The organism is uncultured Ruminobacter sp., assembly GCA_902764345.1.
Lineage (GTDB): Bacteria > Pseudomonadota > Gammaproteobacteria > Enterobacterales > Succinivibrionaceae > Ruminobacter.
In genome coordinates, this window is the sequence record CACWVT010000007.1 from 1 (window position 1) to 51,455 (window position 51,455).

Below are 51,455 nucleotides of genomic sequence, written 5' to 3' on the forward strand. Positions count from 1 at the left end.
ACCCAATCGCTATGGAACAGGGTTTACGCTTCGCTATTCGTGAAGGTGGCCGTACCGTAGGTGCTGGTGTTGTTGCTAAGGTTATCGAATAATCTGAACGTTAAGTAAACGTGTAGGCAATTAGGGTTATTAATTTTCCAAAAACAACACTTTAAGATGTCTCAGTATTTTACGGAGATAATCTTATGACTAAAACACATCCAAGGCATCAGCAGTGGCTGAATCAGTATTATGAACAGCAGAGCCGCGGTCTAAGCACCATGCAGTGGACTTCAGAACAGGGAATATCGTATAAGACTTATTTGAAAAGAATCAGCAAATTGAGAGAACTCGGTCTTATCAGCGGTGGTTCCGGTAAATGTAAAGAGTCGTCTGCTGACGATAACACTGAAGACAGAAATATGGATGAGTGAAAATTTTTCTGTAAATAGAAAAACATCCTGGGAATTTATGGGAGTGACATAAAATTCGGGAGAGACATAAAATTCGTGTATTCCTGTTAAGTCTGTTAATATGCTTTGGCGGAGTGACAAAAGCTCCCCCTGGGAACTGACTTTCGGCAGTTCCGGCATCTGTGTTATTCATGATTTTTTTTCCTGAAATACTCCGGTGCGTCAGATGTCGCACCGGAATTTAGACTTAACGCGGACCGTAATTAACGTCCGCGGTTTTTAAGATGCGCCTGATTAGCGCTTGGTGGCAGCCTTCATTTCTGAAACGAACTGCTTCAGAGCCTCGTACATGGCGTCAGTATCATCAAGGTGCTGAGCCAGAATTTTTACCAGGGCACTGCCGCTGATGGCACCGTCGGCACCGTCTGCGATAGCCTGCTTAACGTGTTCAGGCTTGCTGATGCCGAAGCCGAGAAGTGCAGGAGGAGCACCGTTTTCCTTAAGGAACTTCACGATGTGGGAAATAGGCTTGCCTGCTTCCTTTTCAACACCGGTAACGCCGGCTCTGCTTAAGAGATAGATGTAACCGTGACAGTTTTTGGCAATCTTTGACAGGGTTTCATCATCTGCATTAGGCGGAGCGAGCATAACGAGGTCAACACCGTTCTTCTTTGCTTCTTCCTGCCATACAGGTTCCATTTCAATCATCTGGAGCGGAACGTCAGGAATGAGTACTGAGTCAACGCCGCTGTCGGCGCAGAGTTTGAAGAAGGTATCGATTCCCGGTGCAAAAACCAGATTTACGTACATTAAAAGACCGATAGGGGTATCAGGGTACTTCTGTCTGATCTTCTTGATTACTTCAAAGCAGTTAACGGTATTGGCACCGCTGTTAAGAGCCCTGCGGTCGGATTCCTGAATGGTAGGACCGTCGGCACCCGGATCAGAGAATGGAATACCTAATTCAAGGGCATCGGCACCGCCGTCGATTAAAGCACTGAGTACCTTGAATGAATCTTCAACGGTAGGATCGCCAATGGTCATAAAAGGAACGAAAGCACCTTCGTTCTTAGCCTTTAAATCGGCAAATAATTTTTCATAACGACTCATTAAAATTCTCCACGTTCCTTAAGAATGTTAGCTACTGTAAAGATATCCTTGTCACCTCTGCCTGACAGGTTAACGAGAATGGTCTGTTCCTTGTCAGGATTTGCCCTGGCTTCCTTAAGTGCCCATGCCACGGCATGAGAGGATTCAAGTGCAGGAATGATACCTTCGTGAAGTGACAGTTCCTTGAATGCGTTAAGGGCTTCTTCATCGGTCACGGAGTTGTATTCGGCACGGCCGCTGTCCTTGAGGTACGCGTGTTCAGGGCCTACTGAAGGGAAGTCGAGACCTGCTGAAATGGAGTGTGATTCGTGAATCTGACCGTATTTGTCCTGCATGTTGTATGAACGGGCACCGAAGAATATACCCTTGTCACCGTGTCCTAAAGGAGCACCGTGCTTGCCGGTTTCAATACCGTAGCCCGCAGGTTCAACGCCCACGAGACGCACGCTTTCTTCCTTTACGAAGTCGGTGAACATACCGATGGCGTTTGAACCGCCGCCAACGGCAGCCACAACAATGTCAGGAAGCTTATCGTTTTCAAAACCCTTGAACTGCTGCTTGGCTTCTTCACCGATAATCTTCTGGAAGTATTTAACGATGGTAGGGAATGGATGAGGACCTGCTGCAGTACCTAACATGTAGTGGGTGGTTTCGAAAGAACCTGACCAGTCGCGCAGTGCTTCGGTGCAGGCTTCCTTCAGGGTGGCGATACCGGTGGTAACCGGTACGACTTCGGCGCCCATGAGTCTCATTCTGAATACGTTAGGTTCCTGACGCTTAACGTCCACGGCCCCCATGTAGATGCGGCACTGTAATCCGAAGAGCGCACATACGATGGAGGTGGCAACACCGTGCTGACCTGCACCGGTTTCAGCAATGATGCGGGTTTTACCCATTCTCTTTGCAAGGAGTGCCTGACCCAGAACCTGATTGGTCTTGTGGGCACCGCCGTGCATGAGGTCTTCACGCTTCAGATAGATTTTGGTTTTTGTTCCCTTGGTGATGTTGCGGCAGAGAGTCAGCGGAGTAGGACGGCCTGCATAGTTGTAGAGGAGGTCGTTCAGTTCAGCCTTGAACACCGGGTCATCCTTGTACTGCACAAAAGCTTTTTCCAGCTGCAGAAGAGCAGGAACCAGTATTTGTGGTACATACATACCGCCGTATTCCCCGAAAAACGGATTTAAAAGAGTTTCTGTTGACATTTCTTTTTAATTTCCTTTCTGTAAACAATATTTTTATGGCTCACGCAGCATATCAGGCGTACCTGAGCCGTTATTATCAATCATAATCAGGCCTGATGGGATAAGCCGTTAACCGTCAGTATGCGGTTACGGCCTCCATGGCTTTTAGAATCTTTTCAGGATTCTTGATTCCCGGAGCATCCTCAAGCCCGCTGTTGAGATCCAGACCTACGGTTTCACTGAGATCCCTTGCCTTTGCGGCATTGTCCGGATTAAGTCCTCCGGCAACTATGATTCTGTTTCTGTGGCCGGTAATCCGGCTCCAGTCAAAGGTCTGTCCGGTACCGCCGAATCCTGAAGCGTTTCCGGTGTCGAGAACAATTCGTGAAACGGCACTGTTCTCAAGATAGTCCGTGACTGCTTCTTCCGGATATACGTTGTTTTTTACCGGCAGAGCCTTCCAGATCCGCACGCTGAGACTGTGCTGTTTCAGCAGTGCTTCAAGTCCGTTTACGTATTCCTTATCCTCACTGCCGTGAAGCTGAATAACGCTTATGCCGGTTTCTTCGGCGATTTGTACGATTTCCTCTGCGGGACTGTCTACGAACACGCCGACAAATTCCTGACCGCATCCCGCTTCACGAGATGCAATTATAAGACTTTTGGCCGCTTCAGGCTTTATATATCTCGGTGATTTTTCCGCAAAAATCAGACCGTTGTAGTAAATGCCGGCCTCATTGGAGGCTACCGCATCCTCAACTCTGGTAATGCCGCAGATTTTGTTTTCACCGTAGATGAGTCTTCTGCAGGCTCTGTCAATGTCAGGTTCAGAGGTAAGACTGCTGCCTACGAGGAAACCGTCCGCATAATGTCTTAAATTAAGCACCTCGTCATGGGTGTAGATGCCGGACTCACTGATGATAACCCTGTCATCCGGAACCAGTGCGGACAGGGTTCTGACCTGATTAAGATCCACGGTAAGGGTTCTCAGATTGCGGTTGTTGATACCGACAATTCTGGCGTTGAGTTTTACCGCTCTTGCGATTTCGTCCTCATGGGATGCTTCGGTAAGAACTCCCATCCCCAGACTGTGGGCAAGGTCCCTAAGCTCAGTGTAGGCTTCATCGGTAAGCACGGAAAGCATCAGCAGTATTGCGTCGGCTTTGTTGTGTCTTGCCAGATATACCTGGTACGGATCGAAGATGAAGTCCTTGCAGAGTACCGGAACATCCACCGTTGCGCTTACCTCGGCAATGTATTCGTATCTGCCCTGGAAGAACGGTTCATCGGCCAGTACGGAAATGGCGCTGGCGTAGTTGCGGTAAACCGAAGCTATTTCAACGGGATCAAATACAGGTCTGATGAGCCCCTTTGACGGAGAGGCTTTTTTGCATTCCAGAATGAATACGGTCCTGTCTGAGGTAAGGGCATCGTAGAAGCTTCTTTCCGACTTTTTAAGGTTTTCCTTAAAGGAGTCCAGAGGAAGCTCCTGCTGTTTACGGCTGAGCCAGTCAACCTTCGCATTGAGAATGGTTGACAGAACGTTGCCGTCAATGGATGCCGCATTGATGCGTGGATTGCTTCTGAGAGCCTCGCACAGCGGCTGTCCTTTTGTTCTTGGTTCTGACATCGTTATTCTTCCCTGGTTGAGGCGATTACTTCGTTCAGGGTCTTAACGGCCTGACCGCTCTTAAGGGCTTCAAGAGCCATGGCAACGCCTTCCTTAAGTGAAGAAGCCTTCTTCCCGATATAGAGAAGAGCCGCAGTATTGATTGCCACGGCGGCATTCTGTGCAGGAGTACCGTTACCGCTCAGAATACTCAGGGTTATTTCCTTGTTTTCTTCAGGCTCACCACCGCGGATTTCGGTTATGGAGTAGGTTTCGAGACCCAGAGCCGCAGGAGTTACGGTTGCGTATTCAATGGAGCCGTTTTCCTTTAATTCCGCATAGTAGGTTTCGTCATGAACAGCAAATTCGTCAAGACCTGAACCGTAGGCGACGAGTGCTCTCTTTACGCCGTTCATCTTGAGTACGTTGACCATTACCTCAACCAGATCCCTGCAGTATACGCCGATTACCTGATACTCGGCATGTGCCGGATTGGTTAAAGGTCCGAGAATGTTGAAGACGGTACGGGTGGCCAGTGTTTTACGGATAGGTGCGGCGTATTTCATGCCGGTATGGTATACAGGAGCAAAACAGAATGTGAAGTTGTGATCCCTCAGGGTTCTGAATGCCGTGGCCGGAGACATGGTAATGTTTATGCCAAGGGCATTAAGCAGATCGGATGCACCGGTTTTTGAGGATACGCCCCTGTTACCGTGCTTGGCAATGTGCAGCCCCATGGAGGCGGCCAGAATGGCACTCATGGTGGAGATGTTGATGGTGTGCTGACCGTCACCGCCGGTGCCCACGATTTCACCGACCTCAAAGTCTCTGTTGAGCTCAAACGGGGTGGCTGCGCTGATCATGGCGGAAGCTGCACCGGCGATTTCGCTGATGGTTTCTCCCTTTAACTTCATGGCAGTGAGGATTGAGCCGACCATTACCGGATCAAGTTTGCCGGCAAACAGGTCTGAGAACAGTGAGAAGGCTTCTTCCTTGGTAAGATCCTTGCCGTTATAGAGCTTTTCAATAGGATTCTTTTCGCATACGTTCCTGTTCACTTCCATGTATTCGAGACTCTGAATGAGAAGGTTGGCACCGTTGGCGGTCATGACTGATTCAGGGTGGAACTGGAAGCCGAGAACGTTGTTCTTGCGGTCAAACACTGACATGATCATGCCGTTGTATTCAGCTATGACTTCAAGTGACTTAGGTACTGAAGTGGCCACGAGTGAATGGTAACGGGCAACAGGCATAGGGTTCGGGAGATTCTTGAACATGTCGGTGCCGCAGTGTCTGATATGGGAGGTTTTTCCGTGGACGATTTCTCCTGCAGGTCCAACGGTACCGCCGTAATACTGACAGATGGCCTGATGACCGAGACAGATGCCGATGATCGGGAATCTGCCCTTGGCCTTGCCGATGAGTTCAAGCATGCAGCCGGCTTCGGACGGATTGCCCGGTCCCGGAGAAAGCACAAGGATTGGATTCTCTTCGCAGGCAGCCATTTTTTCAATAATGGTATCGGCACTGATTGAGTTACGGTAGATGCTTACGGCATAGCCGAGACTGCGGAACTGATCAACAAGGTTGTAGGTGAAAGAGTCAAAGTTGTCCAGTAAAAAAATCTGTTTCATTTATCAGAGCTCCTGTAAGTTGGTGCCGTGTGAAAGGGCAATTGCGTTGAGAACGGCTGCTGCCTTCTTTCTTGTTTCGTCTGCTTCAGCCATAGGCTGTGAGTCGTATACGACGCCGCAGCCGGCCTGAACGAATGCCTTTCCGTCCTTAACAAAGGCTGAACGGATAACGATGCATGTATCCATGCTGCCGTTACCGCTTAAGAAGCCGATGGCGCCGCCATAGCTTCCGCGTCTGCATTTTTCGGTGAGACGGATGAGCTCTGATGCTTTAATCTTAGGTGCTCCGGTCAGGGTTCCCATGTTCATGCAGGCCTGATATGCGTGCAGAGCGTCGAGATCCTTTCTGAGAGTGCCTATTACTCTTGATACGAGGTGCATTACGTGACTGTAACGGTCAACGTTAAGCAGGTCCTTTACGTATCTGCTGCCCGGTTCGCTGATTCTTGCAAGATCGTTTCTTGCCAGGTCAACGAGCATAAGGTGTTCTGCATTTTCCTTTTTGTCTTGACGGAGTTCAAGTTCAAGACGGCTGTCCATGTCCAGATCGATGGTTCCGTCCTTTCTGCGTGCACGGCCTCTGGTACCGGCGATAGGGTACATTTCAACCTGACGGTTGGAGCTGCTGTATTTAACTGAGCTTTCAGGGGAGGCGCCGAAGATTATGAAATCCTCATCCTGCATGTAGAACATGTAAGGAGACGGATTGGTGTGCTTAAGCTTATGGTAGGCATTGATTGGAGAAGGGCATGGAAGCATGAAGCTTCTTGACGGAACAACCTGGAAAATATCGCCCCTGAAAATATTCTTTTTGAGTTTTTCAACAATGTGACAGAAATCCTCATCACTGATGTCGGTTTCAACCTTTGAACCTTTGATGGAGATTTCGACAGGGCGTTCTGGTTCCTGATATGCGTCCAGTTTCTTTTTAATGGAGTAGACTCTTTCTTTTATGTTTTCAGCTTCGTTCTGACTGAAGATGACGCCGTGAATAACGGAATTCTGGCTGATGTGGTTTATTGAAACAACGGTGTCGAGGAGGTAGAAGCAGTAGTCAGGGCAGCTGTTTACGCCTTCCTGAACTTCCGGAAGTTCTTCAACCGAAGCAATGAGATCGTAACCGAAAATGCCTGCGAGGAGGTAGTCGTTAGGATCGCTGATTTCAGGAGAAAGTCTGAGAATCTGTCTCAGTGTGTCGATTACGGTGAGTGAACGCAGACGTGAATCCTCGTCAAGATTGGTATCAACCTTTGGATAGGTGAACACCAGACTGTCGGCTGATTCCCTTACGGTAACTTCCTTAGGAGCGGCGTTCTTCAGCATGGCTGCTGCAGCACGGCCGTTTTCGTTCAGAATCTTTACGGTTACTTCAAGTCCTCTGCAGCTGATTCTCAGTGCGGAACTGACTCCGAGAAGTGACTGTGTTCCTGCCTTTGTATGAATTTCCATTGATTCGAGAAGAATGCTGTTCTTGGATCCAGATGTTAATTCATAGAAGAGGGCGAGCGGATCCTGAATGTGTCCGCTTTCCGCTTTTATTAAGCTTATGGTCATAATAAAACTTCCTTTGTTCCAGATAAATCCTGTATAAAGAAAGGCCCGCATTATGCGGGCCTTTCAATGAATCTTGCTGTTATTTAAGCATGTCTAATTCCACCCGCGTTTTTATCGAGTGTGCCACCAAGAGAATGCGTTAAATAACTTTGAAAATACCATTTTTACCTAATTCCTAGTAAGGTTTAATTTACTGTGCTAATTCTACTTTCTTTAAACGTTGTTATCAAGAAAATTTTAAATTAATTTGATGAAGATCATTGTGTTGCGGGGGTTTTTGGACTTCATTGGATAAAAATCTAAAATTCCGCCCGAAACAGGCTGTTTTGTGAGCATTTTTTATGCTTTCTGAAAGCGTAAAACAGGCAGGTTTGTTTAATCGTTTAACTTCAGGTTCACTGTTATCTTTAATATGGATATAATTCAGTCATACGGTTAAAAAAACAGATTTCAGTTCAGAAAAGGTCCAGCAGGCTATGGCTAGAACAGACATGAACATGCTTAGCGGTTCATTATGGGACAAGATATTCATTTTTGCGATTCCCCTGGCGTTTACCGGGGTGATTCAGCAGATTTTCAATGCGACGGACGTAGCCATTATCGGCAGATATGTCGGTAAGGAAGCCATGGCTGCCGTGGGCTGCAATACACCGGTAATAGCCCTGATGGTCAATCTTTTCACGGGAATAGCTCTCGGCATCAACGTCACCGTTGCCGGTTTCATCGGCATGAATGACCGGGAAAGAATCAGCCGTACCATACATACGGGGTATACCGTTGTTTTGGTCCTCAGTATCCTCATTTCTGTCGTGTCCGTTTTTTGCTCCTCCTATGTCATGGAGCTTTTATCCGTGCCTCCGGAGGTTACGGATCAGGCCTCTCTGTATTTTAAGATTATCATGGCTGGTTTACCCCTTACCGCTCTTTATAACTGCGGTGCGGCGATATTCTCAAGTCACGGCGATACCAGAACTCCGCTTCTCTGTCTTACCGTGGCAGGGATTCTTAACGTGATTCTAAACCTGTTTTTCGTGACCTGTCTCGACATGAAGGTGGAGGGCGTGGCCATTGCCACGGTCACCGCATCCGCCATAAGCGCAGTGATGCTGCTTTTCTTTCTGAGAAGGGATGATTCCTTCAGATTCTCCGTAAGAGAGCTGAAGCCGGACAGAGCCATAATGAACAGGATTCTCAGGATTGGACTTCCTGCCTCTCTTCAGGGTATGGTTTTTTCGCTGTCCAATACCTGTATCCAGTCGGCCATAAACAGTCTGGGTGCAGACGTGATGGCGGCTTCCGCCGCAGCCTTCAACATTGAGATTCTGGTATATTTTCTGCTGAATTCGTTCGGACAGGCGGCAACCACGTTCATCGGTCAGAACTACGGCCGCGGCAACATAAGACGCTGCTTTGAGATTACCAGAATATGTCTGTGGCAGAACATGATTCTTACACTGATTCTGTCGGCGTTCCTGCTGTATTTTGCCGGAACGTTCCTCGGACTGTTTACCGATGATGCGGAGGTAATTGAGTATGGCAGACTGCGCCTTATGTTTATTCTGCTTCCGGAGGGGGTAAACGTTGTTCTGGAGGTCATATCCGGTGCCATGAGAGGGTACGGAAGGTCTCTTACGCCGGCCATGATGGCGCTTGTCGGCATATGCGGTATCCGTATAGTCTGGGTTTATGCGGTATTTGCCGCCAATCCGGGGTTTGACGTGCTGATGACGTGTTATCCGGTAAGCTGGGTCTTTACGACGGGTGCACTGATTGTTTCATACGTACGGTTCAGAAACAGGCATCTGATAAATCTTAAAAACCGGAGGAAGGCAGCAAGGATGCAGACGGTTTCTTCCGCAAAGTGAGAGAAACACAAGTCAGCATGGCATGAATTCGTAACAGAGGATGAGTGATTGGAAAATTATGAAATTCATAACAAGATATATGTCGGTAATTGTGGTTCTGGTAACCGTATTTGCCTATTTTGTCGATAACAGTTTTACTTCATGGGTAGGTAACGCGGGGTTTCTGCACGGGCAGATCAATGTAACCAATCTTCTGATTGTGGTGATGTGCGGAATGGGCATGACCATGAAATTCAGTGATTTCAGGATTTTGGTTCTGCATCCGCGCAATGTTGTTCTGGGTGAAATGGCCCAGTTCGTCATCATGCCTCTTGCGGGATTTCTGCTCAGTCTGGCATTTGCCCTGCCTCCGGAGCTTGCCGTCGGCGTTATTCTTGTCGGCTGCTGTCCCGGCGGCACGGCCTCCAACGTCATTACGTACATGGCTAGGGGAAACGTGGCGTTTTCAGTCGGAATGACTTCCGTGTCAACACTGCTGGCTCCTGTTTTAACTCCGGTTCTGACGGCATTCTATGTCGGGCTTTATACCCGCTCTCAGAGTCTTGGCGGGATTGAGGTTGATTCGGTGAAAATGTTTACGGACATCATAAAGATTGTAATCATTCCGGTGTTTGCAGGCTGCCTTTTCAATTATTTCTTCAGCAGGATTTCATCACGGGTGGTAAATTTTCTGCCGTACATATCGTGTGCGGCAATCTGTATCATAATAGGCGTTGTCATTGACGCCAACAGCAGCAGACTGTTTGAGCACGGAGTGGTCATTATTCTGGTTGTCATGCTCCATAACCTTATTGGATATCTGTTCGGATTTCTGGCAGGCGTTATGGTGCGCATGTCCGTTCCGGAAAGAAAGGCTTTGGCCATTGAGGTGGGAATGCAGAACTCCGGCATGGCCACGACGCTGGCTTCAACCTGTTTTCAGGGCCTTGCGCTTGCCACGGTTCCGGGGGCCGTGTTCAGTGCGTGGCATAATATCTCCGGTGCCGTTGCCGCATCGGTGATGGCTCGTTATTCAGAAGGGAAGCCTGCCGGAAAAGACGATAACGCATAATCGCCGCCGCATGCCACAAGCGAAAGAAACCCCGTCATCCTGAATGGGAAGACGGGGTTTTCGTAAACGTTCGGCATCACAACCTGTCTGCGGATGTTTCCGGTAAGTCCGGTGTTTTCCGCAGGTTAATGTTAGTCGGTAAAGAGACCAACCTTAAGATCGGTTGCGTGATAAATTGGGGTGCCGTCAACGGAAACAATGCCGTCACCGATACCCATGATAAGCTTGCGCATGATAACGCGCTTGAGGTTGATGGTGTAGGTTACCTTCTTTGCGGTAGGCAGTACCTGACCAGTAAACTTAACGTCGCCAACGCCTAATGCGCGTCCCTTGCCTGGGCCGCCCTTCCAGCCGAGGAAGAAGCCGACAAGCTGCCACATTGCGTCAAGCCCAAGACATCCAGGCATTACAGGATCCCCCGGGAAGTGGCACTGGAAGAACCAGAGATCAGGATTGATGTCCAGCTCAGCAACAATTACACCTTTGTCAAATTCACCGCCTGTATCACTAATTTTAATAATGCGATCAATCATCAGCATGTTTGGTGCCGGCAACTGGCTGTTACCGGGTCCGAATAACTCACCGCGGCTGCATGCGAGAAGGTCTTCCTTAGAGAAAGAATTTACGCCTCTGTCACACAGAGACAGCTTATTTGAAGTGTCTTCCAAAATATAATTCCTTATTTGTTTATCCCAATATGACGGGAGTCAGATTGCACTAGGGGGTATTCTATCCTATTTGACTGCATATTTACAGTGAAAGCATGTAATTTTAAAAAAATAATGAGATCACCGATGTCATAAGCCTGCACGGAATCTGAGCACCGACAGCGGCTGACGTTTCATTGTACTCAGACCCGATGTTTCGTGCGGAGACTGTTATCTTCCGAAGATTCTTGCCAGAAAACTGCGTTTTCTGACTTTGGTTTCATTTTCTCCAAGGCTGTCAAGGTATTCCCTGATGATGTTGTAAAGGGTATCAGGTTCCTCAGTCGCGGTTTCATTTTCAGCACTGTTTCCGCAGATGTCTTTCTGTTCACCGTCGGCCTGTCTGCGGCCTTCGATGAGTCCCGCCTTAACACCTGTAAGAAGCTCAATGGCCTCGTCAACCGTTTTGACGGGGTATATGTGGAAGGTGCCGTTTCTTACGGCTTCGACAACCTCATCCTTAAGAACCAGTGACTGTCTGTTGCTGTCAGGGATGATGACACCCTGAATGCCTGATATGCCCTGAATCTTGCACACGCGGTAGAAGCCTTCGATTTTTTCGTTAAGGCCGCCGACCGGCTGAACGTTTCCCAGCTGGTCGAGGGAGCCGGTGAGGGACAGATTCTGTCTTATCGGCTTGTGGGACAGGGCGGAAAGTATGGCGCAGAGCCCCGTAAGGGAGGCGCTGTCACCGTCAATCTCGCTGTATGACTGTTCAAATACCAGATTGGCACTTACCGGAATGGCTTCCTCCCGGCCGAAGGTGTTGGTCAGATAGCCGTTGATAATCATCATGGCCTTGGTGTGAATCTGTCCTGCAAGATCCGCCTTGTGTTCGATGTCGGAGATGTCTCCGTCACCGCCTGAGTGAATGGTGGCGGTAATTCTGGTAGGTTCGCCGTATTCAAAGTCCTCGGCGTAGGTGCTGATTACCGACAGACCGTTAATCTGACCTATGACTTCGCCTGCGGTCTGCAGCAGCATCTGCTTGTCCTTTACGAAGTCTGAAGAGCTTTCCTCGGACTGATTGCTGCGGAAGTTGCGGTGCTCAAGCGTTTCTTCGATTATTTCCTTTGAGATTTCCCTGAGTCCTTTTCTTCCGGCAAGCCCGGAGGCTTCACAGATAACGTTGGTCAGGGTGGTTTCGTCAAGCACGAAGTCCTTCTGACTTTCGGCCTCGCGACAGCTGAACTTAAGCAGACGCAGCGCAGCCTCGTCATTTACCGGCAGGAATCCGTTGTATGCGGAAAGGGACTTTATGAATGAGAGATAGTCCTTTCCGTGTTCCTTAACCGAGAAGAACGTGGAAATGTCGGTTCTCAGGTAGAATGATTTTGCGCATAAAGGATCAATGCTGTGGAGTTCCGCAATTTCAAAATAAGAACCGACAATGATTACCTTTACGTTGATTGGGGTTGGTTCAGGATTGAAGAACGGTACGACGTTTGTAGCCATTTCCGCAGGGTTTTCCCAGTCAAGAAGTCCTGAATCAAGACTGCTCTTAAGCTTGAACCACAGAATAGGATTATGAATGAGCTCTTCGGCTGGAATTATGAGAAAACCTCCGTCCGCCTTTCGCAGAAGACCGGCCTCAAGCAGATGGTGATGCGAATAGGTAGTGCCGTTTTCCGTCAGGTAGTTGACGCCGCCGAACAGCTTTTTCCAGGTAAGATCCCTGGCATAGATGACGGGGGCCTTGCCTTCGTCATGACACACCATGAGATTCATGAGTACCGGGTAGGTGAATTCACCGCCCTTGGCCATGAAAATAGAAAGATCGGAAAGATAGGTTTCAAGCTTTTTGTTGCCCGGCTGCTTCTTCATAATCTGAAGAAAATCTTCTTCCGCATTGACCTTATGGTTTATTTTGTTTAGAAGCTCGATGATCTGTTTGTTGAATTCCTCAGCGGTGCCGGAAAGAATGTGCAGCCAGGTCGGGGCCAGTTCGTTATTCAGATTTTCGGCATAGATGATGTCGTTAAGCTGTCTGTCCGGATGTTCGCATGCAAGAAGCAGATCCTTGACGCATTTCTCCTGATTGCATCCTGCTGTATTGAGCAGCATGATGGGATTCGGTCTTGAGGTGTAAACCAGCTCCTGCACGGCATTCTGGGCTCTCTTCTGGAAAGAGGCGAAGGTTATGCCGTCCGTTTTTTCCGTGTTCTGAAGTTCCTGAAAGTTGGGTAATAATTCTTCGTATTTTAATTCTTCCATGATTATCTGCTCTTTCTTATTATTCTGCTGTTCAGGAATATCCCGGAGTCCGAGGTTCTGACCGTTTCTCGTATGCCGGGAGTGTTCTCTTCCGTATATCATTACATGAAAGAGAAAATTCTTTCTCTAAAGAGGATTAACTGCTGAGACTCCTCTCTGATGATTGCATATGACTGACTTTACCATTTTACAACAGAGAGATAAAACATTAAAACCGTTTGATGAGACGGCAGGCTGTTTTCAGCGTTTTAATCGAAGAAAGAATCAACGTTGAATGATGCATACAGCACACCATTTAAGGTGTAGATATCCACTTCTCCGTTCGACGGTTCGATATCAAGCTCAGGAGAATCTTCCTTCAGAGTGCCGTATTCAATGTAAAGCTCACCGCAGTACATGATAAAATACGCATTGGGATATTTTTCATAGACTGCTCTCAGGTTTTTATATTTTTCCATTTCAGAACTGATTCCTGTCTTTTCATCATTTTGCCGGCAGATGCGGTACTTTCCGGCAGCGGAAAATTCCGTCTCGGCCGCTCTTTGTTAAACGCAACTGTCTCCGTCAGTTTTATGCGGTAAAACTCAGTTTTCGCATTTGTCTGCGGATAAGGAGCCTTACATTTCATCATACAGACTTACGTTGATAATGTCAGAGAAAATTGCCATGAATGCGCAGTCTGTATCTTAAATATGACAGGAAGGAGAGATTTCTGTCGCAATCAGTCCGTGCTGGCTGCAAAATTCCGCGCACAGAGCCGTTTTTCCCATTGCTGTTACGGCTTTTGTATGACGTGACACTCATAAAACGCATGCGGCACTTTGTAATGAGCCCGTTAGTTATTAAATTGAAGATATGGGGTGTAAATACCGGTAAAGTCATTCATGCGGATTCCGTCGTTACTCATAAGGAACCTGATTTCGGAAAAACGGGCGGGATCCGGCAGAGGAATGAGCAGGAAATCAGAGCGAAACAGATAAGGCGGGACGGCGTTATGTTTTTGGAAAGAATTGAGATAACGGGATACCGCGGTATTTCCAGACTGGCGGTAAACCTTAACAACCAGACCGTTCTCATAGGTGAGAATTCCTGGGGTAAGAGTTCGTTGCTGCGTCTTCTCTGGTGTGTGCTCGGTAACGGAGAGGTGCCTTATGAATTTGTGGAGGATGACTTCAGGAAGGAGGTGACGGATTTTCCGTCCTGCCGTACGGAAGATGATTTACGTACCAGGTATCTCCGTGAAAAGGATATTTCGGTTGTGCTGGTATTCAGGGAGGTGGCCCTCGGTTCGGCACTGAAGGACACCAGACTCCGGAGGCTGTATCCTGCCTGGGTGAGATGTCGGGATTCATATAACAGGGTTTTTTATTATCTTCACGGTCACATGAACCGTAACGGTTCCGTGTTTACGGATCATTCATTTCTTGATGCCTCCGGAGATCCCCTTAATCAGAACATCAACATGATGAAGCAGGTTGTGGCTCTGCTGGCCATGAATCCTCTTTTCAGAATAAGGGACAGAAGACGCGGCACTCACGGGCTTGATTATCCGGGAGAGGATGAGTCTGCTCCGCTTCGGAACGGCAATTATGAGGCCGAACCGGATTCGTTCGGTTTCAGAAACGGCAACGGGGAGGAAGGCTCATCGGGAGATTTGGGTAATCCGCCGGGGCTTTTCGGAAAAAAATATGCTGGCAGGAAAGACTGGGATGCCCTTGAAAGAAGGCTTCCGAAATTTCTTAAGAAAATTATTTCTCCTGACGGAGAGGTGCTGACAAACGGCAGACTTTCCGAAAATCTCGAGGCAATAAACACTCTTCTGGAACACTATTTCTCCATCGTTCCTCCTCTTTCAAGACCTGTTCGCAGCGGTAAGAACAGAAAAACAGGCCGTGACATTCAGGAAATAGTGCTCAAGCCCGTGTCAAATGATGCCTTCAGTTCCATAAGCAATCTGCTCATGCATTCGGGCAAGCGCAGCATCAAGATAATACTGGCAATGATTGTGGCCTCCTTCGTCGATGATCTGGAAGGACGAAGGATAGACAGTCAGGCAAGACCGATAGTGGTTTTTGAAGATATAGAGTCACGTCTTCATCCGACGATTCTTCTGAATGTGTGGAACATTATAGATCTCATGCCGGTGCAGAAAATCGTCACCACGAATTCCGGCGATCTGCTTTCAGCGGTTGCTCTCGGAGACATAAGGCGCATGCGCAAGCTGGTCAGCGGCGTGGACTGCCGGTTCATTGATGAAAAAAAATTCAACAGTGATGAGCTTCGCCGCATAGCCTTCCATATCCGCATTAACCGTCCGATGAGTCTTTTTGCCCGTGTATGGATATTCGTGGAGGGGGAAACGGAGATATGGCTACTAAATGAATTCGCTTCAATCCTCGGTATCGGACTGCAGGCTGAGGGTATAAGGCTGGTTGAATACGCGCAGTGCGGTGCCGGCCCGCTCATAAAGCTTGCCAATCAGCTGGGGATTTCCTGGCATCTTCTGGCTGACGGTGACGAGGCAGGAGTGAAATATGCCAAAAGTGCCGGTTCCGGAGATGCAACGGATAACGTAACCCTGTTGCCTTCCGTTGACATAGAACATTTTCTCTATGATTTCGGTTTTTCCGATGTCTACAGACAGAACTGCGGAGTCAGCAATACCAGAAATCTCAGTCGTAATAAAATCATCGACATGGCAATCAGAAGACGCAGCAAGCCCGGTATGGCACTTGCGGTGGTGGATGAGGCCCGCAGACGCGGTAAGAGGAGCGTTCCGAAACTCTTCCAGCGTATACTCCTCAAGGCGAGAAGCGATGCCAACAACAGGCACTGATAATATTCTGTCCGTTTTTTATCCCGGAAGATTTTCTCTTTGTCGGAGCCGTTCGGAATGCTCAGTTTCTCATTTATGAAAGTAACCGATTTACATGGTTAAAATGTCCGTTTTCTCATGGCATTTAATTGGTGTAATTAATTGAGTCTGATGCAAATTCAGTAATATTCTTTCAGAAAATAGGAATTTTAGTGAAATTGTATTTACATAAAAGTGTGATTTTTTAAAACTTTTTAATTTTATTTAACACAAAACCCGATACATACGTCATATTTTGTAAAACTTATGATGATTTTATATGGTTCGGCTGTTAATATGTGCATATCAGACAGTTTGACTGTTTGGCCGAAAACACGGAATAAAAAATCGATATATAATTATAATAAACAGGCGATGGGTACGTCGTACCTCATCAACATGCAAGGCAAAAAAAGACATGGTTTTTAACAGAAAAGTCATGTCTTTTTTCTTTTTCTGTTTCTGAAATTTTTTACGAGTTTTTCTTCGGACTTAATTTTTTTTCTGTTTTTCCTTCCGCGGTATTCTGCCTGAGGCGGTTTTTAACCCGGAAGGCCTCATGATATTAACCTTTCCCCTTAACACGGCGGTTACGGAGTACCGGGATTTTCTAAGATGCTTAAAGTTGGGAATCCGTTATCTTTTTTGTCCGGAAGTTGTGGTAAAATCCCTTTGTGTTTTAATTTAATCATAAATGCGGAAAGCTCGGAGTTTCCGCATCTTTTTGTAGTTTCGGACTGAGTCATGCGTAAGATCTTAAATATTGCGGCAGTAGCGGTAAACACTACGCCTCTTGATACGGACAATAACATTGAATTAATCTATCAGGCCTACAGTGAGGCCGTAAAGGGCGGGGCCGATGTGGTTCTCACTCCGGAGCTTGCGGTCACGGGATACGGAATGGAGGACATGTTCTACGTATCCGAAATCATGCACGAGGTACCTTCACTTGTTGTTTCACTGGCCTCAAGATTGCGTGAAAACACTTATCTTGCCGTAGGATTTCCTTATCTCGTGGATGGCGGCCAGCTTTATAACGCCGTGGCTCTGCTTACGAAGGACAGGGTGCTCGGTATCGTGTTTAAGCAGCATCTTGCACGCAGCGGTATTCATTACGAACCTAGGTGGTTCAATCCGTGGCAGGCCGGTTCCAGAGTTGAGCTGGATTTTGCCGGACAGAAGGTTCCTGCCGGTGACATCGTGATCGTTGTCGACGGTGTCCGTATCGGTTTTGAAATCTGTGAGGATTCCTGGGTGGCCGATCGTCCTGGTCGTTCCCTTTATCTGCGCAATACCGACATCATTCTTAATCCGAGCGCTTCCCATTTCGCAATCGGCAAGCAGCAGGAGCGTTCACATTTCATTATTGAGGGCTCAAGAACCTTCGGTACCGTGTATGTGTATGCAAATCTTCTCGGATGTGAGTCAGGCAGGGCCGTTTATGACGGAGACTGCATGATTGCCTCCGGAGGCAGGCTTGTGGCCGTGAGTGAAAGGTTAAGCTTTACTCCGTACAGAATTCTTCATGCCTCCTGCGACCTGCGCGTAAACCGCAATTTAAGGGCGCTTTCAGGCATGCTTCTCAACGTGGCTGACGCCTACTCCGACGGAGTGGTGTTCACTGACTGTGTTTTCGGGCCGGAAAACGATGCAACACCTGTTTCCGGTGCCGTATATCTTGCTCCGGAAAATGAGGAGGAGGCGGTTACCAGAACGGTGGCTCTCGGCCTCTGGGACTGGATGCGTAAGACCCATACCGGCGGTTTTGCACTGAGCTTAAGCGGCGGAGCCGACTCAGCACTGTGCGCCGCCATGGTCTACTATGCCATGGCGGAGGGACTTAATGCCAACGGTTACGAAAATTTCATGAAAACCATGGCCGGCTGCGGTCTCCGCTTTGAGGACAAACCGGAGAACATGTCACATGAGGATTATCTCAGAACCGTGATTATGCCGAAGGTGCTGGTTACCCTGTACCAGGGCTCCCAGTATTCAGGCGACGTAACCTTCAATGCCGCAAAGGGGCTTGCCTGTGAAATCGGAGCCTCCCATAACCACTGGTCAATTGCGGAACTCGTAAAGGAATACATAAGGCTTGCCGACAGTCTGACACCTGATAATCCTATGACCTGGGAAAAGGATGACCTGGCACTGCAGAATATTCAGGCGCGCGTACGTTCACCGGGTATATGGCTGCTTGCCAACCGCACAAACAAGCTTCTCATTGCCACCTCAAATCTTTCAGAAGCCTCTGTGGGATACTGTACCATGGACGGCGATACTTCCGGCGTGATTTCACCTATTGGCGGTATCAGTAAGTCAAGAGTGCTGAAAATCAACCGCTACATAATGGAACAGGGACTGTCTGTTCAGGACAACCGTCTTTATGCGGCGGACAGACTCAGACTTGCTTCTATGAGTGCCATTGTTGCTCAGGCTCCGACTGCCGAACTGCGTCCGGTGGAGCAGACTGACGAAAGCGATCTGATGCCGTATCCGCTTCTTGATGAGATTCGTTCTCTGACTCAGAACGGTAATCTTACTCCGAAGGAAGTGTTTATCGAGCTCTGCAGAAGCCGATTTGCCGAAAGCATGAGCCGACAGAGCATTCTGAATTCAGTCCGCAGGTATTACAGGCTTTATACCCGTAACCAGTGGAAGAGGGAAAGAATAGCTGCCTCATTCCACATTGAGAGGGACAGTGCCGATCCTAAGACATTCAGACGCTTCCCGATACTTTCATCAGCCCTTTCCAGGGAAATGGCCGCACTTAACGCCTATGCGTCAGGTCTCGGTCTTGAGTAAAATAGTTGTCGGAGACGGAATATTCCGTTTCCCGACCTGAAGCTGCCGGACACTTAGGTAAATCGGTATTTGTTTTATGGATAACTAATCCGGAGGATTTAGGATGACAGACTCTAAATTCAGAAAATCACGTTCCGTTTTTTCCGGAATGGCGTCATGTCTTGTGGCGGCCTCATTGACCGTGCTTACCGCAGGATGCAGTCTGGTGGCACTCGGAATTGCCGGGTCTCTGGGTAATCCTGACATGAAAAAGATTGATAATGCCAGGAATGTCGGGTATGCCGTGAGCTTCAGACTTAGGGAAGGTGCGGAAGATGTTTCCACCGAAGGTGATGCCGTACTGACGAAGAAGTCGGCGAACGGTACTTCATTTACGATGCTCACCACGGGGGAATACATCATTCTTGATATTGTCAGGAAGAAAGGCGGAAGTGTCTCCCGTAAAATGAGGGTGGTTGAGTATCCCGCCAGATCACTCTATGCGCTGGAGCTCAGTGTTCCTGCGGAAAAGAATACCCATAAGCGATATGCATACGCCTTCCCTGATGAAAGTACTCTGAGCCGTGCCATCGGATTTGCTGATTTTCACAGCGTGAAGGGGCTTTCCGGATATCTGCTTTCCGTAAAGGATGCCGACTGTACCAGACCGTCAAACGAGAACTATAAGGAGCTGGAGCTTCTTACCTCCTGCAAGGGAAGTGACTTCCGCTACGCTGTCGATGAGTTCGCCAACTTCGACAACGGTTTTATTTTCCCGAAATATTTTACCTATCGCGGGCCGGCATCCCAATCCCATGGTTTTGAGATTGAGGGCGTGAAGAACGTAAATGCCGCCAAGGTAAAATCATCCAATAAACTCCTGTCCGAGCTGGACAGGGATTTCAGACAGAAGCTCAACCGCGGGCTTGCGAAGGAAGCTGACGCATCTGACGTTGAGTTCATCAGAAAGCTTGCCGGTGACTAGTCAATAAAGTACGCATGCCGTATGTTACGGCTTCTATACTGCTTTTGTAACATTCATAAAAAATCCCGCACTCTAGTGCTGAACGCGGGATTTTGGTATGGCATCTGCCGGTTTCGGAGCTTAGTCCTCCGGTTCAGGATCCTTCTCGTCAGCGGTAACTGACTCGGCATCAATAATTGCGTTGTTTACCGGTCTGCCTTTTTTGACGCTCTTGTTTCCGTTTTCAAGAGGCATGTTAAGGGAAGCGGCCATGCTTTCGGTGATTGTGGCTCTGCAGGCGTAAAGCATGGACAGGAGATGCTTCAGAAGTCGGTCTTCGATGGCTCCTTCTCCTTCTTCATCCTGATCCTGCACGTTGTTGCCGTCATTTTCCGTCTTGGTTCCGAACAGCTGATCCTCAATGTTCTGCATTGACTTTGATGAAGCATTGTTAAACCATTCGGAATCAGGATCGTCAAAGTCCTTGATAAGAACAGACTCGGTGCTAGGCATGTTAATCTGCTGTCTCAGGTCGCCCTTAAGATAGATGTTTTTGCCGGTGCCGGTGTCCAGTTCATAGAGAAGCTCAGGATCGATGTTCTGACCGAGTTTAAGCTGCTTGACGCCTTCTTCATTCTGCAGTTTGTTGTCCTCGAGAACCCTGTCGATGGAATCTCTGGTTGAAACGAGTATTTCTTCAGCGAACTTTGCAATGTCCTTGCGCATGTTGTTAAGGGAATTGTCAAGATTCCTTATTTTCAGCGTGCTTATGAAGGACTGCTTCAGCTGTGTTTCTCCGGCGGTAAACGGATACTGCTTGTTTCGTGCCTTATACCATGTGACAAACTGTTCTGCGGAATCGTTAAGTTCCTCAAAATGCTTGTCTATTTCGGTTGAGGCTGTTGTCATAAGCTGGTGAAGTTCCTTCAGCCCGTTGTTTTTTATGGACTGAATTTCCTTAAGGGTGCCAAGCTTGTATTTGACACCGCCGATAAGTTCGGCCTCAATCTTCACCTGTCCCGCGGCACTCAATCTGGCCATTTCCAGATACTGCTGGTAGCGAGGGTATCCGAATACGTATAACGCAACCATGAATACGGTCATGAACAGAGGAAGCATAATGGTCTTCCAGTTGCGGACAAGGAAACATTTTCTCTGTTTTACCCATTCCTGCTTGGAGTTTATCATTTTGAATTCGTCCCACGGCATGGTAAGCATGCCGAGCATCATGGCGACATGTGCACTGAACACGGCCATCGGCATGCCGATGAGCAGGGCTTTCATAAGTCCGTACCATGTGGCGTTTGTGAGACTGTAAAGTGTCAGGTCAATAAGCGCAACAGTGTAATTCAGTCCCTGAATGAGAATTACGAACAGATTGTTGTGGTAATCAGCGTTAAAGCTACCGAAGATTATGTCGTTTGCCTCTTTGAGGGATATGGAAGGTTCATACAGGAAATAACCTGAGGCGAATCCTGCCAGACCGCAGATGAGCGCAACGGCGAAGCGTCGGTTGAATCTGAAGAAGCTGATTTTGCTGTCAGCCTTCATAAGCCTGCTGCATCCCGGAACATTAAATACGGTATTAAGCAGGGCAAACAGGATGAATGACTGCAGGAAGATCAGTCCTCCGTTTTTGGCATGTGCTACCAGAATGTAGAACAGGATAGCTCCTGACAGCAGAAACATGAAAAGTGACGAAAGGTTCTTTCGCGTTGAATAAATGAGTCTGTCAGTAAATGAATGCGGACTGTAGTCGTTTTTTATTTCATTGTTTCTGTACACCCGGTAGTATCTGATGTAGAAGAAACGCGGAACGGCACCGAAAATGAAAATTATGAAGAAGGAAAAGGTGCATCTCGCGGAAACATCGGAAATGAAACCGGTAATTCCCCAGGAAAGCATTATGGCAATAATGAGCAGACCGTATCTCAGCAGGAGACCGTAGAATGATTCCTCAAGGTAAATCTGTTCATAGGATCTGGTAAAGAAGTTGAGAAGGGCACTGTCTCCGGAGAAAGAACGGGAATAAAGAGAATGTTCCTCGCCGCCGAGAGACGCATCCTCGTTTATGATGTTCAGCGGTGTGGTTTGGTTTTCAGCATTTTTTTCTGAGCCTGCGGAAGCAGGCTCGTTTTCCGGATTCTGACTGATTTTCACGGTTTCTTCAGCTGCAGTGCCGTTTTCGGACGCGATGTCGTCCTGACTGTTGTCTGTTGGTTTATTATACATGGCAGAACTCTGGGTATCTGATTTCTGGTTTAGCTGTTTATCGCGGATGTCAGGACTCTGTGACCCTGTATGAACGCAGTAAACAGAATGTTAATCACTTGAGGTGTATTTTATACTTATTGCGGACTTTTTACAAAAAAAGGATGGTTTTTACTGTTCAAAATACGAGGAAGGTTATACCTTATGTACGGTTAAAAAGGCATTCCGGAGAAAACACCATTCATTATGCGGAAACGGGGGGCGTGCCGGTAAAAGGCAAAAAAAATCCGGTCGTATCAGCGTGCATGACCGGATTTTTGCAATTAAGACATTCCGTTTCCGTTATAACTCAGAGGGAAATGTTGTCATCATTTACTTGAGCAGAGTTTCGAGTTTGTTCTTTTCCTCTTCGTAAAGTTTAACTGCCGCAACAATCTTTTCCCTGCGTTCTGAGATGTCCTTCAGCTTTCTAGCATTGACGCTCTTGTCCCAGTCCGTAGCCTTGCGAAGATAAAGCAACCGGTTGGAGTTCTTTACTCTTGTGAAACTTTCGGTAACGTCAATGGCTCCGTAGGCGTTCTCATGAGAAAAAGCTTTCTGACAGTCGGTGCGGCAGGAAATGATTTCCTGTCTCTCTTCTCCCGGTTTTAACGGAGTGAGGAAAGGATACTGGATGTTTTTAACACTATAGTACGGAACATCCCTTCCTTCGCCCTTGATTTCAATGGTCATGCTGATGTTCGTGAATGACAGCAGGTCGGTCTTGTTGCTGAACGTAAGGGAAATGGATTTCGGATCATCCGGTATTTTATCCAGTTTCACGTTTAACTGTCCGAGTTTGCTGTTTACATAGTCCTGATAAATCAGATCATCCAGATCGTAGCTGCGTGCCGGAAAATTATTTGCAATCTTTTCGGCTGCCTTTTGCAGCTTTTCAGTTGCATCAAGAATTTCCTCTGCCTTCTTACCATCATTGATTTTCTGAGTAACGTCACCGATATTTTCCATGTTGCGTCTGAGATCGCCCTTGGCTGCATTGATGAGTTCGTCATCGCTCATGTTGCCCATGGTTTTGTTTATGAAAGACGTGAATTCTTCGTTAGGTCCGAAAAAGGCCATTAGTTTCTTTACGTCATCATTGTGAGCCTTTTCTGAGGTAAGCATGGCGGCCTTGATTTTGGAAATCGTTCTAGCGTTGATTTCTTTGTTTTCTGACTCCTTAAGCTTTTTTTCAAAAGCCTTGTATTCGCTTTCGATCTGCTTAAGTTCCCGTTCTGCTTCTTCTTTGTTACTGTCTGCAAAAGCAGGAATAGTTAGTCCGGACAGAAGAGCTGATATTGTCAGTGAAAGACCAAAATTTCTGATATTCATTATTTCTGCTCCTCATTAATTGAAATGCCACTAAGTACTTCTGCCTTTTTAATGGCTTCAGCAGATAATTTTCCGGTGGCTTCACCGATAACTGCACATGCTTCTTTTTTGCCGGCCAGTTCTTCGTAGTAGGCGGTTCTTTCCTTAACAAAATCCTCATAGTCCGGAAGATCCCAGATTACATACGGATCATGGTATTTATTATAGACGTTGATGCCGTATGTGCTGCCGTCAGCTTCATAGAAGGTTAACGAGCTGAGATGGCATTCATAACCTTCTTTCATTTTCCTTGCTGCATATGATTCAACTTCCAGTGTGGATGTTTCCCCCGGAGCAATACCGCCGGATATTTTGGTTTCACCTGCGTAGTTGTCGTCAACGGACAGGGAGAAACTGCTGAGGGACTGAGTGTTGCCGTTCTTTATGGTAACCAGCAGGGATTGGGCTTTGTTAGGATTGAGTACACAGGAAAAATCGATATTGCTGAAGAGCTCTGCATCCTTTTGGGCTTTCTGGCGTCTTTCTATTTCGAGCTGATTAACGTTTTCCTGAGGTTCCTGTGTTTCGCATCCGGTTTTGACGTTATCGGACAGCATGTGCATCTGAAAATTGATATGCTTCGAATTGAACTGACTGCTGATATAGTCTTTCTTCCAGTCATCCCTAATGATTTTCATGATTTCGGAAGCTTTTCTTCCGTCTATGATCCTGTTCTGAGAATCGGTGCCTTTGTACCATGACAGGAAGGCTATCTTGTCCTCACTGTCATAGCTTTTCACCACGTCAACAAGACTTTTATTCTGTTCTTCCTTATTGCCGCTGAGGTCAAGAGTCGGATCCCCGCATCCTGTGAGAAAAAGCGGCAGGCATGCGCCGAACGCAGGTAATAATTTACTGATGTTCACGTTTTTTCCTTTGTCGTTTTATAATCTGTTCTAACCTGTTGTGTTAAAGTTTGCCGGACATCAGAGACTGATGTTTCTGCGGACTGCAGTTTTTGGCTGTTCAGCAGTTGAGGCGGGGGCCGGTACTGCCGGAGTTGCGGTTGTTTCGGTTTTTACAGTTTTCTGTACCGTTCCTGCAGTGACGGTTCCTGCTGATGCGGCTTCCGACTTCTTTTTTACGTTTGCGGCTTTAGCCAGAGCAAGACGTCTTTTTCTTTCTTCATCAGCTTTTTTCTGTTTTTCGGCAAGGAGCTGTTTCTGTTTTTTATCCTTGATGAGAGCTTTTACGTCCTCATTGAGTTTTTTCCAGTCCTCAACGGCGTATTTCTGCTTTTCTGATTCAAGAATATCCTCACATCCCTTTTGAGTAAAACAAGTGTATTCGGCTACGTCTTGCAGAACTCCGTTAGGTGTGTATGCAAAAATGTTAAGCTCAAAATATGCGTTATCGTGGCTGAGTAAAGGACTGAAACTGAATGTGTATACGCCAAGTCTGTGAATGTAGTCTGATGTATTGATTTCCGGCAGATTTGAGATCGCCTCCTTCATTTCGTCCTCATTTACGGCCTTGAATGTTTCCCAAGGCTCCCCGAGCTTTGATTTTACAGTAGCTTCGGTGTCGTGATTCAGACTGAACTGATGAACTTCCTCAGTTGAAAGATGTGTACCTGCGCATCCGGAGATAATGACGGATGAAGCCAGGGCACACAGCAGTGATGTTTTTTTCATGTTGTTATCCCGATTGAAAAATCAATGTGTTAATCATAATTTCTAAATTGTTGGCCATATCATGGCCGTAATATTGTATATTAAATGTGTTTTATTTGTTAATATTTTGGCATCAAAAACAAATAAATTTTTATCTGTTAAAACATGAAACGTTTTCATATTAAGTAAGTGAAGTCATACGCTGCAGGTAAATATGCCTTCAGTACCGTTAATCCGGAAAAATCATTTCAATTCAGCGGAATTTACCTTGTTTTATCCGGCATTTTGCAATGCGTTGATACAGGTGCGTTATCGTTATGGTACAATCAGAACAGGATTTTTATACTGAGTAGGGAATTCGGATGAATACCATTAAAGAAGTAGTGGAAAAGGAAATAGAACATCTTAAGGTTATGGCCGGTCATCTTGATGAGCCTGAGTATCAGAAGGCTCTGGATCTGATTCAGTCATGTGAAGGTAAAATAGTAGTTACCGGTGTGGGCAAATCAGGTCATGTGGCTTCAAAGATAGCGGCCACCATGGCAAGCACCGGAACACCTGCGTTTTTCGTTCATCCCGGAGAAGCCTGTCACGGTGATCTCGGCATGATTCAGGAAAAGGATCTGGTGATAGCAATCTCCCATTCCGGAGAAAGCTCCGAAATCATGACCATTCTGCCTATCGTAAAGAGCAGGGGAATTAAGATTATCACCATAACTTCTAAGCCTCAGTCATCCATGGCGCTGATTTCAGACGTACACCTGTGTACCTACATTACCGAAGAGGCTGGAAAGCTTAATCTGGCACCTACCTCCAGCACAACTGCCACCATGGTTTTGGGCGATGGTCTGGCCATTGCACTTGCCGAAAGAAATAATTTTACTCCGGTTGACTTTGCGGCAAGCCATCCCGGCGGAGCTCTCGGACGCAGGCTTCTCGTGCATAACGAAAATGTAATGCACGTGGGCGCAGAGATTCCGTTCACCGGACTCGACAACACTCTTGGTGAGGCTGTTCTCGAGGTCAGTGAGAAGAAACTTGGCTTTGTCATCGTGCTTGATAAGGATGGTAAACTTTACGGCGTATTTACAGACGGTGACATCAGAAGAGCGCTTACACGCGGTTTTGATTTCAGAACTGCTCTTGTAAGTGATTTCATCAGAAAGGGCTGTTACACGGTAAAGCCTGATCAGATGGCGTATGATTCGCTTGTTCTCATGGAGGAGAAAAAGATTACCGCACTAGTTGTCGTTGATGACGATAATAAGGTTGTGGGGGCCTTCAACATTCACGACCTGTTCCAGTCAGGCATAAGAAAATAGTGTTTTAAGACAGGGTATTTCCGGCCGGATTATCTCACATTTAAGCGTTTTCCGGTTCCGGAAACCGACAGGGTATAAAAAAGAGCGAACACCGCAGTGTTCGCTCTTTTTGCAATCATGTAAGTATAATTCTTAACTTACTGGATGTAGATACTGTCCGGATTGACAATTTCAGGAGTGGTTTTGTACCTGGTAATCACGCCGTCGGCACATACGTGCTTTGATTTGAATTTATGCAGGTTACCGTAACCGTTCTGATTAATGTAAACGGTGAAGGTCTGATTCGGATAGTTTCTGTCAAAGTTGATGAATGTCTGATGTCTTCCCGGAACCACATCGGCCACATAACCGCACACGGTCTGGAACTCCCCGATATGATGTTCGGCATCAACTGCGGAAATTCCCGCCTGAGCCGTAGAGCTCAGCAGTAGGGTTGAGAATATTAATTTGTTTTTCATGTAAGTTTCCAAAAGGAGATAAATATATATTTGTAATTATTATGAAATAGATATCATGTGTTATTCATGATGGCGCGGATTATAGCACCTTTTATAAAAATGTGATACCTGTAAACTTATTATTTTTAGGAGTCGGTGAATATTAAACAAAACATATAATAATGTAGAATAAGTGCTCGGTTATACTGAAAATAAGGCTTATGTCCCGTGTCGAAGAATCAGGCGGTTTGTGCTGATACTGACGGCGGAACCCCGGTTTTAAAGGGCTGATGTTTTTTTTACTTGATTACGTTCAGAACAGTCCCCATGTCTTTATATGTGAAACCAATTCAGGAGAAAAAATTATGTCTGAAGCAAAGAATCTGCAGAAAGAGCTGTTATGGGATTTCCCTGCAGCCTATAAAAACAAGGACAATGAGGCAGAAGCCGTAAATGCTTTTGCCGAAAAGTATAAGGTTTATCTGGATAACTGCAAGACGGAAAGGGAATTTGTAAACTATGCCGGTTCATTCCTTAAGGATTACGGTTATGTTGAATTCGGTTCCGTGGCCGAAGAACTGAAAAAGGGAACCAGAAAGCTTAAGCAGGGAGACAAGCTCTTCTTCGTAAACAGAAAGAAATCCCTCATTATGTGTACCGTCGGTTCAAGACCGATAAATGACGGTTTAAGAATTACCGTATCACATGTCGATTCCCCAAGGCTTGATCTTAAGCCTTTTCCTGTTTCTGAAGACAGCGGCATAGCTTATCTTAAGACCCATTACTATGGCGGTATCAGAAAGTACCAGTGGGTGACAATTCCTCTGGCTCTTCACGGCGTGGTGGTAAAACCTGACGGATCATCAATTAATGTATCCGTAGGTGAAGATCCTGCTGATCCGGTTCTTTATATTACCGATCTTCTTCCTCATCTCGGACAGGAGCAGAATGAACGCAAGCTCAAGGACGGCATAAAAGGGGAAGAACTTAGGGCAATCGCCGCAACCATTCCTTTCATCGATGATGAGGAAGAGGAAATAAAGGAAGGGGTAAAGCTTAACCTTCTGCGTCTCCTGAATGAAAAATACGGCTTTACCGAAAAGGACTTCCTAACTGCCGAGCTTTCTCTTGTTCCTGCATATAATGCAAGAGACGTGGGGCTTGACAGAAGTCTTGTGGGATCATACGGTCAGGACGATCGCGTATGTGCCTTTGGTGCCTTCATGGCAGAGCTTGAGACCGAAAAGCCTGAATTTACCACTCTTACAGTTTTTGCGGATAAGGAGGAAATCGGTTCATACGGTCCTACAGGCATGAGCTCAGACTTCATGCTCAATTTCATCGAGGATCTTACCGAGGTTATGGGCGGTAACGTCAATACGGTATTACGTGCCTCAAATGCTCTCTCAACCGATGTTGATGCCGCTTATGACCCCGTGTTTGCCGGTGTTTACGACAAACAGAACAGCTGTCAGCTGAACAAGGGCTGCGTAATCACAAAATACACCGGTGCCAGAGGTAAGTCCGGAAGCAATGATGCCAGTGCCGAGCTGATGGCTCTCGTGACCGGTATTTTTGACAGAAACAACGTAAGCTGGCAGATTGGTGAACTCGGAGCAGTGGATGCCGGCGGTGGCGGAACAGTTGCACTTTACATTGCAAGGTTCGACATTAATGTAGTTGATCTCGGAGTGCCTATTCTGGCAATGCATTCTCCGTTTGAGCTGGCTGCAAAGTATGATATTTACAGCCTCTACAGAGCTGTTCTTGCTTTTTACAAGTAATCTGAATCCGTCTGCTGTCAGCCCGTAAGTCATACGCAGACAGTGAATCCGGAAATTCGGTGAGCTCCCGCAGGAGCCGGATTTCCGGATTGTTTTCATGTGCGGAGCATGAAACGGATCGTTATCTGATATTCGGTCTGACGTTCCGTCTTTCAGTGTATCCACATTTCATTTTTACAAACAGTCGGAAAAACGTATCCGAGTATGGTTTAACTGTTTCGACTGTCGTTCAAAAAAACATAAAACGTGAAGCGGTTTGCATTTTTATCTTGATAAAAATAGTTAATAGTATAAAATGCTTAAGATTTAACAAGATTTTTGTTATTGACGCATTCTTTTATGCCCAATAACAGAAATTTTATTTCATAAAGTAGTAAAAATAAGTATTCCGGAGGTCATCTTGACTCATTCTGCATTACTAGTGTTGGAAGATGGCACAGTATTCAGGGGTGTTTCATTTGGCGCTAAAGGCTGCGCCGTAGGTGAAGTAGTATTCAATACTTCAATGACTGGATATCAGGAAATTTTGACCGATCCTTCATATTCCAGACAGATAGTAACACTCACATATCCTCATATCGGTAATTATGGTTGTAACGAAGAAGATGAGGAGTCTCCAAAAATTCATCCTCAGGGTTTAGTAATCCGCGATCTTCCTCTGTTAGCTTCTAACTTTAGAAGTCAGAGCTCTCTTTCAGATTATCTCGTTAAGCACAATGTAGTAGGTATCTGTGACATCGATACCCGTAAGCTTACCAGAATCCTCCGTGAAAAGGGTGCTCAGGCCGGTTGCATTTTATCATGTGATGATCTGAATGAAGAAGAGGCCTTACGCCGCGCCAGAGAATTTCCTGGACTTAAGGGAATGGACCTTGCGAAGGAAGTAACCTGCGCAGCTCCGTATGAATGGACTCAGGGTACCTGGTCACTCGGTAACGGTCACAAGGAACAGAAGGCTGAAGATTTACCTTATCACGTTGTGGCATACGATTTCGGCGTGAAGAGAAATATTTTAAGAATGCTTGCTGACAGAGGCTGCCGTTTAACCGTTGTTCCGGCAACAACTCCTGCTTCTGAAGTTCTCGCAATGAATCCGGACGGCGTATTCCTTTCAAACGGTCCGGGAGATCCGGAACCATGTACCTATGCTCAGGATGCAATCAGGGAAATCCTTGATCACAACATTCCTACATTCGGTATCTGTCTCGGTCATCAGCTTCTCGGTCTCGCCAGTGGCGCCAAGACCGTTAAGATGAAGTTCGGTCACCACGGTGCAAACCATCCTGTAAAGGATCTTGCCGACAATACCGTAATGATTTCATCTCAGAACCACGGATTTGCCGTAGACAAGGATACTCTCCCTTCATGCCTGAAGGTAACTCACGTATCTCTCTTCGATGGCAGTTTACAGGGTATTGAACGCACCGATAAGCCTGCATTCAGCTTCCAGGGTCACCCTGAAGCAAGCCCAGGTCCTCATGACGTGGCAGGTTTATTCGATCATTTCATAGATTTAATTAAGGCAAATCGTCAGGGTAAGTAAATGGCAAAGCGTACAGACATAAAAAGCATCCTTATTTTGGGTGCAGGTCCAATAGTAATTGGTCAGGCCTGCGAATTCGATTACTCAGGTACTCAGGCCTGTAAGGCTTTAAGGGAAGAAGGTTACCGCGTAATTCTGGTTAACTCAAACCCTGCTACCATCATGACTGACCCGGAAATGGCTGATGCAACCTATATCGAGCCAATTACCTGGCAGGTAGTCGAAAAGATTATTGAAAAGGAAAGACCGGATGCGATCCTTCCTACCATGGGCGGTCAGACCGCACTTAACTGTGCCCTTGACCTCGAAAACAACGGTGTGCTGAAGAAGTACGGCGTTGAAATGATCGGTGCAACCGCTGATGCAATCGATAAGGCGGAAGACCGTGAACGTTTCGACAAGGCGATGAAGAACATCGGTTTAAGCTGTCCTAAGGCCGGTATCGCTCACAGCATGGAAGAAGCATGGGCCGTACAGAGGGAAGTAGGTTTCCCATGTATCATCAGACCATCATTCACCATGGGCGGTTCAGGCGGCGGTATTGCTTACAACCCTGATGAATTCGAAGAAATCTGTAACAGAGGTCTGGATCTTTCTCCAACCCATGAACTTCTGATTGATGAATCATTAATCGGTTGGAAGGAATACGAAATGGAAGTTGTACGTGACCGTAACGACAACTGCATTATCGTATGTTCAATCGAAAACTTCGATCCTATGGGTATCCATACCGGTGACTCCATAACTGTAGCTCCTGCTCAGACTCTTACTGATAAGGAATACCAGATTATGCGTAACGCCTCCATGGCGGTACTGAGAGAAATCGGTGTTGAAACCGGCGGTTCCAACGTTCAGTTCGGTATCAATCCGAAGGACGGCCGCATGGTCATCATTGAAATGAACCCTCGCGTATCTCGTTCATCAGCTCTCGCTTCAAAGGCTACCGGCTTCCCAATCGCAAAGATTGCCGCAAAACTTGCCGTGGGTTACACCCTTGATGAACTCAAGAACGACATTACCGAAGGCAAGACTCCTGCATCATTCGAACCTTCAATTGACTACGTTGTTACCAAGGTACCTCGTTTCAATTTTGAAAAGTTTGCGCAGGCAAATGATCGTCTGACCACTCAGATGAAGTCAGTAGGTGAAGTTATGGCAATCGGCCGTAATTTCCAGGAATCACTGCAGAAGGCTCTCCGCGGTCTTGAAATCGGTAAGAGCGGTCTCGATCCTATTGTTAAGCTTGATGCTGAAGATGCTCGTACCACCATTGAACACGAGCTCGAAGATGCCGGCGCTCACCGTATCTGGTACATCGGTGATGCTTTCCGTCTCGGCATGAGCCTTGAAGAAGTTCAGTATCATACCGATATCGATCCATGGTTCCTCGTTCAGATCGAAGAACTCATCAAGTACGAAGAAAAGATTGTTGAACTCGGTATTTCAGGTCTTGATGAAGATTTCATGCGTGCCATCAAGCGCAAGGGCTTCTCTGATATCAGAATCGCCAAGCTGGTTGGTACCACTGAAAGAGAAATCAGAAAGTTACGTAACAGACTCGGCGTGCTTCCAGTATTCAAGCGTGTTGATACCTGTGCTGCAGAATTCTCAACCAATACTTCATACATGTACTCATCATACGATGAAGAATCAGAAGTAGCTCCTTCAAACAAGAAGAAGATCATGATTCTCGGCGGCGGTCCTAACAGAATCGGTCAGGGTATCGAATTCGACTACTGCTGTGTACACGCAGCCATGGCTTTACGTCATGACGGTTACGAAACCATCATGGTTAACTGTAACCCTGAAACCGTATCAACCGACTACGATACTTCAGACAGACTTTACTTCGAACCTGTAACCCTCGAAGACGTACTGGAAATCTGCCGTGTTGAAAATCCGGACGGCGTTATCGTTCAGTTCGGCGGTCAGACTCCGTTAAAGCTTGCCCTTTCTCTGGAAAAGGCCGGTGTGCCTATTATCGGTACCAGCCCTGATGCAATCGACCGTGCGGAAGACCGTGAACGTTTCCAGCAGTGTGTTAACAGATTACATCTGTTACAGCCTAAGAACGCTACCGTATTCGCTCTTGAAGAAGCTGTTGAAGAAGCCAAGAAGATTACTTATCCTCTGGTTGTTCGTCCTTCATACGTGCTCGGTGGCCGTGCAATGGAAATCGTTTATGATGAAGTTGACCTCCGTCGTTACTTCAAGGAAGCCGTTAAGGTTTCAAACGAATCTCCTGTACTTCTGGACAAGTTCCTTGACAGTGCAACCGAAGTTGACGTTGATGCCGTATGTGACGGTAAGAACGTTGTAATCGGCGGTATCATGGAACATATCGAACAGTGCGGTATTCACTCTGGTGACTCAAGTTGCTCTCTTCCTCCATATCAGTTAAGTGCTGAAATTCAGGACAAGATTCGTGATCAGGTAAGAAAGCTTGCTCTTGAACTTGGCGTAGTAGGTCTTATGAACACCCAGTTCGCAGTTCGTGAAAACGAAGTTTACCTCATCGAAGTAAACCCTCGTGCCGCACGTACCGTTCCGTTCGTGTCAAAGGCTACCGGTGTACCTCTTGCCAAGGTTGCAGCCCGTATCATGGTAGGTCAGTCACTTGAAGAACAGGGTTTAACCAAGGAAGTTATTCCTTCATACTACTCTGTAAAGGAAGTAGTTCTTCCATTTAACAAGTTCCCAGGTGTTGACCCCCTGCTCGGACCTGAAATGAGATCAACCGGTGAAGTTATGGGTATCGGCAGAACCTTCCCAGAAGCGTTTGCCAAGGCTCAGCTCGGTGCAAACTCAAAGATTCAGAGAAACGGTCATGTTCTGCTTTCCGTAAGAAATTCAGACAAGCACCGCCTGCCTGAACTCGGTAAGAGACTTATTAACGAAGGCTTTACCATTGACGCAACTCATGGTACCTATCAGGTTCTTTCCGCTGCCGGCATCCCTTGCCGTCAGGTTAAGAAGGTATACGAAGGCAGACCTAACATTCTGGACTTCATGAAGAGTAATGAGTATAACTACATCATTAACACCACTGAAGGCAGAAAGGCAATTGAAGACTCCAAGACTCTCCGTCGCGGTGCTCTTCAGTACAAGGTAACCTATACCACCACCATGAATGCTGCTTTTGCTTCATGCATGGCCAACGATACCAAGGTTGATGAAACTGCTTCAGTTCATTCAATCCAGGAACTTCATGAACTGGTTCATTCAGGACTTAACATCAAGAAGTAATCCAAGGGTATCAGACGTTATCTGATATAGAGTAAAAGGAGTGCCTCAGGGCATTCCTTTTTTATTTGTTTTTTCTGAATCAGGCGTCTGTCAGTACATGATCGTAAATTCTGAAAATTAAAATTGTGTAATCCTGCCGATGTGTTAGAATTTTCGGAAATCAGTTCGGGAGCGTTACTGAAAGATGTTACGTCTGGCTGATGTCTGAACAGAGTGTCTGGAGTTCAGACCAGGACGTGTTTAATCTGACTGTTTCCCGTGATAAGTGTTCCGGTGTTGTTTATTGGGGATGTATGAGAGATTTTTTTAAGTCAGCGACTGCTGCCGTAATGCTTTCTGCCGTGTGTGCAACCTCTCTTTATGCTGGAGAAGGTTCGGAACCTGCGGCAAACTATGATTTCGGCGGTCATAGATTTAATGTGTCAAGCGGTGAATTTGATAACGAGGGTATATGTTCAGTTGAATTGGATGACATGCATCCTAAAGAATATCAGATTACGGTTGAAACAGTAAGCAGACCGTCTCTTGAGGATTTTACCGTTACGTTTAAGGATATGAAGCAGAGATGCAGTTCAGTAACGTTTATTGACAGTCAGGGCAACATCTCATCAGAACCAAAGGAAACCGAAGATCGCATATATCGCTTTGAGGCAAAGTGCTTTAGGGGAAATGGTGCCGTTAACGGATATTACGATTCAAAGCATAAGTTCTACAAATATACCCTTATTTATGCCATGAGTGATGAAGTTGTGAAAAAGCTGGCATCAGCAGGCATTACGGATCACATGGACAGGGTTCTCGTCAGAACATGTCCTTTCTACACAAAATAAATATACTTAGTATACCGGCACTGTTTATGATGCCGGACTATCAGAGACAGGTCTCATTACATTAGCGTTGTGAGGCCTGTTTTTATTAATTCCGGAATTCCGTTCTTTCATTTTGAATGCGTGGCATTGCGTTAAAAGGTCTGTTTGGAAGACTGCATCTGCAATTGCATCCAACCAAAGAAAATTTGAACTGGATGTTATTGTTTCAATCCTTCTAAGCGTGGGCATGTCTCTGCAATCATGAAGTATGGTTACATTCTGATTCTTAACGAAATGTTTCAATCCCTCTAAGCGAGGGCCTGCCTCTGCAATGGCGTAAACCTGTTCATGTATGGTAATTCAGCTTACACGTTTCAATCCCTCTAAGCGAGGGCCCGCCTCTGCAATGTAAATAACGTTGATACATCTAAGTTTGGAATTTAATAGTTTCAATCCCTCTAAGCGAGGGCCCGCCTCTGCAATTTACTAATCCAAGTATCAAACAGTTGCAGGAACTGCAGTTTCAATCCCTCTAAGCGAGGGCCTGCCTCTGCAATTCTACTTTCCGGGAAATTGCTGCGAGTACGAAGAGGGTTTCAATCCCTCTAAGCGAGGGCCCGCCTCTGCAATAGTAAACATTCTGAGGCCTTTATTATCAAGGGTTTTACGGTACTGTTTTTCTAACCTGATAATCAGCATGCGAAAATTATCATATAAAAAATATTCATGCAACTGAAAGTTCAGTAAAATCAGGCGTTGTTCACGTTTCTAACCTGCGTGGTTTTTGCCCATAAAAACGGTTAGAACAAGGCAATCATCTGTAATATTATGTTTTTTATTTAAATTTTAACAGTATATTCAGTTATTTATGTTGCTTATTTTATATTTTTCTAAAAACATAACATTGGCATAATGCAAAAAAATTGCAATAAGAATTTTTGTATGTGCTGTGAAAGAATACATCACCTGTAAGAGCACGTCCAGATACTTTTTTATTATATGGATCTGTTACTGAACGGATATGAGGCCTAAGAATTTATGACTTACATGGCTGCCTGCCGAATCAGGGAATCAAAGCATATTTATTGCTGTCACTAATTATTTTTCTGAACAGGTAAGTTGGGAATAACAGCTGAAGTCACGGTGGATTTTGGGACAGTGTGTAATGTATTACAGGGAATGAATGCATTATGTTTTTCTTTTAAGACTTTTGCAATATTCCGGATTAGGACCGTATATGGTTAAAGATTGTCCAGAAAACCTTTTAATTTCAGTCAAGTTAGGATAGATATCTCATTAAATGCCGTTTCGTATGGTTTTATCAGATATCGTGGGCTATTATTATAAGGGGTTCGTGCGTAATGTCCCGACATCCGTATCATGCATGGTACGGGGATTCTTTGTGTATTCTGAGAAATATCGGTTAATATTTATCTGCGGTAATACGGGCGGAGAAATCAGAATGAATCAGTCATGTTTTTCAGACGTGGTGCGAACTTCCTAAACGTTATGATTTGGATAATGAGTTACACATGGAGTTGAAGGCGATAAGATGATATCTCGTCTTTACCTTTTTTTATTTCTTTCTTTTCTGCTGCTGTGCGGTGCCGGAAACTGTTTTGCAGATACCGCGTACGACGCTGATTATAACGTGCACAGACAGATTGAGTTTAAGAATGAATATACCCGTCAGGAAGAGGATCTTAATGAAGGTGTTCCTGAAGAGGTTCTTAACCGTGCTGTAAAATACAGGGTTGAATGCCGCAGGAGCAAGGTAAGGGATAATATAGAGGCCTATCTTTCAACACTTCCTGAATTAAAGCGCATAAGCTTCAATACCCATCATTCATCTGTTTATAAAATTGAAGAAAAGGTAAAGAGCGCCGTAAAGGTATACGGGTACTACCGTCCGGTCATAAAGATGACCTTTAAATCAAAGAATTCCTCTGTTCTTTACGTGCACGTTGATCTCGGTAAGCCGGTATGGATAAAGGATACGCACATCGAGGTGCTGGGGGAGGCACTGACCGATCCCGGGTTCATGAGGGTATTCAGAGAAAACAAGCTGAAGCCTTATACGATCCTGTCTCACGATGCCTACGAAACAATAAAGGCCAGGGTTATGACCACAGCTCTTACCCGCGGCTACTTCGATTCTCATTTCATAAAATCCCACGTATACGTGGATCCTACCGAAAACAGTGCGGAAGTGTACCTCGTGTTCAACAGCGGCAAGAGATACAGATTCGGAGCAGTATCATATACCGGGGATACCCAGTATGTTCCGGCCATAGAACCTGTTGTGGATATTGAGCCGAGTGACAGATTCAATACAGAAAGGATTTCACGGGTAAGCGGTAATCTGTATGATACGGGATACTTTGCCGATGCCGAGGTACATCCTGTTCTTGAGGAAACCGAGGATTATGAGGTACCGATAAATATCCATCTCAAGAGAAAGAAATTCAATGTGGTCGAAACCGGTATAGGCTATGCCACCGATGAAGGTGTTCGCGGAAAGGTCAGATGGAATATGCCTCTTCTTAATGAAAGAGGGGATTCCCTGATCATGCAGTTGCAGATGTCTCAGGTTAAGCAGGAGTTTCTCGTAAGATATAAGATACCTTACAGAAATCCTCTTACCGATTATTTCTATCTGCAGGCGCAGCAGACTCATGATGAGCTGAACGATACCAAGGATGACGTGACATCGTTCCAGGCGCATTACGTGACCAAGGAACATCGCCCGTGGTCAGTTGATTACGGTTTTAACGTTCAGTATGAAGATTATACCCAGGGCATGGAAAAAGGAAACGCATGGACAATAGGACCTAATCTCAGGGTTAATTTTGCCAGAGCCTTCCCTCGTGTTGATGCCAGAGTCGGTGAAAATTATAACTTCAGGGTCGCCACTTCCGCTAAAAACATTGGTGCTGACGTGACGTTTGTTCAGCTGTATTCATCAGCGAAGTGGATGTTCAGTCCTACCCGCGATTCCAGATTCCTGATGCGCTTTGAGCAGGGGGTAAATGTCGGTCCTGACGCCGAGAGCGCTCCTCCTTCATACAGATTTTTCGTGGGCGGTGACAATTCCGTGAGAGGTTTCGGTTACAAGACCGTTTCAGACAGGGACAGAACCGGCAAGCTTGCAGGCGGACGTTACATGACCACGGGGTCTGCGGAAGTTCAGATTCCGGTAATAGAGGATCTGCGCTCTGCATGGTTTATTGATGCCGGTCAGGCAACAAATAATTATAAGAGCGACAATACCGTGGTAGGTGTGGGTACAGGTATAAGATACGTAACGCCAATCGGACTTATTAAGGTGGATCTCGGCTTCGGCGTGTCTGAAACACACATTCCGTTCCATTTGCATTTCGGTATAGGTCCGGATATCTAGTGATTTGAATTTAAGTTTTGGGCTCAGACAGCGGTTTAGGTTTAACAGTTATGCAGAATCCAGAAAAACCATTGGAAGACAGTGAAAAAAATGTACCGGAGGTACTTAAAAAGTCCCCGGGCAGAATCAGAACCATTCTGTTGAAATTATTCAAATGGTTCACCGTGGTGTTTTTTTCACTGCTGAGTATTCTGATTGTATTAACGGGGTTTTTCTTTTTTACCCATACGGGCTCGGAATTTCTGTGGAACCGCGTGAAGGGAACTGTTTCCGGTCTTGACGGCGAGATGTCCGACGGTAATCTTGCCAACGGCTTCCGCATGAAGAACTTCAGGCTTGATATCGAGGATACCATTCATGTCGGAGCAGGTAATCTGGAGATTAAGTACTCCGTCTGGGATTTGCTGTACGGTCAGCTCAACGTAAGATATCTTAAAACCTCAGACGTGCTACTGGTTCTTGGCAACAGACCGGATAATCTTCCCGTAATCGGAGAATTTCTGGAAAGACGTCTTTACGAAAATTATTCATTTGCCCAGAATGAGCAGGGGGATATGGTAAGAATAAGAGAATCCGCACCGGAGCCGGATCCTACGCTTATATACATGCCAGCCCCGAATGTCGTCCCTGAAGCACCGGAGACGGAACAGGCTGAGGAGGATAACGGAGAAAGATTTGTTCTGGACATGCCGGTAAACCTCAGTGTAAAGAATATTGAAATCGATCGCTTCCTGATGCTCTCCGACATCATTGACGTGGCCGTGGAGAAATGTGAGGCCTCAGCCTCCATGAACCACACGGTTCTCAATGTTGACTATCTGTCTATCACTTACGGTGATTCACTGCTTCACGGAGAGGATCGTGAGGCTCTGCTGGCAATGAGGGCAGGCGGTGAGGAGATAACCTATGATTCTCTTCTTTCACTTCATCCTGAATATGCATCCCGAAACGTAAACACTGATGAGCTGAACGGCGAAGATAATGCCGCTTCCGCTACGGAGTCCGATGAGTCTTCAGTGGCAGACGGCGATTCTGTCGCAGGGACGTCAGAGACTGCTGACACTGCTGCAGCTGCGGAAAAAGCGGATAAAACTTCAGATGCCGTGAGCTCAGGAGCGGAACAGGATCAGGTTACGGAGCTTGAGGCCATGCTGAATGATCCGTATGACCGAAAGGAGATTGAGGCCAGAATTCAGCCTCTTTATACGGTTATTCTGCCTTTTGATCTTTACGTCGAAAAGGTAACCTTGAAAAATTCAAGATACCATATGGATTCATTTGATACCGGAATTTTCAGCGGCGGATTCAAGATGACTTTCATCGGTCCAGACATTCATGTGGATCGCCTGTACATAGATCATGAACTGGGGCATGCCGAACTCCAGGACAGTGACATGACCCTTGACGGGTATTATCCGATAGAAGCTCATTTACAGGCCTCATCCAATAATCAGGAATGGTACGGTCTGCTTCATAACCATACTCTGGAAGTCAATGTTGTCGGTGATCTGGCAGATCTCAGTTCCGCGCTGCATGTCAGGGGCTCAATTGATGCAGACATAAGAGCCAGAAGCAACGTATTGGCTCCGGGACTTCCGTTTAATGCCGACATTGACGTTAAGCATGCGTTCTGGCCGCTTGATTCCGAAAACATTGACTATGCTGCCGACAGCGTTAAGTTTCATGCTGACGGATCCCTGAGGGAGATTGCCGCCACCTTTGACGGAATGGGGATCATCGTGCATGATTACCCGGTCCTGAATCTCAGTACCGGGTTCGTAACCGACTTCGGTTCAATTGACGTCAGTAAGTTTGAGGCAACCTCTGAAGTCGGAGACAAAGTTTCGTTTTCGGGAAAGGCCATCTGGCAGGGGCAGTATTCCTTTGACGGAAAACTCGATGCCGACATTGTTGATCTCGGGAGATATCTGCCTGAGTACGAAGGACATTTCAAACTCGGGATTACCCCGTACGTACATTACCAGAGTCTTGATGAATGGTTCGTCAGACTGTCGCGTCTCGGTGCATCCGGAGAGATTCTCGGATATCCTCTCTCTCTTACTTCCGGCAAATTTGAGATGAATTCTTCCCTCAAGGGGATAATAGAAGGCGTTCATCTGGTCCTCGGCAATGACAACAGTGTGGATGTTTCCGGAAAAATCAATAAAAAGGCTGACATTTTGGTAAACATTGATCTTCAGGACATAAGCACCATATTCCCTGAGTATTACGGTGTAATCAATGGTACCCTGAAGATTGACGGAGAGCTTTATTCTCCGGTTGTTTCCCTGAAGGCCTTTGCCAACGAGTTCGTGGCACATCATTTCCATGTGGCGAACACCGATCTGGATCTTCAGGCTTCCTTTAAGGATCTGGTTCTTACCGACAGCAGACTGAGACTCTACATGGAAGAGCTTAGAAAGGGTAAGAACTCCTTCATTAAGGATCTTGATGTTACCTTCAGCGGCAGCGAGGCTAAGCATACGCTTAAGGTTAAGACCGACAGCATGGCAGGCCCCGTCAGTCTGAGGCTTGACGGCGGAATGAACAGCGGGCGTGACCTCTATACCGGTACCCTGCAGGATTTCAGTGCCAGGGCAAGGGCAAGGGACATATCCGTCGGACTGAAGAACCCGGTAAACTTCAGACTTAAGCTGCAGCCTGAATTTTCCGCAGTCATACTCTCTCACACCTGGCTTGTGAATGACGTGAAGATTAACATTTCCGAAGGCCGTTATTCGTCAGCCAGATCTGAAATCAGCCTGGATATTCCTGAACTTGATATGATGCATTTTAAGAAATTCCTGCCAGCCGGCTTCATGATTGACAGGCCATTGGGAATTCATGTCCATGCAGGTCTTGACCGTAACAGTCCGTTTGCCGTCGTTAAGCTGAAGGAGGGGGCTAATGCTCTCTACTACAACAGGGAAAGACTGGACATTAAAAATCTGGGATTTACCGCGGATTTCCGCAACGACAACCTTAAAACCTCTCTTGTTGCCGATTTCGGCAAGCTGGGCAGCATTAACAGTCTGTTGAACATTAATCATCTTTCATCCGAACAGACACTTGGCGGCAGTCTTGACATTACTGCTCTCAACATGATTATGCTGCAGAAATTCTCAGAAGACATCAATTCATCAGACGGCATACTGAACGCCCACGGCCGCTATGCCGGAAGTCTGGGTAATCCAGCCTTCTACGGACAGCTGAAGATTAACGAAATGAGCATCAATCCGGCAGCAGGCATCGGCTCCATTAAGCACATTAACACCACGATGGATGTGGACGGCCGGAGTGCTCAGGTAAATTCAAGTTTCAGCTTCAATGAAAAGTACGGTAACGTCAATGGTCAGATATCCTGGGAAAACGGCTTCAGGGCAACGATAGCCGTTAAGACAGATGAACTGCCGATTCAGCTCATGGGGTATGGCGATGCACTCGTGAAGCTTGATCTCAAGGGTAAGTTCACCGACAGGTATAGCAGTATTAGCGGTGATGTGGAGGTTCCGTCAGCCAGGATCAGAATAAAGGATCTGCCTGCAAGCTCCGTATCCGCATCATCAGACATAACCGAATATACCAAAGACAAGGACGGTCTGGTGGTGGAAGAGGAACAGTATACGCTGCCGTTCCTCATGAGTGTAAACGTGAAGCTCGGACCTGAAATCAGAATTAACGCCCTTGGCCTGAAGACCAAGCTTGGGGGGACTCTGAAGGTAAGACAGCGTACCAACAAGCCTCTTTCCGTACTCGGTAAGATTGAACTTGAGGACGGTACCTTCAGGGCTTACGGGCAGAATCTGCTGATTGAGCAGGGTGTGATTGCCTTTATCGGTGATCCGTCAAGTCCGAACCTCAATATCCGAGCCATAAGGAATCCTCAGTCAATGGAGGATGACAACGTAACCGTAGGTATTAACGTGTCAGGCAATGCCAACAGTCCGAACGTAAAGATTTTCTCCCGTCCTGAAATGAATCAGAGTGAGGCTCTTTCATACCTGCTCCGCGGACGCGGACTTGATCAGACCAACGGCAGCAGTGACATGGCTACCCAGCTGCTGCTCGGTGTGGGCCTGATGCAGACAAACAGCGTGCTCGGAAGCATGGGTGAGGTTATGGGACTCGAGGAAATGTCCCTGGATTCCAAGGGTGAGGGTGATGATACCTCCGTGGAGGTTTCAGCCTATATACTTCCTAAGGTTCAGGTGGCTTACGGCTACGGCATATACAACGCCGTGTCTGAATTCCGTATCCGTTACGAGATGTTTCCGAGATTCTACATAGAAGCCCTAAGCTCCATCGAACAGGCAGTGGATGCAGTATACAAGTTTGATTTTGATTTCTAAATCCGACTTGCGTTAATACCGCTCTTCAAGGACGGTATTCTGAAATCAGCGGGCCTCCCCGGATGTCCTTCCCGGGGAGGCCCGGTTATTTTCCGATAAACGGAATGTGTGATTGATCAAAAAAAAGCGATGTGCAATAATGCAGGCAGAATTGAAGTGCAGGTGCGGCTGTGACTGATTGCCGTCGTCTGCCAATTGTTTTTGGGGAACATCTGCGGTCCGGAATCATCCGTTACCGCATCAGGACAGAGATAACGATATGACCAGCAGCAAACAGATTCTTCTGATTAATGATATTTGCGGTTACGGTAAAGTGGCTCTTTCAGCCATGATTCCGGTACTTACCAATATGGGGTACCATATTTACAATCTTCCAACGGCTCTGGTTTCAAACACGCTGGAATACGGTAAATTCAGAATTCAGGACACCACGGACTACATGCGTGATTCCATCCGCGTATGGCGTGAACTCGGTTTTAAGTTTGATGCCGTGTCAACCGGTCTCATTACCTCAACCGCACAGGCGGATCTTCTTATTGATTTCTGCAGCGGTGAGGCTGAAAAGGGAGTTCTTATTTTCGTCGATCCGATAATGGCCGATAACGGTTCTCTCTATAACGGCATGACCATGGAAACGGTAGCCAACATGAAAAGACTCATGTCCGTTGCCTACTGCAGCGTTCCGAACTATACCGAAGCCGTGTATCTGGCAGATGCTGAATACAAGGATGATCTCACGGAGGCCGAGGTGTTTGAGCTGATTGACCGTCTGAGAGCACTCGGTTCCAAGTCAGTTGTAATCACAAGCTGTCACGTTGAGGGAAGCGAGGCCGTTGCCGGCTACAGTGCCGAGCAGGATGAGTATTTCGTGCTTCCTTATGTTTCCGTGCCGGTGTTCCTTCCGGGAACCGGTGACATCTTCCTGTCTATTCTCATGGGCAGACTGCTTCAGGGAATGTACCTTAAGGCTGCGGTTTCCGACGCCATGGTTTCTGTAAAAAAGATGGTTATCAGGAACAAGGACAACGATGACAAGTTCAAGGGAATCAGAATTGAAGCCTGCCTTGACGTGCTTCAGTAGTGTTTTTTTTTTGAAGATGTCTGCATAAAACACCGTTTTATGCGACATGTCATGGTTAAAGATCTTAAAATTATCCGGAAGGGACTTTTAAAACCTGCCGGATTTTATTTTTCCGGATATCTTTTTTCGGTTTTTTTATAATTATCCGCACTTTCCCTTAATGAGTGACGGATTGTCTGAACGGGACGGCTGAATGATTAATGTTATTTGGGGATGGATGATTCTTTTAGGAATCCTTTCCGCACTGATAAGATGTTTTTTCGGGGAGATGCAGATTGAAGACTTCCTTCGGGAATTCTTCGGTTCAGCAGAGCTTTCCGTCAAGGTTATAACCGGGCTTCTCGGCATGACCTGTCTGTGGATGGGGATCGCTTCAATCATGGAATCGGCAGGGCTCACCTCAAAGCTTGCCAGACTGCTTGAGCCGCTCTTCAGGATAATAATGCCCGGGATACCCAAGGGGCATCCTGCCATCGGCAGCATTACCATGAACATGTCCGCCAACATGCTGGGGCTTGATAACGCCGCCACTCCGTTCGGCATCAGGGCCATGAAGGATATGCAGACGCTGAATCAGAATCCGGACACGGCAACCGACAGTCAGATTATGTTTCTGGTGATAAACACGTCTGCCATCACCATATTCCCCGTAAGCATCATCATGTACAGAACTCAGTTCGGTTCGGCAAGTCCCACCGACGTCTTTCTGCCGCTTCTTCTGACTTCTGCGGTTTCAACGGTAGTCGGTTTTCTGGTTACGGCCTTTATCCAGAAAATCAACATTCTGAAGCTGCCGGTTCTTATTGCATTTACCTTCCTTCTGGGACTTATTGCCGGGCTTGGCGTCTGGGCCGTGCGTGCCGGCGAAAATCTGACTCATCAGGCCTCGGTGTTCAGTGATGTCTGCATGGTAGGTTTTGTGGGTGCGGTGATTGCCTACGGACTTTTTCTCAGAAAGAAGGTTTTTCAGGACTTCATAGACGGGGCAAAGCAGGGATTCGGTATCTGCGTGGACATCCTTCCGTATCTTGTAGCCATGCTTTTTGCCATTGCGGTATTCAGAAGCAGCGGACTTCTGGAACTGGTGCTCAGCGGACTGCGAAGCTTCTTCAGTCTGTTTCTGGGTGAAACCTCATTTATTGACGCACTGCCGGTAGGTCTCGTAAGACCCCTGTCGGGAAGCGGCTCCCGAGCTCTTCTTCTGGATATTTTCAATGTCCACGGACCGGACTCTCTCGCCGGACACATTGCTTCCATCATGCAGGGATCAACCGAAACAACCCTGTACGTCATAGCCGTATATTTCGGGGCCGTGGGCATTACCAGGGTACGTCATGCCGTGTTCTGCGGTCTGCTGGCGGACCTTGCAGCCGTAGTGGCGGCCGTGGTCATCGGGTACATGTTTTTCGGTCAGTAAAGACGGTTTTCTGCCGTGATGTTTGAGGGAAAGTCCCCCGTACTGTATAATCTGTCTGTTGGCGGTGCTGGCGCACCGTCCGATTCAGGTACTGTTTGAGGATGCACCGTGAGCTTCAGATTTAATTTAAGACGTGCATATTTCGTTTCCGGTTATGCACATACGTATGAAGATTTAAAAAAGATTCAGGGAATCAGTTACAATCATCATGATGACAGTTCCGTAAAGGATCTCGACATCGTAAAAGCCATTCCCATGATGATGCGGCGCCGTCTCAACGCCTCTGGCAAGATGGCTGTTGCCGTTTCCATGGAGGCCTTCAGACATTTTGAAATCGACAAGGTGATTTATGCGAGCCGTACCGGTGAAACCAAAAGATGCATATCCCTTCTTCGGGACGTACGCATGGACGGAGGTGTTTCACCGACCGAGTTTTCCGCATCGGTGCATAACGGCAACATCGGCGTCTTCTCCATAATAAACGGATTTCACGGTGAAACGACCGCAGTAAGCGCTGCGGAAAATACCCTCGGGGCAGCTCTGGCCGAAGCCTATGCCTCTCTCTACGGTGAGGGCAGAAGCAGGGTTCTGGTGGTTATCTATGAAGAGGATCTGTCAAACAACATTATGCCGATACCTCAGAAGGTGTTCTATAACGGATCATTTGCCTGCGCCCTTGTTCTTGAAAAGTGGCAGGCGGACGTAAGCTCGGTGGATGATTTTCTGGCAGCGGACAGCGCCGGGGGCGAGGCTTCTGATGTTGCTCCGGAGCATTATTTTGAATTTGATTACGTTAGGGAAGGTTGTACGGATCCCGTGGATTTCTTCAGGGATCTGAAGTTTGTGAACCCTGATGAAGATGAAAATCACGTAGCGGAACGGGAATCGTAACCGGGACTGGTGAACCATGAGCAGAATGGTCTGGCTTTTAAGAAGTGCGGCAACCCTGATTGTTTTCGGGGTGTTTTCCTTCGGGGCGATCTTTTTCGGTGTGCCTGTTTTTTTTCTGCTGACTCTCGTTATCAGGAACAGAAGACGTCGCTGTCTGGTGCTTAGGTTTCTCGTGAAGACGGGGTTCCGTTTCATAATTTTTATTTCCGGACTCATGTGTGTCTTCAGGGTGCGCTTCGCCGTATGCGACGAAGCCCCGGAATCAGCGGGGGAAGAGCACCTCCGCTTTGTTTCCGGACGCGAACTCTTTGCGGATATTCCGGAAAACCGCTCGGTCATAATCGCCAATCACCCGACTCTGGTGGACTATGTCATTCTAACGTCTGTAATGAACACGAATGTTAATTCGATGGTAAAGAAGTCTCTTACCGACGGCTTTATGCGACACGTCATCAGTCATCTGGGATACGTTAACAATCAGTCTCCGTTTGAAGATGTTGCGGCAGCCGCTCAGAGCGGTGACAATCTGCTGATATTTCCCGAGGGCAGCAGAACCCGAGGGGATATAACATTCAGACGCGGAGCGGCCAATCTGGCAGTGCGCCTTGACATGGACATTGTTCCCGTTTTCATATACTGTTCAGAACCGGATTATCTGAGTCGGGGATTTCTTAACATTTCCGCACCTTCACACGTGCCATGTTTTTACGTTACAAGGGGTAAAAGCATCAGGCCTTCCGATGTTAATGCGGGTGATTCCCTTCCTCCTGCCGTGATGGCCAGACATTTCAACCGTTATCTGGAGGAACTGTACCGCCACAGGCTTCCTCGTTTTGCCGAAAGAACCGTCAGTGAGGCCGGTTCAGACAGATGAGCAGGTATCTCATTATTTGACTGATGATTACTTTTAAGCTTGTAAAAAATGGTATGAATTGCTCAAAAAACAGCTTAAATCTAAAATAAGAAACAGAATTGTGCGGTTTGTTTTTATCCGTTCATTCTGAGTCTTTCGTCTCTGAATGTTCTTCACGAAAACAGACCTTAGGAATTATGAATCGTTATTAAGGACTGATGACAGATGAATTTATCCAAGTTAACTTTGTCTCTTACCGCTCTTATGTATGCGGGATACGGTGTTGAGGCCCTGGCGGATGAACCGGAAATACTGAGGGTCATTGATCAGAATCAGGCAGGTTCCGCAACCTCCTGTCTGGTGATGAGCCAGAATCCTGATACTGCCGGTGTTACCGACAAAGCTCTGAAGAATCTTGTTGAGGTTACAAACCTTGCAACCGGCAAGAAGGTTGATGCCGGCGTGCTGATCAACGGCAGAAACCTGTGTGTTTCCGATCTTGATTTCGGAACTGATTACCGCGTTACCGTAAAATCCGGATTAAAGACGGCACAGAATACCCGACTGACCCATGACGTTTCCGTGGAATTCAAAACATCCGATCATCAGCCCGTGATAAGTTTCCGTTCAGGCAACATCATTTCAGCGGCCTCAAAGGAAAAGAAGGTAGCCGTTGAGACGGTTAATCATGACAGCTTCAGGGCCGTGCTCTACCGCATTTCCAAAAATGACCTTCCGGGGTATCTTTCAAAGGCTACCTCAGAGCTTGAATACCGCTGGGAGCTTACCGACTATCTCCGTAATCACGGTATCTTTGAGGGCTCAAAGGTTTACAGGGTAAACAGTAACGCAAACAAGAAGCAGGTTACCCTGGTTGACATCAACGATATTTCCGCAGGAGCCGGAGCCGGCGTCTACGTGCTTATCATAACCGACAGGGATGAGTGTGCCGACGGGGACGAATGCATCACCTATGCCTCAGATCATTTTGAATCCATGTTCCTGGCAAAATCAGTTGTCGTTACGGATATCGGCATGACGACCTACCGCAGAAACGGCGGTATTGACGTGGCAGTAAGATCCTTAAGCTCAGCAAAGCCGCTTGCAGGCCTCAAGGCAACTCTTCTCAGTACAAGCAGTGAGGTTCTTGCCACAGCGGTTACCGACAGGGACGGCTATGCGCACTTCAACAGAAAGGCGGTATCCGGCACCAATGCCCTTACCCCGGCAGTCATCAACGTATCCGGAAACAACGACTTCTACAGTCAGGATCTGCGTCTCAGTCCGCTGTATCTTGAGGGCGTGAAGACCTACGATGAGGATGCCATCGATTCCGATTACAATGTCTTTGCCTACACCGACAGAACAATGGTGCGTCCGGGCGAAACCGTAAACTATCACGCCATTGTCCGCAACAAAAATTTCCGGGCTGCCGATCTCAAGGCACTGAAGCTCATGGTATACAGACCTGACGGGCTTCTTTATCAGGAAATACCTCTAAGCAATCCTGCGGCCGGAGCCTTTGATTATGACTTCGCCTTTGACGAACATGCGGGACTCGGTAACTGGAAGTTTGTTCTTGGTTTTGACAAAAAGGTCACTCTCGCCAGCACAAAGGTTCTGGTGGATAATTTCATTCCTTCCTCAATCGAAACCGAGGTTTCCGACGTGGGCAGGGTACTGCCTGACAACGGTGCGGTAAAGGTTAGCGCAAAGTACACCTACGGTGCACCGGCTCCGGACATCAATGTGTCCGGATATTACAGCGTGGAACCGGACAATCATCCTGTTGAGGCTTTCAAGGATTATTATTTCGGGGTGAACAGCCGTCAGTTTTCCGAATATACCGTTCCCGGAAACCTCGAGGATGCAGTTACCGGAGCCAACGGTGAGCTTCTCATAAGCTTTAATCCTTCAAACTTCTCCGGGGAATATCCTCAGAAGATAAGATCGGTAATAAATTTCCTTGATCCTAATTCAAAGGTTCTCGGCAGGGTGGCCGAATTCCGTGTTCCGTTTAAAAAACCGATCGTGGGCATAAAGACTGATTTTGACAAGGGTGATCAGCTTACCTCTGATTTCTCCGTGATTCTTGCTGATCAGGCAGGCATTCTTCATGAAGGCAGGGTTGAGTATTCCATATTCAGAAGAAACGTTTCATATCAGTTCGTGCACAACAGCAACGGCTGGTATTATCTCAGAAACGAATTTCTCTCTCCGGTAACCGCCGGTACCCTGGATCTGAAGGCTGATGCGCAGTCAGGCAGAATTAAATACAAATTTGACGGTGGCAGCTACGTCATCAGACTTAATCATGACGGTCTGGAGACCTCCACGGATTTCTATGCCGGCTCCTGCTCCGAAATGGATCCTAAGTATCCTGACAGATTCGAGCTCTATACCGACAGGAAAGTCTATAAGGCAGGTGAAACGGCATATCTCGAGTTCGACAGCGGTTATGACGGTTATGCCGATCTGATGTTCGACACTCCTGTTCCTGAGATGGTTCATTATGAGATTAAGAAGGGGCATAATAAGCTTCCGCTGAAGCTCGGCAACGGCTTCGTGCGCGGCAGCTATGCGGTTCTTTCCACTTATGCGTCTGCAGAAAGCAGACATCTCGGAACCCTGCGTTCCATCGGTATCGCCTACATAGAGCCTGATACCTCCGCCGCAACACTCACCGTTTCCGCAGATGTTCCGGAGAAAGTGAAGCCTAATTCCGGCCTGGACATTACGGTTAAGGTTGACAATGCCGACAAGGATACCTACGTGGCCGCTTCCCTCATTGACAGGGGTATTTTAAGTATTAATGGTCAGAAGGCTCCTCATCCGGAAAAAACGATGTACAGCCACAGATACTTTGACACGGCCATTCTGGATCCTTATGCCTATGTCATGAAGAACGTAAACCGTGACGGTCAGGGCTACGGTGATGACGTGGATGAGTTCTTCGTTGACAGCGTGTCCCTCAGCAACATTACCGATAACATGCTGTCTCACCACATTGCCAGGGTGAAGGTTGAAAACGGTCAGGCTAAGCTTCATTACGATCTCAAGGACGTAAGCAGTACCGCCGCACTCATGATTACCGCCTGGTCTCCGGACAAGCTCGGTTCCTATGAAAGGGACGTGGTAATCAGGGACAGTGCGGTAAGCAGACTGATTATGCCTTACTATCTCCATAAGGGGGATTCCATCGAGGCGCAGCTGTCCGTAAACAATCTGAGCGGTAAGGCAGGTACGTATACCTACGGCATTACCTGTCGCGGAAGCTTAAAATGCGGAGCAGAAGGCAAAGTTGACGTTGCCGACGGCGGAATCGGCACTGTTCCGGTAACGGTTACTGCTGAAAATACCGAACCTGGCTACATAAAGCTTGACGTAAAGTCCGACGGTTACGGCTTCTCAACCGAGAAGGAGGTGAGCGTTATCAATCCTCTGACCAAAGCCGGTGAAAATAAAATCATTGTTCTGGCTCCGGGGCAGAAGAAGAACATAGTCTTCGTGAATCAGTATGCCGACGGTGCTGATGCCGTGGTGAAGTTCGGCCGCTTCCCTCTTTCCGATACCTCGGAAATCGTGAAGGACGTTCTTTCCGACAATTCCATGTTCTCCGGCATCTATACCCAGGTTTCAAACGGACTTACACTGCTTACCGTCCTGAACGGCATGGAAAAGTCAGGAGTAAAGGATAACGCCGAGATCCGTGATATCAGGAAATACCTGAGTGACAGGGTATCGCTCATTGAATCAAGATTCGACGCATATGGTTCATTATCCGACGTGCCTTATTCATATGATGAAAATCAGTATGCATACGCCTATGCCTCTCTGTTCCTCATCGAGGCCAACAACTCAGGGTTCGGCGTCAGCAGGACGGTGCTTGACATAGCGAAGACCAAACTCATGGAACTGCAGAACAACGGAAATGAAAACGTTGCTTCCCTCGCCATGTATGCTCTGGCCAGAATGGGTGTCAATGTTAAGACCAATGCGGTTTACAGATTTGATGCCTTAAGTGAAAAGGAAGATCAGCCTGTGGAATCATTCGCTCATTACGCCGATATTTTCGGACTGTACGGAGATAAGACAAGACGCACAGCAGCTCTTGAACGCGGTATCGGTCTTCTTGCCTCCATCAATGCGAAGTATAACAACACCCGTACCCTTTCGGCCCGTGTACTGGATGACGTAGGTCTTGCCAAGAAGCTCCTCGGTTACTTCCCGTTCAATATCAACTACATGAATCATGAGGTTCTTGCCCTTATAAGATCCTCAATGAAGGCAGGGTATTCCGAAGGCCTTGACAATCTTTACGGCTACCTCAATGCTGACGAGTACTACACTGCCGCATGTCAGTATCTGATTGCGGACATCTCAACCATAAACAGGACTCCGGCATCAACCGAACGTCTTAAGGTCGCCAACAATACCGTGACCGTTGAGAACAAGTCCTCCGAAACCGCAATTGCCACCGTCACCGTGGATGATTACGTGCAGAAGCTGCCTATTGCCACCGGCGGAGTAACCGTAAGTCAGCGTTACTATGACAGCACCGGTAAGGAGCTCCGCGGTCCGATAAGCCTCAAGGTCAACGAGGAGATTCTTGTTGTTAAGGAATTTAAGTCCAACAGTTTATTCAGAGGCGTGGTTACCTCCGAAAACAAGCTGCCTGCAAATACCGTTCTTGTAAGGGTATATAACGGCAGTGACGAGGATCGTCTTGCCGGAAAGGTGCAGAAGGGCTCCATCGGTTATCCGACGGTTACCAAGGGAGATACGGGTTTTGTGACCACTCACAGTGTATACGGTACTCAGAGCGTGACCGTGGCCTACGTGATAAAAGGTGCTCACAAAGGCAGCTCCGTGGCTCTCATGACCGGTTCATATCTTGATCAGCTGGGAACCAGAATGTATCTGTCCTATGACCCTGCCGTGACAATAACCGTCAAATAGAGTTTCCTTCTCAATGCCGGAAGGGGATAACTCCTGAGGGAGTTATCCCCTGAAAATGAAACGGCGGAGAGTATGGGCTCCCTAAACACGAAAACAAAAGGCTCCGAATCTCCCTAAACTTTGTTGTAATTCATATGTTTAGGACACATAAGACCGAATTTCAAATAACGTGAGGTTCGGTCTTTCTATTTCTCGATTTCACTTAGGATAA

General features: G+C 47.0%; 32 protein-coding genes, 1 pseudogene and 1 CRISPR repeat array. Of the genes and pseudogenes, 19 read left to right on the top strand and 14 right to left on the bottom strand.

Going from position 1 to position 51,455, the window contains the following annotated elements; genetic code table 11:
* Window positions 1–92 (top strand): hypothetical protein (locus tag QZU58_RS02455; protein ID WP_018748561.1); only part of this gene is annotated, 92 nt, incomplete at its 5' end.
* 93 nt (window positions 93–185) lie between these two features.
* Window positions 186–413: a hypothetical protein gene (locus QZU58_RS02460; protein WP_294494498.1), complete on the top strand. Its 228-nt coding sequence runs from the start codon at window positions 186–188 to the stop codon at window positions 411–413.
* A 273-nt stretch (window positions 414–686) separates the two neighbouring features.
* Here the strand turns inward: QZU58_RS02460 and trpA are convergent, their stop codons facing one another.
* From trpA to QZU58_RS02490, 6 genes and pseudogenes are all read right to left on the bottom strand, one after another.
* Window positions 687–1,502 carry a tryptophan synthase subunit alpha gene (trpA, locus tag QZU58_RS02465; RefSeq protein WP_294494501.1) on the bottom strand — a complete coding sequence of 272 codons (816 nt, stop codon included), beginning with the start codon at window positions 1,500–1,502 and terminating at the stop codon, window positions 687–689.
* Window positions 1,502–2,704, bottom strand: a complete 1,203-nt coding sequence (trpB, locus tag QZU58_RS02470; protein ID WP_294462185.1) for a tryptophan synthase subunit beta — start codon at window positions 2,702–2,704, stop codon at window positions 1,502–1,504. Before trpB ends, trpA begins: the two co-directional genes overlap by 1 nt.
* A gap of 115 nt (window positions 2,705–2,819) precedes the next feature.
* Complete coding sequence (gene trpCF / locus QZU58_RS02475) at window positions 2,820–4,313, bottom strand: bifunctional indole-3-glycerol-phosphate synthase TrpC/phosphoribosylanthranilate isomerase TrpF (protein ID WP_294494504.1); 1,494 nt, start codon at window positions 4,311–4,313, stop codon at window positions 2,820–2,822.
* Between the two features lie 2 nt (window positions 4,314–4,315).
* Window positions 4,316–5,356, bottom strand: coding sequence for an anthranilate phosphoribosyltransferase (gene trpD, locus QZU58_RS02480; RefSeq protein WP_294494556.1), 1,041 nt, complete (start codon window positions 5,354–5,356; stop codon window positions 4,316–4,318).
* Window positions 5,354–5,926 (bottom strand): annotated as a pseudogene (locus QZU58_RS02485) (aminodeoxychorismate/anthranilate synthase component II); the annotation flags it as partial. The pseudogene QZU58_RS02485 and the gene trpD, both read right to left, overlap by 3 nt.
* Window positions 5,927–5,929: 3 nt before the next feature.
* Complete coding sequence (locus QZU58_RS02490; protein ID WP_294494507.1) at window positions 5,930–7,480, bottom strand: anthranilate synthase component 1; 1,551 nt, start codon at window positions 7,478–7,480, stop codon at window positions 5,930–5,932.
* Window positions 7,481–7,956: 476 nt separating this feature from the next.
* On the opposite strand from QZU58_RS02490, the gene QZU58_RS02495 reads away from it, so the two are divergent.
* Both QZU58_RS02495 and QZU58_RS02500 read left to right on the top strand, forming a co-directional pair.
* Window positions 7,957–9,345, top strand: a complete 1,389-nt coding sequence (locus tag QZU58_RS02495) for an MATE family efflux transporter (protein ID WP_294494510.1) — start codon at window positions 7,957–7,959, stop codon at window positions 9,343–9,345.
* A 58-nt stretch (window positions 9,346–9,403) separates the two neighbouring features.
* The gene (locus QZU58_RS02500) at window positions 9,404–10,396 is read left to right on the top strand and encodes a bile acid:sodium symporter family protein (RefSeq protein WP_294494513.1); all 993 of its coding nucleotides are present in this window, start codon (window positions 9,404–9,406) and stop codon (window positions 10,394–10,396) included.
* A 131-nt stretch (window positions 10,397–10,527) separates the two neighbouring features.
* On the opposite strand, the gene fabA is transcribed toward QZU58_RS02500, so the two are convergent.
* The 3 genes from fabA to QZU58_RS02515 form a co-directional block, all read right to left on the bottom strand.
* The gene (gene fabA / locus QZU58_RS02505) at window positions 10,528–11,037 is read right to left on the bottom strand and encodes a 3-hydroxyacyl-[acyl-carrier-protein] dehydratase FabA (protein ID WP_363174811.1); all 510 of its coding nucleotides are present in this window, start codon (window positions 11,035–11,037) and stop codon (window positions 10,528–10,530) included.
* A gap of 237 nt (window positions 11,038–11,274) precedes the next feature.
* Window positions 11,275–13,317, bottom strand: coding sequence for an AAA family ATPase (locus QZU58_RS02510; protein ID WP_294494516.1), 2,043 nt, complete (start codon window positions 13,315–13,317; stop codon window positions 11,275–11,277).
* 248 nt (window positions 13,318–13,565) lie between these two features.
* Complete coding sequence (locus tag QZU58_RS02515) at window positions 13,566–13,775, bottom strand: hypothetical protein (RefSeq protein ID WP_294494519.1); 210 nt, start codon at window positions 13,773–13,775, stop codon at window positions 13,566–13,568.
* Window positions 13,776–14,143: 368 nt separating this feature from the next.
* On the opposite strand from QZU58_RS02515, the gene QZU58_RS02520 reads away from it, so the two are divergent.
* From QZU58_RS02520 to QZU58_RS02530, 3 genes are all read left to right on the top strand, one after another.
* Window positions 14,144–16,153, top strand: coding sequence for a DUF2813 domain-containing protein (locus QZU58_RS02520; protein WP_294494522.1), 2,010 nt, complete (start codon window positions 14,144–14,146; stop codon window positions 16,151–16,153).
* 762 nt (window positions 16,154–16,915) lie between these two features.
* Complete coding sequence (gene nadE, locus QZU58_RS02525) at window positions 16,916–18,976, top strand: NAD(+) synthase (protein ID WP_294494525.1); 2,061 nt, start codon at window positions 16,916–16,918, stop codon at window positions 18,974–18,976.
* Between the two features lie 103 nt (window positions 18,977–19,079).
* Window positions 19,080–19,940: a hypothetical protein gene (locus QZU58_RS02530; protein ID WP_294494528.1), complete on the top strand. Its 861-nt coding sequence runs from the start codon at window positions 19,080–19,082 to the stop codon at window positions 19,938–19,940.
* A 120-nt stretch (window positions 19,941–20,060) separates the two neighbouring features.
* On the opposite strand, the gene QZU58_RS02535 is transcribed toward QZU58_RS02530, so the two are convergent.
* The 4 genes from QZU58_RS02535 to QZU58_RS02550 form a co-directional block, all read right to left on the bottom strand.
* The gene (locus tag QZU58_RS02535; protein WP_294494530.1) at window positions 20,061–22,151 is read right to left on the bottom strand and encodes a hypothetical protein; all 2,091 of its coding nucleotides are present in this window, start codon (window positions 22,149–22,151) and stop codon (window positions 20,061–20,063) included.
* A 351-nt stretch (window positions 22,152–22,502) separates the two neighbouring features.
* Complete coding sequence (locus QZU58_RS02540; RefSeq protein WP_294494533.1) at window positions 22,503–23,501, bottom strand: hypothetical protein; 999 nt, start codon at window positions 23,499–23,501, stop codon at window positions 22,503–22,505.
* Window positions 23,501–24,406, bottom strand: a complete 906-nt coding sequence (locus QZU58_RS02545) for a hypothetical protein (protein ID WP_294494535.1) — start codon at window positions 24,404–24,406, stop codon at window positions 23,501–23,503. Before QZU58_RS02545 ends, QZU58_RS02540 begins: the two co-directional genes overlap by 1 nt.
* Window positions 24,407–24,466: 60 nt before the next feature.
* Window positions 24,467–25,174 carry a hypothetical protein gene (locus QZU58_RS02550; RefSeq protein WP_294462735.1) on the bottom strand — a complete coding sequence of 236 codons (708 nt, stop codon included), beginning with the start codon at window positions 25,172–25,174 and terminating at the stop codon, window positions 24,467–24,469.
* Between the two features lie 341 nt (window positions 25,175–25,515).
* Between QZU58_RS02550 and QZU58_RS02555 the strand changes: the two genes are divergently transcribed.
* Window positions 25,516–26,475 (top strand): KpsF/GutQ family sugar-phosphate isomerase, encoded by a 960-nt coding sequence (locus tag QZU58_RS02555; protein ID WP_294462736.1) that lies wholly within the window; start codon window positions 25,516–25,518, stop codon window positions 26,473–26,475.
* A gap of 137 nt (window positions 26,476–26,612) precedes the next feature.
* Here QZU58_RS02555 and QZU58_RS02560 read toward each other — a convergent pair whose 3' ends face one another.
* Window positions 26,613–26,933 (bottom strand): hypothetical protein, encoded by a 321-nt coding sequence (locus QZU58_RS02560; protein ID WP_294462738.1) that lies wholly within the window; start codon window positions 26,931–26,933, stop codon window positions 26,613–26,615.
* 344 nt (window positions 26,934–27,277) lie between these two features.
* Here QZU58_RS02560 and QZU58_RS02565 point away from each other — a divergent pair, with 344 nt between their 5' ends.
* The 11 genes from QZU58_RS02565 (at window position 27,278) to QZU58_RS02615 (ending at window position 51,244) form a co-directional block, all read left to right on the top strand.
* Complete coding sequence (locus QZU58_RS02565) at window positions 27,278–28,696, top strand: aminopeptidase (protein ID WP_294494538.1); 1,419 nt, start codon at window positions 27,278–27,280, stop codon at window positions 28,694–28,696.
* A 400-nt stretch (window positions 28,697–29,096) separates the two neighbouring features.
* The gene (carA, locus tag QZU58_RS02570) at window positions 29,097–30,239 is read left to right on the top strand and encodes a glutamine-hydrolyzing carbamoyl-phosphate synthase small subunit (RefSeq protein WP_294462571.1); all 1,143 of its coding nucleotides are present in this window, start codon (window positions 29,097–29,099) and stop codon (window positions 30,237–30,239) included.
* A complete protein-coding gene (gene carB, locus QZU58_RS02575) occupies window positions 30,240–33,485 on the top strand; it encodes a carbamoyl-phosphate synthase large subunit (protein WP_294494540.1) in 3,246 nt (1,081 codons plus the stop codon).
* Window positions 33,486–33,778: 293 nt separating this feature from the next.
* The gene (locus QZU58_RS02580) at window positions 33,779–34,315 is read left to right on the top strand and encodes a hypothetical protein (RefSeq protein ID WP_294494542.1); all 537 of its coding nucleotides are present in this window, start codon (window positions 33,779–33,781) and stop codon (window positions 34,313–34,315) included.
* A 202-nt stretch (window positions 34,316–34,517) separates the two neighbouring features.
* Window positions 34,518–34,924: direct repeats of the CRISPR family, unit length 25 nt; unit sequence GTTTCAATCCCTCTAAGCGAGGGCC.
* A 922-nt stretch (window positions 34,925–35,846) separates the two neighbouring features.
* Window positions 35,847–37,694, top strand: coding sequence for an autotransporter assembly complex family protein (locus QZU58_RS02585; protein WP_294494545.1), 1,848 nt, complete (start codon window positions 35,847–35,849; stop codon window positions 37,692–37,694).
* A 50-nt stretch (window positions 37,695–37,744) separates the two neighbouring features.
* Window positions 37,745–42,043 (top strand): translocation/assembly module TamB domain-containing protein, encoded by a 4,299-nt coding sequence (locus QZU58_RS02590; RefSeq protein WP_294494547.1) that lies wholly within the window; start codon window positions 37,745–37,747, stop codon window positions 42,041–42,043.
* 259 nt (window positions 42,044–42,302) lie between these two features.
* Window positions 42,303–43,124, top strand: coding sequence for a bifunctional hydroxymethylpyrimidine kinase/phosphomethylpyrimidine kinase (locus QZU58_RS02595; protein ID WP_294460924.1), 822 nt, complete (start codon window positions 42,303–42,305; stop codon window positions 43,122–43,124).
* A 193-nt stretch (window positions 43,125–43,317) separates the two neighbouring features.
* Window positions 43,318–44,541, top strand: coding sequence for a nucleoside recognition domain-containing protein (locus QZU58_RS02600; RefSeq protein ID WP_294494549.1), 1,224 nt, complete (start codon window positions 43,318–43,320; stop codon window positions 44,539–44,541).
* A 108-nt stretch (window positions 44,542–44,649) separates the two neighbouring features.
* Window positions 44,650–45,432 carry a beta-ketoacyl synthase chain length factor gene (locus QZU58_RS02605; RefSeq protein ID WP_294460927.1) on the top strand — a complete coding sequence of 261 codons (783 nt, stop codon included), beginning with the start codon at window positions 44,650–44,652 and terminating at the stop codon, window positions 45,430–45,432.
* A gap of 16 nt (window positions 45,433–45,448) precedes the next feature.
* Window positions 45,449–46,306, top strand: a complete 858-nt coding sequence (locus tag QZU58_RS02610; protein ID WP_294460930.1) for a lysophospholipid acyltransferase family protein — start codon at window positions 45,449–45,451, stop codon at window positions 46,304–46,306.
* Between the two features lie 204 nt (window positions 46,307–46,510).
* Window positions 46,511–51,244: an MG2 domain-containing protein gene (locus tag QZU58_RS02615; RefSeq protein ID WP_294494550.1), complete on the top strand. Its 4,734-nt coding sequence runs from the start codon at window positions 46,511–46,513 to the stop codon at window positions 51,242–51,244.
* Window positions 51,245–51,455 lie beyond the last annotated feature (211 nt).

Coding starts and splice junctions, on each gene's coding strand:
- QZU58_RS02520 (WP_294494522.1), top strand. CDS start 14,144: ATGAGCCCGTTAGTTATTAAATTGAAGATATGGGGTGTAAATACCGGT.
- QZU58_RS02595 (WP_294460924.1), top strand. CDS start 42,303: ATGACCAGCAGCAAACAGATTCTTCTGATTAATGATATTTGCGGTTAC.
- QZU58_RS02495 (WP_294494510.1), top strand. CDS start 7,957: ATGGCTAGAACAGACATGAACATGCTTAGCGGTTCATTATGGGACAAG.
- QZU58_RS02530 (WP_294494528.1), top strand. CDS start 19,080: ATGACAGACTCTAAATTCAGAAAATCACGTTCCGTTTTTTCCGGAATG.
- QZU58_RS02510 (WP_294494516.1), bottom strand. CDS start 13,317: ATGGAAGAATTAAAATACGAAGAATTATTACCCAACTTTCAGGAACTT.
- QZU58_RS02585 (WP_294494545.1), top strand. CDS start 35,847: ATGATATCTCGTCTTTACCTTTTTTTATTTCTTTCTTTTCTGCTGCTG.
- QZU58_RS02590 (WP_294494547.1), top strand. CDS start 37,745: ATGCAGAATCCAGAAAAACCATTGGAAGACAGTGAAAAAAATGTACCG.
- trpA (WP_294494501.1), bottom strand. CDS start 1,502: ATGAGTCGTTATGAAAAATTATTTGCCGATTTAAAGGCTAAGAACGAA.
- QZU58_RS02600 (WP_294494549.1), top strand. CDS start 43,318: ATGATTAATGTTATTTGGGGATGGATGATTCTTTTAGGAATCCTTTCC.
- QZU58_RS02560 (WP_294462738.1), bottom strand. CDS start 26,933: ATGAAAAACAAATTAATATTCTCAACCCTACTGCTGAGCTCTACGGCT.
- QZU58_RS02490 (WP_294494507.1), bottom strand. CDS start 7,480: ATGACCATAAGCTTAATAAAAGCGGAAAGCGGACACATTCAGGATCCG.
- trpCF (WP_294494504.1), bottom strand. CDS start 4,313: ATGTCAGAACCAAGAACAAAAGGACAGCCGCTGTGCGAGGCTCTCAGA.
- QZU58_RS02615 (WP_294494550.1), top strand. CDS start 46,511: ATGAATTTATCCAAGTTAACTTTGTCTCTTACCGCTCTTATGTATGCG.
- QZU58_RS02610 (WP_294460930.1), top strand. CDS start 45,449: ATGAGCAGAATGGTCTGGCTTTTAAGAAGTGCGGCAACCCTGATTGTT.
- trpB (WP_294462185.1), bottom strand. CDS start 2,704: ATGTCAACAGAAACTCTTTTAAATCCGTTTTTCGGGGAATACGGCGGT.
- QZU58_RS02580 (WP_294494542.1), top strand. CDS start 33,779: ATGAGAGATTTTTTTAAGTCAGCGACTGCTGCCGTAATGCTTTCTGCC.
- trpD (WP_294494556.1), bottom strand. CDS start 5,356: ATGGAAGTGAACAGGAACGTATGCGAAAAGAATCCTATTGAAAAGCTC.
- QZU58_RS02540 (WP_294494533.1), bottom strand. CDS start 23,501: ATGAATATCAGAAATTTTGGTCTTTCACTGACAATATCAGCTCTTCTG.
- QZU58_RS02515 (WP_294494519.1), bottom strand. CDS start 13,775: ATGGAAAAATATAAAAACCTGAGAGCAGTCTATGAAAAATATCCCAAT.
- carB (WP_294494540.1), top strand. CDS start 30,240: ATGGCAAAGCGTACAGACATAAAAAGCATCCTTATTTTGGGTGCAGGT.
- nadE (WP_294494525.1), top strand. CDS start 16,916: ATGCGTAAGATCTTAAATATTGCGGCAGTAGCGGTAAACACTACGCCT.
- QZU58_RS02565 (WP_294494538.1), top strand. CDS start 27,278: ATGTCTGAAGCAAAGAATCTGCAGAAAGAGCTGTTATGGGATTTCCCT.
- QZU58_RS02460 (WP_294494498.1), top strand. CDS start 186: ATGACTAAAACACATCCAAGGCATCAGCAGTGGCTGAATCAGTATTAT.
- QZU58_RS02500 (WP_294494513.1), top strand. CDS start 9,404: ATGAAATTCATAACAAGATATATGTCGGTAATTGTGGTTCTGGTAACC.
- QZU58_RS02535 (WP_294494530.1), bottom strand. CDS start 22,151: ATGTATAATAAACCAACAGACAACAGTCAGGACGACATCGCGTCCGAA.
- QZU58_RS02555 (WP_294462736.1), top strand. CDS start 25,516: ATGAATACCATTAAAGAAGTAGTGGAAAAGGAAATAGAACATCTTAAG.
- QZU58_RS02550 (WP_294462735.1), bottom strand. CDS start 25,174: ATGAAAAAAACATCACTGCTGTGTGCCCTGGCTTCATCCGTCATTATC.